The 57407-nt window shown below is 65.0% G+C and carries 49 protein-coding genes (2 of these 49 only partly in view); 27 read left to right on the top strand and 22 right to left on the bottom strand.

Annotated elements, in window-relative coordinates:
* The 9 genes from AC1DMA_RS19305 to AC1DMA_RS19345 all read left to right on the top strand — a co-directional run.
* Positions 1-814, top strand: partial view of an aldehyde dehydrogenase family protein gene (locus AC1DMA_RS19305; RefSeq protein ID WP_478125319.1) — the 3' portion only. The gene continues 638 nt to the left of window position 1, outside the view; only the last 814 of its 1452 coding nucleotides appear in the window; its start codon lies off the left edge, out of view; its stop codon occupies positions 812-814.
* Positions 815-865: 51 nt separating this feature from the next.
* A complete protein-coding gene (locus AC1DMA_RS19310; RefSeq protein ID WP_478125320.1) occupies positions 866-1831 on the top strand; it encodes an ABC transporter substrate-binding protein in 966 nt (321 codons plus the stop codon).
* A gap of 164 nt (positions 1832-1995) precedes the next feature.
* Positions 1996-3069, top strand: coding sequence for a multiple monosaccharide ABC transporter substrate-binding protein (gene chvE / locus AC1DMA_RS19315; RefSeq protein ID WP_478125321.1), 1074 nt, complete (start codon positions 1996-1998; stop codon positions 3067-3069).
* A gap of 73 nt (positions 3070-3142) precedes the next feature.
* Entirely contained in the window at positions 3143-4666 is a 1524-nt protein-coding gene (gene mmsA, locus AC1DMA_RS19320; RefSeq protein ID WP_478145395.1) for a multiple monosaccharide ABC transporter ATP-binding protein, read from the top strand.
* Complete coding sequence (mmsB, locus tag AC1DMA_RS19325; protein ID WP_478125322.1) at positions 4656-5879, top strand: multiple monosaccharide ABC transporter permease; 1224 nt, start codon at positions 4656-4658, stop codon at positions 5877-5879. Before mmsA ends, mmsB begins: the two co-directional genes overlap by 11 nt.
* Positions 5876-7402, top strand: coding sequence for a sugar ABC transporter ATP-binding protein (locus AC1DMA_RS19330; protein WP_478145241.1), 1527 nt, complete (start codon positions 5876-5878; stop codon positions 7400-7402). The genes mmsB and AC1DMA_RS19330 overlap by 4 nt, the downstream gene beginning before the upstream one ends.
* 130 nt (positions 7403-7532) lie before the next feature.
* Positions 7533-8594: an ABC transporter permease gene (locus tag AC1DMA_RS19335; protein ID WP_478145242.1), complete on the top strand. Its 1062-nt coding sequence runs from the start codon at positions 7533-7535 to the stop codon at positions 8592-8594.
* The gene (yjfF, locus tag AC1DMA_RS19340; protein WP_478145243.1) at positions 8591-9625 is read left to right on the top strand and encodes a galactofuranose ABC transporter, permease protein YjfF; all 1035 of its coding nucleotides are present in this window, start codon (positions 8591-8593) and stop codon (positions 9623-9625) included. The genes AC1DMA_RS19335 and yjfF overlap by 4 nt, the downstream gene beginning before the upstream one ends.
* Before the next feature lie 32 nt (positions 9626-9657).
* A complete protein-coding gene (locus AC1DMA_RS19345) occupies positions 9658-11394 on the top strand; it encodes an IlvD/Edd family dehydratase (protein ID WP_478125326.1) in 1737 nt (578 codons plus the stop codon).
* A 10-nt stretch (positions 11395-11404) separates the two neighbouring features.
* On the opposite strand, the gene AC1DMA_RS19350 is transcribed toward AC1DMA_RS19345, so the two are convergent.
* The 5 genes from AC1DMA_RS19350 to AC1DMA_RS19370 all read right to left on the bottom strand — a co-directional run bounded on the left by AC1DMA_RS19350 (position 11405) and on the right by AC1DMA_RS19370 (position 18773).
* Positions 11405-12928 (bottom strand): CYTH and CHAD domain-containing protein, encoded by a 1524-nt coding sequence (locus AC1DMA_RS19350; RefSeq protein WP_478145244.1) that lies wholly within the window; start codon positions 12926-12928, stop codon positions 11405-11407.
* A 30-nt stretch (positions 12929-12958) separates the two neighbouring features.
* The gene (locus tag AC1DMA_RS19355; protein ID WP_478125328.1) at positions 12959-13210 is read right to left on the bottom strand and encodes a hypothetical protein; all 252 of its coding nucleotides are present in this window, start codon (positions 13208-13210) and stop codon (positions 12959-12961) included.
* 112 nt (positions 13211-13322) lie between these two features.
* Entirely contained in the window at positions 13323-13700 is a 378-nt protein-coding gene (locus AC1DMA_RS19360) for a hypothetical protein (protein ID WP_478145245.1), read from the bottom strand.
* 128 nt (positions 13701-13828) lie between these two features.
* On the bottom strand, positions 13829-16396 hold the full coding sequence (cphA, locus tag AC1DMA_RS19365) for a cyanophycin synthetase (protein ID WP_478145246.1): 2568 nt from the start codon (positions 16394-16396) through the stop codon (positions 13829-13831).
* A gap of 136 nt (positions 16397-16532) precedes the next feature.
* Entirely contained in the window at positions 16533-18773 is a 2241-nt protein-coding gene (locus AC1DMA_RS19370; RefSeq protein WP_478145247.1) for a cyanophycin synthetase, read from the bottom strand.
* A gap of 127 nt (positions 18774-18900) precedes the next feature.
* Between AC1DMA_RS19370 and AC1DMA_RS19375 the strand changes: the two genes are divergently transcribed.
* Genes AC1DMA_RS19375 through queC form a run of 3 tightly spaced genes read left to right on the top strand, consistent with a single transcriptional unit; the run spans position 18901 to position 22353 of the window.
* On the top strand, positions 18901-21177 hold the full coding sequence (locus AC1DMA_RS19375) for a cyanophycin metabolism-associated ABC transporter (RefSeq protein ID WP_478145248.1): 2277 nt from the start codon (positions 18901-18903) through the stop codon (positions 21175-21177).
* Positions 21174-21641, top strand: coding sequence for a cyanophycin metabolism-associated DUF1854 family protein (locus AC1DMA_RS19380; protein WP_478145249.1), 468 nt, complete (start codon positions 21174-21176; stop codon positions 21639-21641). The genes AC1DMA_RS19375 and AC1DMA_RS19380 overlap by 4 nt, the downstream gene beginning before the upstream one ends.
* Before the next feature lie 10 nt (positions 21642-21651).
* Positions 21652-22353, top strand: coding sequence for a 7-cyano-7-deazaguanine synthase QueC (gene queC, locus AC1DMA_RS19385; protein WP_478125334.1), 702 nt, complete (start codon positions 21652-21654; stop codon positions 22351-22353).
* On the opposite strand, the gene AC1DMA_RS19390 is transcribed toward queC, so the two are convergent.
* Positions 22332-24104, bottom strand: coding sequence for an ABC transporter ATP-binding protein/permease (locus tag AC1DMA_RS19390; protein WP_478145396.1), 1773 nt, complete (start codon positions 24102-24104; stop codon positions 22332-22334). The genes queC and AC1DMA_RS19390 overlap by 22 nt on opposite strands.
* 239 nt (positions 24105-24343) lie before the next feature.
* Here AC1DMA_RS19390 and AC1DMA_RS19395 point away from each other — a divergent pair, with 239 nt between their 5' ends.
* The 4 genes from AC1DMA_RS19395 (at position 24344) to AC1DMA_RS19410 (ending at position 29263) form a co-directional block, all read left to right on the top strand.
* Positions 24344-25378, top strand: coding sequence for a putative 2-aminoethylphosphonate ABC transporter substrate-binding protein (locus AC1DMA_RS19395; RefSeq protein WP_478145250.1), 1035 nt, complete (start codon positions 24344-24346; stop codon positions 25376-25378).
* Positions 25375-26439 (top strand): ATP-binding cassette domain-containing protein, encoded by a 1065-nt coding sequence (locus AC1DMA_RS19400; protein ID WP_478145251.1) that lies wholly within the window; start codon positions 25375-25377, stop codon positions 26437-26439. The genes AC1DMA_RS19395 and AC1DMA_RS19400 overlap by 4 nt, the downstream gene beginning before the upstream one ends.
* Before the next feature lie 92 nt (positions 26440-26531).
* Complete coding sequence (locus AC1DMA_RS19405) at positions 26532-28139, top strand: putative 2-aminoethylphosphonate ABC transporter permease subunit (RefSeq protein ID WP_478145397.1); 1608 nt, start codon at positions 26532-26534, stop codon at positions 28137-28139.
* Entirely contained in the window at positions 28136-29263 is a 1128-nt protein-coding gene (locus tag AC1DMA_RS19410; RefSeq protein WP_478145252.1) for a TIGR03364 family FAD-dependent oxidoreductase, read from the top strand. Before AC1DMA_RS19405 ends, AC1DMA_RS19410 begins: the two co-directional genes overlap by 4 nt.
* Before the next feature lie 11 nt (positions 29264-29274).
* On the opposite strand, the gene AC1DMA_RS19415 is transcribed toward AC1DMA_RS19410, so the two are convergent.
* The 13 genes from AC1DMA_RS19415 to gspG form a co-directional block, all read right to left on the bottom strand.
* The gene (locus AC1DMA_RS19415; protein ID WP_478125339.1) at positions 29275-30693 is read right to left on the bottom strand and encodes an 8-oxoguanine deaminase; all 1419 of its coding nucleotides are present in this window, start codon (positions 30691-30693) and stop codon (positions 29275-29277) included.
* Positions 30694-30724: 31 nt separating this feature from the next.
* Entirely contained in the window at positions 30725-31624 is a 900-nt protein-coding gene (locus AC1DMA_RS19420; RefSeq protein WP_478125340.1) for a 5'-nucleotidase, read from the bottom strand.
* A 3-nt stretch (positions 31625-31627) separates the two neighbouring features.
* Positions 31628-32863: a type II secretion system inner membrane protein GspF gene (gspF, locus tag AC1DMA_RS19425; RefSeq protein WP_478125341.1), complete on the bottom strand. Its 1236-nt coding sequence runs from the start codon at positions 32861-32863 to the stop codon at positions 31628-31630.
* Between the two features lie 125 nt (positions 32864-32988).
* Positions 32989-34404: a type II secretion system ATPase GspE gene (gspE, locus tag AC1DMA_RS19430; protein ID WP_478125342.1), complete on the bottom strand. Its 1416-nt coding sequence runs from the start codon at positions 34402-34404 to the stop codon at positions 32989-32991.
* A gap of 10 nt (positions 34405-34414) precedes the next feature.
* The gene (gspD, locus tag AC1DMA_RS19435; protein WP_478125343.1) at positions 34415-36718 is read right to left on the bottom strand and encodes a type II secretion system secretin GspD; all 2304 of its coding nucleotides are present in this window, start codon (positions 36716-36718) and stop codon (positions 34415-34417) included.
* A 2-nt stretch (positions 36719-36720) separates the two neighbouring features.
* Positions 36721-37518 (bottom strand): type II secretion system protein N, encoded by a 798-nt coding sequence (gene gspN, locus AC1DMA_RS19440; protein ID WP_478145253.1) that lies wholly within the window; start codon positions 37516-37518, stop codon positions 36721-36723.
* Positions 37519-37525: 7 nt separating this feature from the next.
* Positions 37526-38101, bottom strand: a complete 576-nt coding sequence (gspM, locus tag AC1DMA_RS19445; protein ID WP_478125345.1) for a type II secretion system protein GspM — start codon at positions 38099-38101, stop codon at positions 37526-37528.
* A complete protein-coding gene (gene gspL, locus AC1DMA_RS19450; protein WP_478145254.1) occupies positions 38098-39300 on the bottom strand; it encodes a type II secretion system protein GspL in 1203 nt (400 codons plus the stop codon). Before gspL ends, gspM begins: the two co-directional genes overlap by 4 nt.
* A 136-nt stretch (positions 39301-39436) precedes the next feature.
* The gene (gene gspK / locus AC1DMA_RS19455; RefSeq protein WP_478145255.1) at positions 39437-40585 is read right to left on the bottom strand and encodes a type II secretion system minor pseudopilin GspK; all 1149 of its coding nucleotides are present in this window, start codon (positions 40583-40585) and stop codon (positions 39437-39439) included.
* Positions 40582-41232: a PulJ/GspJ family protein gene (locus tag AC1DMA_RS19460; protein WP_478145256.1), complete on the bottom strand. Its 651-nt coding sequence runs from the start codon at positions 41230-41232 to the stop codon at positions 40582-40584. The genes gspK and AC1DMA_RS19460 overlap by 4 nt, the downstream gene beginning before the upstream one ends.
* A complete protein-coding gene (gene gspI / locus AC1DMA_RS19465; RefSeq protein WP_478145257.1) occupies positions 41232-41621 on the bottom strand; it encodes a type II secretion system minor pseudopilin GspI in 390 nt (129 codons plus the stop codon). The genes AC1DMA_RS19460 and gspI overlap by 1 nt, the downstream gene beginning before the upstream one ends.
* Complete coding sequence (locus tag AC1DMA_RS19470) at positions 41618-42121, bottom strand: prepilin-type N-terminal cleavage/methylation domain-containing protein (protein ID WP_478125350.1); 504 nt, start codon at positions 42119-42121, stop codon at positions 41618-41620. Before AC1DMA_RS19470 ends, gspI begins: the two co-directional genes overlap by 4 nt.
* The gene (gspG, locus tag AC1DMA_RS19475) at positions 42096-42536 is read right to left on the bottom strand and encodes a type II secretion system major pseudopilin GspG (protein ID WP_478125351.1); all 441 of its coding nucleotides are present in this window, start codon (positions 42534-42536) and stop codon (positions 42096-42098) included. The genes AC1DMA_RS19470 and gspG overlap by 26 nt, the downstream gene beginning before the upstream one ends.
* 63 nt (positions 42537-42599) lie before the next feature.
* On the opposite strand from gspG, the gene AC1DMA_RS19480 reads away from it, so the two are divergent.
* Positions 42600-43169, top strand: coding sequence for a type II secretion system protein N (locus AC1DMA_RS19480; protein WP_478145258.1), 570 nt, complete (start codon positions 42600-42602; stop codon positions 43167-43169).
* Between the two features lie 10 nt (positions 43170-43179).
* Here the strand turns inward: AC1DMA_RS19480 and ilvA are convergent, their stop codons facing one another.
* Positions 43180-44742 (bottom strand): threonine ammonia-lyase, biosynthetic, encoded by a 1563-nt coding sequence (gene ilvA, locus AC1DMA_RS19485; protein WP_478125353.1) that lies wholly within the window; start codon positions 44740-44742, stop codon positions 43180-43182.
* Between the two features lie 245 nt (positions 44743-44987).
* Here ilvA and AC1DMA_RS19490 point away from each other — a divergent pair, with 245 nt between their 5' ends.
* Positions 44988-45437, top strand: coding sequence for an OsmC family protein (locus AC1DMA_RS19490; RefSeq protein ID WP_478145259.1), 450 nt, complete (start codon positions 44988-44990; stop codon positions 45435-45437).
* 16 nt (positions 45438-45453) lie between these two features.
* Here the strand turns inward: AC1DMA_RS19490 and coq7 are convergent, their stop codons facing one another.
* A complete protein-coding gene (coq7, locus tag AC1DMA_RS19495; RefSeq protein ID WP_478145260.1) occupies positions 45454-46083 on the bottom strand; it encodes a 2-polyprenyl-3-methyl-6-methoxy-1,4-benzoquinone monooxygenase in 630 nt (209 codons plus the stop codon).
* A 293-nt stretch (positions 46084-46376) separates the two neighbouring features.
* Here coq7 and AC1DMA_RS19500 point away from each other — a divergent pair, with 293 nt between their 5' ends.
* The 7 genes from AC1DMA_RS19500 to AC1DMA_RS19530 all read left to right on the top strand — a co-directional run bounded on the left by AC1DMA_RS19500 (position 46377) and on the right by AC1DMA_RS19530 (position 54645).
* The gene (locus AC1DMA_RS19500; protein WP_478125829.1) at positions 46377-47660 is read left to right on the top strand and encodes a porin; all 1284 of its coding nucleotides are present in this window, start codon (positions 46377-46379) and stop codon (positions 47658-47660) included.
* A gap of 150 nt (positions 47661-47810) precedes the next feature.
* Complete coding sequence (locus tag AC1DMA_RS19505; protein ID WP_478125356.1) at positions 47811-48791, top strand: ABC transporter permease; 981 nt, start codon at positions 47811-47813, stop codon at positions 48789-48791.
* Entirely contained in the window at positions 48791-50047 is a 1257-nt protein-coding gene (locus AC1DMA_RS19510; protein WP_478145261.1) for a M20 aminoacylase family protein, read from the top strand. Before AC1DMA_RS19505 ends, AC1DMA_RS19510 begins: the two co-directional genes overlap by 1 nt.
* A gap of 26 nt (positions 50048-50073) precedes the next feature.
* On the top strand, positions 50074-51669 hold the full coding sequence (locus AC1DMA_RS19515) for an ABC transporter substrate-binding protein (protein ID WP_478145262.1): 1596 nt from the start codon (positions 50074-50076) through the stop codon (positions 51667-51669).
* 69 nt (positions 51670-51738) lie between these two features.
* On the top strand, positions 51739-52650 hold the full coding sequence (locus AC1DMA_RS19520; protein ID WP_478125359.1) for an ABC transporter permease: 912 nt from the start codon (positions 51739-51741) through the stop codon (positions 52648-52650).
* A 13-nt stretch (positions 52651-52663) separates the two neighbouring features.
* A complete protein-coding gene (locus AC1DMA_RS19525) occupies positions 52664-53656 on the top strand; it encodes an ABC transporter ATP-binding protein (RefSeq protein ID WP_478145263.1) in 993 nt (330 codons plus the stop codon).
* A complete protein-coding gene (locus AC1DMA_RS19530) occupies positions 53653-54645 on the top strand; it encodes an ABC transporter ATP-binding protein (RefSeq protein WP_478145264.1) in 993 nt (330 codons plus the stop codon). Before AC1DMA_RS19525 ends, AC1DMA_RS19530 begins: the two co-directional genes overlap by 4 nt.
* 28 nt (positions 54646-54673) lie before the next feature.
* Here the strand turns inward: AC1DMA_RS19530 and zwf are convergent, their stop codons facing one another.
* Entirely contained in the window at positions 54674-56143 is a 1470-nt protein-coding gene (gene zwf, locus AC1DMA_RS19535) for a glucose-6-phosphate dehydrogenase (RefSeq protein WP_478145265.1), read from the bottom strand.
* A 141-nt stretch (positions 56144-56284) separates the two neighbouring features.
* Between zwf and AC1DMA_RS19540 the strand changes: the two genes are divergently transcribed.
* Together AC1DMA_RS19540 and AC1DMA_RS19545 are read left to right on the top strand one after the other, a co-directional pair.
* Positions 56285-57307: an ABC transporter substrate-binding protein gene (locus tag AC1DMA_RS19540; RefSeq protein ID WP_478145266.1), complete on the top strand. Its 1023-nt coding sequence runs from the start codon at positions 56285-56287 to the stop codon at positions 57305-57307.
* Between the two features lies 1 nt (position 57308).
* On the top strand, positions 57309-57407 hold the start of the coding sequence (locus tag AC1DMA_RS19545; protein WP_478145267.1) for an ABC transporter permease. It continues 2127 nt past the right edge of the window; 99 of the gene's 2226 nt are visible here — the first part of the coding sequence; it begins with the start codon at positions 57309-57311; its stop codon lies off the right edge, out of view.

Genomic DNA, 57407 nt, shown 5'->3' on the forward strand with positions numbered 1-57407 from the left:
AGTAGGGCAGACGATCGTCGACAGTCCCTTGGTGGATGCGATCAGCTTCACGGGCTCGGTCGCGACCGGCGAGCACATCCTGCGGGCCGCGACCCAGCGCCACGCCAGGATTCAGCTGGAGATGGGCGGCAAGAACCCGCTGGTGGTACTGGCGGACGCCGACCTCGACCGCGCGGTCGATTGCGCTGTGCAGGGCGCCTACTTCTCTACCGGGCAGCGATGCACGGCGTCGAGCCGGCTGATCGTCGAGGCCGCGGTCCACGATGCTTTCGTGGTGCGGCTTCGCCATCGGCTTGCCGCGCTCAAGGTCGGCCATGCACTGGAGCGCGGCACCGATATCGGGCCGGTGGTCGACGCCGAACAGCTCGAAAAGAACCTGGCAGCTGTCGCCAGCGCGACCGAAGAGGGCGCCGAGCATGTCTGGGGTGGGGAAAGGCTCAAGCGCGCGACAGCGGGCCACTACATGAGCCCGGCGTTGTTCCTCGCGCGGCCCGGTCACCGCGTGGCGCGCGACGAGATCTTCGGGCCTGTGGCCTGCGTGCTGCGCGCCGACGACTACGCGCATGCGCTCGCACTTGCGAACGACACGCCCTTTGGACTTTGCGCCGGCATCTGCACCACATCGCTTTCGCGCGCAATGCACTTCAAGCGACATGCCAAAGTGGGCATGACCATGGTCAACTTGCCGACCGCGGGGGTGGACTATCACGTACCCTTCGGTGGCCGAAAGGCTTCCAGCTACGGTCCGCGAGAGCAGGGCCGGTATGCCGCAGAGTTCTACACCACCGTCAAGACCGGCTACGTGCTGGCCTGAGTGGGTCGACAAAACCAGGGTTTCTTTCACCACGTTCAAACAGGAGACAACATGAAACTGAACCGTCGCACACTCAACATCGCCCTTGCTACCGCGTCGCTCTCGTCGCTGCTGCCGATCAAGGCACTGGCCCAGCAGAAGATCGTCCTGGGCTTTGCCCAAGTCGGCGCCGAAAGCGAATGGCGCACGGCCAACACAGAGTCGATCAAGTCGGCCGCCAAGGAGGCCGGCATCGATCTCAAGTTCTCCGACGCACAGCAGAAGCAGGAAAACCAGATCAAGGCGATTCGTTCCTATATCGCCCAGAAGGTCGACGTGATCGCCTTCTCGCCGGTGGTCGAATCGGGCTGGGATCCGGTGCTGCGCGAAGCCAAGGCCGCCGGCATTCCGGTGGTGCTGACCGACCGCTCTGTCGACAGCAAGGACACCTCGCTCTACGTGACCTTCATGGGCTCTGACTTCGTCGAGGAAGGCCGCAAGGCAGGCCGCTGGCTGGTCGAGAAGGAAAAGGGCAACGCGGGCCCCGTCAACATCGTCGAACTGCAGGGCACCGTCGGCTCGGCACCCGCGATCGACCGCAAGAAGGGCTTCGAGGAAATCATCAAGGCCGATCCGAAGTTCAAGATCATCCGTTCGCAGACGGGCGACTTCACCCGCGCCAAGGGCAAGGAAGTGATGGAAGCCTTCCTGAAGGCCGAGGGCAAGAAGATCAACGTGCTGTATGCGCACAACGACGACATGGCGATCGGCGCGATCCAGGCGATCGAGGAAGCGGGCATGAAGCCGGCGCAGGACATCATCATCATCTCGGTGGACGGCGTGAAGGGAGCCTTCGAGGCCATGATGGCCGGCAAACTGAATGTGTCGGTCGAATGCAGCCCGCTGCTTGGACCGCAGCTGATGAGTGCGGTCAAGGACATCAAGGCCGGCAAGCCGCTGCCCAAGCGCATCCTGACGCAGGAAGGGATCTTCCCGATGGAGGTTGCCAAGTCCGAATTCCCGAATAGAAAGTACTGACCCCCGTTGCTTGCCCACTTCGTGTGGCCGCCTCCCCCCTTCCAGGGGGCGCTGCCTGCGGCCCGGCAAAGCCGGTTCCGCGGCAGCCCACGAATTGCGGCGCGCTTCGCGGCCGCGGTTGCAGTCATTTTTGGGGATGAATTTTTTTGAAACTGGAGACGCTCATGAAACGTGTATTTCTTAAGTCGCTGCTTGCTGGGGCTGCGGCTGTGATGATGGGTGGCGTGGTGCCGCTTGTGCATGCGCAGGACAAGGGGCTCGTTGCRATTTCGATGCCTACGAAGTCGTCGGCGCGGTGGATTGCGGATGGGTCGAACATGGTCAAGTACTTCAATGAGAAGGGGTACAAGACGGACCTGCAGTACGCCGACGACGACATTCCGAACCAGCTTGCGCAGATCGAGAACATGGTCACCAAGGGGCCGAAGGTGCTGGTGATTGCGGCGATTGATGGCACGACGCTGTCGGACGTGCTGCAGAAGGCCGCCGACAAGGGCGTGAAGGTGATCGCGTATGACCGGCTCATCAAGAACTCGAAGAACGTCGACTACTACGCGACCTTCGACAACTACCAAGTCGGGGTGCTGCAAGCGCAGTACATCGAGAACGCGCTGAAGCTCAAAGAAGGCAAGGGGCCGTACAACATCGAGCTCTTCGGCGGTTCGCCGGACGACAACAACGCGTTCTTCTTCTACAACGGCGCAATGTCAGTGCTCAAGCCCTACATCGACAGCGGCAAGCTGGTGGTGCGCAGCAAGCAGATGGGCATGGACAAGGTCTCGACGCTGCGCTGGGACGGTGCCGTGGCGCAGGCGCGCATGGACAACCTGCTGTCGGCCTACTACACCAAGGACCGCGTGGATGCGGTGCTGTCGCCTTACGACGGGCTTTCGATCGGCATCATCTCCTCGCTCAAGGGCGTGGGCTATGGCTCTGCACAGCAGCCGATGCCGGTGGTGACGGGGCAGGACGCGGAAATCCCCTCCGTCAAGTCGATCCTCAAGAAAGAGCAGACTTCCACGGTCTTCAAGGACACGCGCGAGTTGGCGAAGGTCACCGTCAACATGGTCGACGCGATGATGGCCGGCAAGCAGCCGGAGGTGAACGACACCAAGACCTACAACAACGGGGTCAAGGTGGTGCCGTCTTATCTGCTCAAGCCTGTCAGCGTGGACGGGTCGAACTGGAAGCAGGCATTGGTTGACTCGGGCTACTACAAGGAAAGCCAGATCAAGTAGCCGGGACGTGCGACGCGGGGCCGGTGGCCCCGCAGGTTCGAAGGGAGACAGGGTGAAAGATGTGATTCTGGAGATGCGCGGCATCACCAAGAGCTTTCCGGGGGTGAACGCGCTGGACAACGTCAACCTCGCAGTACGCGCGGGAGAGATCCACGCGGTGGTCGGCGAGAACGGCGCGGGCAAGTCCACGCTGATGAAGGTGCTCAGCGGCGTGTATTCCTGCGACTCCTACGAAGGGGAGATCCACTTCGAAGGCGAAGTGCGCCGCTTCAGGAGCATCGCCGACAGTGAGAAGCTCGGCATCATCATCATTCACCAGGAACTCGCGCTGGTGCCGCTGCTGTCGATTGCGGAAAACATCTTTCTCGGCAACGAGACCGCGCGCGGCGGCGTGATCGACTGGTTCGAGGCTTACGCCCGCACGCGTGAGCTGCTGGCCAAGGTCGGGCTCAAGGAGCTGCCGACAGCGCTCATCACCAATCTCGGGGTGGGCAAGCAGCAGATGGTCGAGATCGCGAAGGCGCTCTCGAAAGAGGTCAAGCTGCTGATCCTGGACGAGCCGACCGCGAGCCTGAACGAAAGCGACAGCGATGCCTTGCTGCGCCTTCTGCTGGAGCTCAAGGCGCAGGGCATTGCGTCGATCCTCATCTCGCACAAGCTGAACGAGATCGCCAAGGTGGCCGATTCGATCACCGTGTTGCGCGATGGCGCGACGGTCGAAACCATGGACTGCCGCAGCACGCCGATCAGCGAAGACCGCATCATTCGCGGCATGGTCGGGCGCGACATGGCGCACCGCTACCCGCAGCGCACGCCGCACATCGGCGAAACCATCTTCGAGGTGCGCGACTGGCGCGTTCACCATGCATTGCATGCCGACCGCGAGCAGATCAAGGGCGTGAACCTGCATGTGCGGCGCGGCGAGATCGTCGGCATCGCGGGGCTGATGGGTGCCGGGCGCACTGAATTCGCCATGAGCGTGTTCGGGCGCTCTTACGGGCAGCGCATCAGCGGTTCGGTGCACATGCACGGCAAGGAAGTCGACGTGAGCACGATCCGAAAGGCGATCGACCATGGCATCGCGTATGTCACCGAGGACCGCAAGAGTGCGGGGCTGGTGCTGGAGGAAGACATCCGCAAGAACGTGAGCATGGCCAACCTGGCCGCCATCTCAGAGGGCGGCGTGATCGACGAAGGGCGCGAGTTCAAGGTGGCGAACGAGTACCGGCGCGCGCTGAACATCCGCTGCGCCGGCGTGGACCAGCGCGTGGTCAACCTGTCCGGAGGCAACCAGCAGAAGGTGGTGTTGAGCAAGTGGCTCTTTGCCAAGCCCGAGCTGCTGATTCTTGACGAGCCGACCCGCGGTATCGACGTGGGCGCCAAGTACGAGATTTACACCATCATCGACCAGCTCGCGAGCGAGGGCAAAGGCATTCTCATGATTTCTTCCGAACTGCCGGAATTGCTCGGCATGTGCGACCGCATCTATGTGATGAACGAAGGGCGCTTCGTCGCCGAGTTTCCTGCTGCCGAGGCCTCGCAGGAAAAAATCATGCGCGTCATCGTAGCCTCCGGGAGCAGCGTCAATGCAGCCTGAAGCAGAAGCCGTGAAACCGGCAACACCCATCACGCCGCCGGCATCCAGTACGGCGGCCGCCGAGCACGCGGGATTCATCAAGAACAACCTGCGCGAATACGGCATGCTGATCTCGCTGGTCGCGATCATGGCGCTGTTCCAGGTGCTGACGGACGGCACGCTGATGCGGCCGCTGAACCTCACCAATCTGCTGCTGCAGAACAGCTACATCGTGATCATGGCGCTGGGCATGCTGCTGGTGATCGTCGCGGGCCACATCGACCTCTCGGTAGGCTCGGTGTGCGGCTTCGTCGGCGCGCTGGCTGCGGTGCTGATGGTGGAATACGACTGGCATTTCGTGCCGACCTTCATCGTGTGCCTGATCGCCGGCGGGTTGATCGGCGCGGCGCAGGGCTGGTTCGTAGCCTTCTTCCGGATTCCTTCGTTCATCGTCACGCTGGCGGGCATGCTGGTGTTCAAGGGCCTCACGCTGGCATTGCTCGCTGGGCAGTCGGTGGGGCCGTTTCCCGAGGCTTTCCAGAAGCTGAGTTCGGGCTTCGTGCCTGACGTGATGGGCGGCGAAAGCTTGCGCACCACTTCGCTCGTGCTCGGCGCGCTCGCCGCCGCGGCGCTGGTGTTCTTCAGGCTGCGCGGCCGCGCGAAGCTCGCGGCACATGGCATGGCGCAGGAACCCTACGCTTTCTTCCTCGTCAAGAACCTGTTCTTCGCGGCGGCGATCCTGCTGCTGAGCTATCTGCTCGCGACCTACAAGGGGCTGCCCAACGTGCTGATCGTGATGGCGGTGCTGATCGTCGCCTACGACTTCGTCACCAACCGCACGACGATTGGCCGCCGCATCTATGCGCTGGGCGGCAACGAGAAGGCGGCGAGGTTGTCCGGCATCAAGACGCAGCGGCTGGCCTTTCTGACCTTCGTGAACATGGGCGTGCTGGCTGCGCTGGCGGGCCTCGTGTTCGCCGCGCGGCTCAATACGGCCACGCCCAAGGCAGGGCTGGGCTTCGAGCTGGACGTGATCGCGGCCTGCTTCATCGGCGGCGCGTCGGCTTCGGGCGGCGTCGGCAAGGTGATGGGCGCGGTGATCGGGGCCTTCATCATGGGCGTGATGAACAACGGCATGTCGATCCTGGGCATCGGGATCGACTACCAGCAGGTGATCAAGGGATTGGTGTTGCTGGCGGCGGTGTTCATCGACGTCTACAACAAGAACAAATGAGCACGCCCGCTTCCATCGACGCGCCGGTGCTGCAACTCACGGGCATCGACAAGCAGTTCAACGGCGTGCCGGCCTTGCGCGGCGTCGCGCTGCGGCTGCGGTCCGGTGAAATCCATTCGCTTCTGGGACAGAACGGCGCGGGAAAGTCGACGTTGATCAAGGTGTTGACCGGGGTCTATGCGGCGGATGCCGGCGAGATGACGCTCTCGGGTACGCCCATCAGGCCTTCTTCGCCGATCGATGCGCAGCGCATGGGCATCAGCACCGTGTATCAGGAAGTCAATCTCTGCCCAAATCTGTCGGTGGCGGAGAACATCTTCTCGGGGCGCTATCCACGACGCGGGTTGGCGCAGGGCTTTCGCATCGACTGGGCGGCCGTGAACCGCGAGGCGCGTGCGCTGCTGGCGCGGCTGGACGTGCATATCGACGTCAGCCGGCTGTTGTCGAGCTATTCGGTGGCCGTGCAGCAGATGGTGGCGATCGCGCGTGCGCTGGGCCTGTCGTCGAAGGTGTTGATTCTGGACGAGCCCACATCGAGCCTGGACGACGAGGAAGTGAAGAGCCTCTTCACTGTGCTGCGCCGGTTGCGGGGCGAGGGGCTGGCGATCTTGTTCGTCACGCATTTCCTGAACCAGGTCTATGCGGTGTCGGACCGGATCACCGTGCTGCGCAATGGCGGCTGGGTCGGAGAATGGAAGCCCAGCGAGCTCGGGCCCCAGGCGCTGATCTCGGCGATGGTCGGGCGCGAGTTCGCAGCACAGGCGACCGGTCATGCGGACCTGCCTCCCATTGACGTTGGTGCTGCCGCGGTGCTGGCAACGGAAGGCTTGGCCCAGCGCGGGCAGTTGCAGCCAGTGGACCTGCAGGTGCGTCCCGGTGAGATCGTGGGGCTGGCCGGGCTGCTCGGCTCGGGGCGCACCGAGTTGGCGCGATTGCTGTTCGGGCTCGCGAAGCCGGATCAAGGCAGTCTGAAGATCGACGGTGTCGCGGTCGATCTTGCGAGTCCGGCGGATGCGGTGAAGCACGGCCTTGCGTTGTGTCCCGAAGAACGAAAAACCGACGGCATCATCGCCGACTTGTCGCTGCGCGAGAACATCGCGCTCGCCTTGCAGGCTCGCCGCGGTGTGCGCAACACGCTGTCGCGCGCCGAGCAGGCGGCGCTGGCGGAGCGTTTCGTCAAGGCACTGGGCATCAAGACGGCCAGCATCGAGACGCCGATCGGCTTGCTCTCGGGCGGCAATCAGCAGAAGGCGGTGCTGGCGCGGTGGCTGGCAACGGAGCCGCGCCTGTTGATCCTCGACGAGCCGACGCGCGGAATCGACGTCGCGGCCAAGCAGGAAATCATGGACGAGATCCTGCGCCTGGCGCGGGGCGGGATGGCGGTGTTGTTCATTTCGTCGGAAATGAACGAAGTGGTGCGCGTCTCGCATCGCATTGTGGTGCTGCGCGAGCGGCACAAGGTGGGTGAACTGCCCGGTGGCGCCACCGAGGACGCCGTCTACGACCTGATCGCTGAGTCATGACTCGCCCCCAGGCTTCGCGCACTTCGTGTCGCTTCGCCAACCCCCTACCGGGGGCAACACCGGCGGCCCAGCGGAGCCGGTTCCGCGGTGTTTCTGAGAAGGGATCGATGGTGGATCTGATATGAGTGATATGGGGTCGGCTTCTATGGTTTCGCGGGCGTTTCGGCATCGGTTGGCTTGGCCGTTGGTCACGCTGCTGATATTGCTGGGGATCAATGCTGTCTTCAATCCGAGCTTCTTGCATCTGGAGGTGCGGGGCGGGCATCTTTATGGGAGCTTGATCGACATTCTCAATCGGGCGGCGCCGCTGGTGCTGGTTGCGCTGGGTATGACGCTGGTGATCGCGACACGGGGGATCGATATTTCGGTGGGCGCGGTGGTGGCTATCGCGGCGGCGCTGGCGGCGTGGATGATCGGCGGGTCGCTGGTGGTCAACAACGGGGCGGCGGCGGAGGTGAGCCGGTTTCCGATGTGGCTGGCGATCGTGGCGGCGCTTGGGGCGGCCCTGGTGTGCGGATTGTGGAACGGGCTGCTGGTCGCGCGGGTTGGCATGCAGCCGATCATTGCGACGCTGATCCTGATGGTGGCGGGGCGCGGCATCGCGCAGCTGATCACGGGTGGGCAGATCATCACGATCTACTACGCGCCGTTTTTCTTTATCGGCAGCGGCTATCTGTTCGGGTTGCCGTTTTCTGTCTATGTTGCGGCGGCGGTGTTCGCGCTGGTGTACTTCGCGATCACGCAGAGCGCGCTGGGGCTCTTCGTTCAGTCGGTGGGCATCAACCCGAACGCGGCGCGTGTGGCGGGCGTGCGGGCGCGCCGGATCATCGTGGGTGCCTACATGTTCTGCGCGTTTTGCGCGGGCGTGGCGGGCTTGCTGATTAGCTCGAACGTCAAGAGCGCGGATGGCAACAACGCGGGACAGTTGCTGGAGCTCGATGCGATCCTGGCTGTGACGCTTGGCGGCACGGCACTGACGGGCGGGCGCTTCAGCTTGGTGGGCAGCGTGATCGGCGCGTTGATCATCCAGACGCTGACCTACGGCATCTATTCGCTCGGCGTGCCGCCTGAGATCAACCTGGTGGTGAAGGCGGCGGTGGTTTTCGTGGTGATGCTGGTGCAGTCGGCCGAGTTCCGCGCGAGCATTCGCCAGCTGGTGCAGCGGCCACCACGTGTGAGGGGTCAAGCATGAGCGCGGTGGTGCCTGAATCGAGCGCGCACGCGCCTGGAGTGCCTGCGCCGGCTTCGCGTCCGCGCAGGGGACTCAACCCGAAGTACCTGCCGCTGGCCGCGACCATCTCGCTGTTCGTGCTGGTCGCGACGCTGGGTTCGATCTTCTACAACGGCTTCTTCTCGGCCCAGGTTTTCCTGAACCTGCTGATCGACAATGCGTTCTTGTGCATCGTCGCGGTGGGGATGACCTTCGTGATCTTGTCAGGGGGCATCGACCTTTCGGTAGGCTCGGTGATCGCATTGACGACGATGGTCTCCGCCTCGCTGGTCGAAAAGCACGGCTGGAGCCCCGCAGTGGTCATTCCGCTGGTGCTCGCCATGGGCACGCTGTTCGGCGCTTTCATGGGGGTGCTGATCGAACGCTTCCGGCTGCAGCCTTTTATCGTGACGCTGGCCGGAATGTTTCTCGCACGCGGGCTTTGCTATCTGATCAGCATCGATTCGATCAGCATCACCAACGAGGTCTACTCCGAAATCTCGCAATGGCGCCTTCCGGTGTGGGGCACGGCGTCGATCTCGCTCAGCGGGTTGATCGCACTCGCGATGGTCGCGATCGCGGTCTTCATCGCGCACTACACGCCCTTCGGCCGCACGGTGTATGCGATTGGCGGCAACGAACAATCGGCGGTGCTGATGGGCCTGCCCGTTCGCTCGACGGTGATCGGCGTCTACACGTTCTCCGGTTTCTGCTCTGCGTTGGGTGGCGTTGTGTTCACGTTCTACATGCTCTCAGGCTATGGGCTGCACGCGGTCGGGCTCGAACTGGATGCCATCGCGGCGGTGGTGATCGGCGGCACGCTTCTCACCGGCGGTGTCGGCTATGTGATTGGCACGCTCTTCGGCGTGCTGATGCTGGGCGTCATCCAGACGCTCATTTCCTTCGACGGCACGCTGAGTTCCTGGTGGACTCGCATCGTGGTCGGCGTATTGCTCTTTGTCTTCTGCCTGCTGCAGCGCCTGTTCTCGGCGCGTGCGGCAGAGCGCCCCTAGTCCTCACCGCCAGTCATCACCGAAATCCCCGCATGTCCGACACACCCAAGAAACTGCGATCGACCGAATGGTTCGGGTCGGCCGACAAGAATGGCTTCATGTACCGAAGCTGGATGAAGAACCAGGGCATCCCCGATCACGAATTCGATGGACGCCCGATCATCGGCATCTGCAATACGTGGTCTGAGCTCACGCCCTGCAACGCGCACTTCCGCAAGATCGCCGAACACGTGAAGCGTGGCATTTCGGAGGCGGGCGGATTTCCGGTGGAGTTCCCAGTGTTCTCCAATGGCGAGTCCAATCTGCGCCCGACCGCCATGCTGACGCGCAACCTCGCGAGCATGGACGTCGAGGAAGCCATCCGCGGCAATCCGATCGACGCCGTCGTGCTGCTCACGGGCTGCGACAAAACCACGCCGGCGCTGCTGATGGGTGCAGCGAGTTGCGACATTCCCGCGATCGTCGTCACCGGCGGGCCGATGCTCAACGGCAAGCTCGAAGGTCGCGACATCGGCTCTGGAACCGCCGTGTGGCAGTTGCACGAGGCGATGAAGGCTGGCGAAATCGACGTGCATCAGTTTCTCTCGGCCGAAGCGGGCATGTCGCGTTCGGCAGGCACCTGCAACACGATGGGCACGGCTTCGACGATGGCCTGCATGGCCGAGTCGCTGGGCGTCTCGTTGCCGCACAACGCTGCCATCCCGGCAGTGGATGCGCGCCGCTATGTGCTCGCGCAGATGTCGGGCATGCGGGCTGTCGAAATGGCGCGCGAAGGGCTGACGCTGTCGAAGATCCTCACGCGCGAAGCTTTCGAGAACGCGATTCGCACCAATGCCGCCATCGGCGGCTCGACCAATGCCGTGATTCACCTGAAGGCGATCGCCGGGCGCATCGGTGTTGCGCTCGAACTCGAAGACTGGACGCGCATCGGCCGCGGCACGCCCACGCTCGTGGATCTGATGCCCTCCGGGCGCTTCCTGATGGAAGAGTTCTATTACGCGGGCGGTCTTCCGGCTGTCTTGCGCAGGCTCGGCGAAAACGGCTTGCTGCCGCATCCCGATGCGCTCACGGTCAATGGCCGGTCGCTGTGGGACAACGTGCGCGACGCGCCGAGCTACAACGACGAGGTGATCCGCCCGCTGGACAAGCCGCTCATCGAAGACGGCGGCATCTGCATCCTGCGCGGCAACCTGTCACCGCGCGGTGCGGTGCTGAAGCCTTCCGCTGCTTCGCCCGAACTGCTCAAGCATCGCGGCAGAGCGGTGGTGTTCGAGGACTTCGACCACTACAAGACGCGCATCGCCGACGAATCGCTCGACGTGGATGCGAGCTCGGTGCTGGTCATGAAGAACTGCGGTCCCAAGGGCTATCCGGGCATGGCCGAGGTCGGCAACATGGGCTTGCCGCCGAAGCTGTTGCGCGCGGGCATCAAGGACATGGTGCGGATTTCGGATGCGCGCATGAGCGGCACCGCGTACGGCACGGTGGTGCTGCACGTCGCACCTGAAGCGGCCGACGGCGGCCCGCTGGCTGCCGTGCGCGATGGCGACTGGATCGAGCTCGACTGCGAACAGGGCCGCTTGCACCTGGACATCAGCGATGCCGAACTGGCCGATCGTCTCGCGACCATCGCGCGTACGCCAGTCGTCGCCAAGGGCGGCGGCTATCAGCGGCTTTATGTAGATCACGTGCTGCAAGCGGACGAGGGCTGCGATTTCGATTTCCTGGTGGGCTGTCGCGGTGCCGCGGTGCCCAGGCACTCGCATTGACGTTGAAGCGTCAGCGCTTCGACGCCTTCCAGAATGGCCGTGCATCGGCCAACTTGTCGAGCGCCTTGCGGCACTCGGAGGCACTGGCAGGCTGTTGCGCGCTGAGCCAACCGACCGCGAACCACGCCTGCCCGTCGTGACTGGCGTTGTCGCGGTAGGCGGCAATGGCGACGGTGTTGTCGTTGTGTTCGCCCAGCGCGTCTTGTGCGGGCTCGAGCTGCTCGAGATAGCGCTTCGCGCGGCGCGCGCCGAACAGCGGCGCCACGAACTCACCCAGGTAGCGCAGCCGCTTGAGCCGCTTGCGCACACGATGCTGGGCGGCAGGCTCCAGCTCTTCGAAGCGGCGGCCGTCGCGCGTCACCTGCCGGTGCAGTTTGGAGAGCCGCTTGCGCAGCACCTTGCGCGGTGGGCCGGTTTCTTCGCGCGCGGGGTGCTCGCTCTCGACCTCGTCCGTGGGTTCGACCGGCAGCGATGCCGCAATCAGTTCCATCAGCACGGACTGAAATGCCGCCGCCCGGACCACTTCGGAAGGATCGGGAAGATCGGCGGCGCTGACTGAGCCATCGACTGGCGGCGCACCGACGCCTTCGAGCTTCGGCTGCACGATGTGAACAAGGTGATCGCGATCACGGCGCCGTCCGAGCGCCTGAAAGGCATCTGTCAGCGCGGGGTCCCATTCGGGGCTGATGGCAGGCGCCAGTGCCGCCATTTCGCGCAGCGCAGTGCGCAATCGGCGAATGCCGACTCGCAACTGATGCACGTGCTCGGCGTCAGTGCTGCCGGCGGCGACTTCGCTCGCATTGGGGAGGATTTGCGCCAGGCAAGCCTTGAGCACCGTGCGGAAGACTTCGGGCCCGTCCTGATCCTTGTGCAGTTCAGGGGGGCGCGCCTTGACCGCATCGCCGAAGGGCCTGCCTTGCGCCAGCCGCTGGCCGCGCTCGGATTTGGACACGGTGTCGAGCCAGAGCGCGTAGCGGTTGCGCCAGCGCTGGGCGAGTTCGAGCATGGATCTTGGACTGCCGCCCATGAGCTCGAATTCGAGTTCGCACAGCGCGTGCGCATGCTCGCCTGAACGCACTTCGCCGCTGTCGAAGGCGAGTTCGACCAGCGCGTCTCCGGTCCGCATTTCGCGCAGCGTGCGGCGGACATCCGTGCCGTACAGGGGAACGAGTTCGACCGTCGCCGGGTCATGGCCGGCCTCGCGGCAGGCTTCGCGAATCAGATCGCCGACGGGCGTGCCGTCATGCCGATCGATGCGGGGAAGGGGGACGTCGCGTGCGCCGGCCGGAGGAAGATCCACGTTGTCTTCATGGCGCTCCAGCAAGCTGTCGGTAGGGGCCTTGGCGGTCTGGCGCCATGCCTGGCCCTCCTTGCGGAGGCGCAACACCAGCCGCTGCGCAGCCAGGGCGCCATCGGCGGTGTCGAAATAGCGGGCGCGCAGCCGCTCGACGTGCGAGCGGCCGCGGGCCACCGCCGCTTCGACCGCCGCCCGGTGCTGCGTGTCGACCTGGAACTTGAGTTCGAACTCGGTCACGGGTCGTTCGCTGCCGCCGGCACGCCGCTGTCAGCCCGGCAACTCGCTGACCTGGAGGGACAGATCGAACAGCTTGGACTTGCTCGCGTAATAGCGGTCCAGCCGCCATTCCTTGAGGATGTCCATCGCGATCTGAAAGCTCTTGTAGTCGAGTTCATACAGCGTGACGAGTTCGAAGCTGTGCTCCGATTCGAGTGCCAGTACCAGACGGGCCAGGATCTTTGCCGACTCATTGGTCGGGTCGGTCTCGATGAATCGACGGGCGACCTTGATGGCGTTCATGGGGAAGTTTTCCTCTTAAAAACTAGCCCATGACTATATCCAGCGCAGTCGCGCCCAATGTGACAGTCGAGTGACGGCGTAGGTCTTTGGTTTGAGTCCTACGACCGCCGCTTCATTGCGCCGGGACGAGTGTTTCGGTCGACCGGATCACGCCGCCACCCAGCACGCTGCCGGTGATGGTGGTGGAACCGCTGCCCGTGACCCGCGCCTCGCAGGCGGCGCGGTCCGAAGGGGGCTGCCGGCTGCAGCGGGCCAGGGCGTTCTGCCGCAGGGTTGCGTCATCGACCTTCGGGAAGCCGCCTCTGCGCGCTGTCTCGGCCGCTGCACCCCTTTCGCGCAGGCAAGCCTGCTTGTTCTGGTGCACGCCATCGCAAGGCAGCGACGAGGCGGACGAAGACATGGAAGACGACTGGGCGAGGACGGACGAGCCGGCAGCAAGGCCACCGGTTGCCACGAGGACTGCGAGACACGTTCGAAAGGCGTTCTTCATGGGTACTCCTTATGGGAACTTGGAGTATGCGGGGCGAACCGTTCCCGAACCACCCCCCCTCGCCGCGCGTTCGTGTCGGACCAATCCGGCAAGCACTCGGGCAACCTGCTCTCAAGGCGGGCGCCGGCTCAAGCTTCGGCGATACGCTTTGCGAGGTGGGCGAGGGCTTCTTCGACCTGGTCCACGAGGATCAGCGACAGATCGCCCGGCTGCAGGCGTTCCAGCGCCGAATCGATGGCCACGAATTCGCCGCGGATTTCGTCGATGAAGCGCGTGCGCCGCGCGCCTTCGAGCCCTTGCCGGAGCAGCGCCATGACTTCACCGTCGGCCCGTCCGCGCTGCGCCGCATCCTGATAGAGGATGACGTCGTCGAAGGCTTCGCCGAGGATGGCGGTCTGGTCGCGGATGTCGCAATCGCGGCGATCACCTGCACCGCTGATCACGACCGAGCGCTTCTTCGCCGGCATGGTGTCGACGGCAGAGACCAGCGCGCGCATGGCGTCGGTGTTGTGGCCGTAGTCGGCAATGACGGTCGCACCGCGATAGTCCATCACGTTGAAGCGGCCCGGCACACCGGCGGCGTCGTTCTTGAAGCTGGCAAGCCCGCTGCGGATCGCATCCCAGTCCAGGCCCACGGCCCAGGCCGCCGCGATGGCGGCCATCACGTTGTCGACCTGGAAGCCGATGGTGCCGTTGCGCGTGATCTGCACGTCGCGCAGCGGAATGCGTTCGCGCCACGAGCCCTCTGCCGCGATCACGGCGTCCTGGTCCACATAAACCGTGCGCTTGCCTTGCGCGCGGTGCGTGGCCATCACCGGATGCTGCCGGTCGGCGGTAAAGAAGATCACGCTGCCAGGGCAACTCGCGGCCATCGCAGCGACGTTCGGGTCGGCTGCGTTGAGCACGCCATAGCCGGTGGGCGCCACGTTGCGCACGATCACGCGCTTGAGCACGGCGAGGTCTTCCACTGTGGTGATGTAGTTGAGGCCGAGGTGGTCGCCGCTGCCGATGTTGGTGACGACTGCCACCTGGCAGCGATCGAATCCGAGGCCTTCGCGCAGGATGCCGCCACGCGCCACTTCGAAGACGGCCGCGTCGACGTCCGGATGGAGCAGCACGTTGCGCGCGCTCTTCGGGCCGCTGCAATCGCCGCTGTCGGTCTGGCGCCCGTCGACGTAGACGCCGTCGGTGTTGGTCATGCCGGTGCGCAGGCCGCTGGCGGCGAGCAGGTGGTTGATCAGCCTTGCGGTCGTCGTCTTGCCATTGGTGCCGGTCACGGCCACCACCGGGATGCGGCCGTCGTCGCCATGGGCGAAGAGCGTGTCCATCACCGCTTCGCCCACCGCGCGGCCGCGGCCGAACGAGGGCGAGATGTGCATGCGAAGCCCGGGCGCGGCATTGACTTCGACCACGCCGCCGTGCTGTTCTTCGAGCGGGCGCAGCACGTTCTCGCAAACCATGTCGACGCCGCAGATGTGCAGCCCGACCATCTGCGCCGCATCGACCGCACGCGCGGCGACTTCGGGGTGCACCGTGTCGGTCACGTCGGTCGCGGTGCCGCCGGTCGAAAGATTGGCGTTGTTGCGCAGGACGACCCGCTGGCCCAGCGTGGGCACGCTGTCGGGCTTCAAGCCCTGTGCTTCGAGGCGGCCGATCGCAATGTCGTCCAGCCGGATCTTCGTGAGCGATGTCGCGTGCCCTTCGCCGCGCCGCGGGTCCTGGTTGACCGCATCGACGAGTTCGCGAACAGTCTTTGCGCCGTCGCCGATCACCTGCGGCGGATCACGGCGGGCCGCGGCCACGAGCCGATCGCCGACCACGAGCAAACGGAAGTCGAAGCCGGGCAGGAATTTCTCGACCATCACCTCGCCATGAACTGCCGCCGATGCATAAGCCGCACCGAGCTGCTCGCGCGTGGTGATGTTGACCGTGACGCCTTTGCCCTGATTGCCGTCCTGCGGCTTGACGACCACCGGCAGCCCGATCTCCTGCGCCGCAGCCCAGCCGTCTTCGGCGTCGGTCACCGGACGGCCGAGCGGAACAGGGACGCCTGCTGCGTTGAGCAGTTGCTTGGTGAGTTCCTTGTCCTGCGCGATGGCTTCGGCGACACCGCTCGTGCTGTCGACTTCAGCGGCCTGGATGCGGCGCTGCTTGGAACCCCAGCCGAACTGCACGAGGCTGCCGCTGGTGAGGCGCCGGTACGGGATGCCCCGGGCCACCGCCGCGTCGACGATGGAGCCGGTGCTCGGTCCGAGGCGCTCGGATTCGTCGAGGTCGCGCAGTTCGGTAATGGCCGCCGTGGCGTCGAAGGCGGCATTGCCTTGCGCGGCATCGATGAGCTCTTTGGCCAACTCCAGTGCGCGGCGGCCGACGGCTTCTTCGCTGTACTGGAAGGTGACCTGGTAGACGCCTTCATCGATGGTGCGCGAGGTGTGGCCGAAATTCACCGCGCAGCCGGCCTGCGCCTGCAGAGCGACTGCGGCGTTTTCCAGCACGTGCGCCAGCGCGAGCGGCTGGCCGAGCACGATCGGATGCAGTTCGCCGATGGTCGGAAAGAGCGCGCGCAGGCGCGGCTCGAATCCGGTGAGGCGCTCGATGGCGTTTTCGTCACCCTTGCAGTTGACGATCGCTTCGATGCAGGTGTGGCGGCTCCAGAGATTGGGGCCGCGCAGTGCGCGGGTGCGTGTGATTTCCATAACTATCTCCCCCCCGTTGCTTGCTCGCTTCGCGTAGCCGCCTCCCCCCTCGAGGGGGCGCAGCGAGCGGCCCGGCGAAGCCGGTTCCGCCGCTGCCGCGCGGCGCTTGAGCGGGCGCGACGCCCGGGGTGTTCATTTAGGCAAATTGAAGTTCGGGTGAAACCAGCGTTTGCGACAGCTGCAACGATGCGAGCGCCGCCTGCAGGTCTGCTTCGAAGGCTTCCGCGCCGGCGCCGATCAGGTTGAGCGGAATGCCCATGGCCCACGCGGCGGCGACTGCGGCGAGCAGGCTTTCCAGGCTGACGCCCGCATGCGTGGCGCGCCAAATGGTGAGCCGGCCGAGCCCGGGCAGGAAAGATTCGCTGGTGCCGTTGGCGAGAACCACGCGGTCCTGCCGAATGACGACGGCCCTGCCGCCATCGGTACGGTGTTTCGTCAGCGCTTCGGCCTGCGGGTCCGCGGCATAAAGAATCACCGCGCCATCGCACAGCGGGGCCAGCCCGGCCACGCGTGGGTCGGCCGCGTTCAGCACGGCGGTGCCTTCGGGCAGCACGACGTCGACCTGCGTGCGCAGCACCTTGACCATCTGGTCACTCTCGGTGATGTCGAATTCGCCGAGCGCGTCCGAGCCGTCCAGGTCCGTCACGATGCCGACTTCGCAGCGGTCATAGGAAAGGCCATCGCGCAGGATGGTTTCGGCGCCGTTTTCGATCACCACGGCCTGCACGGCACGGTTGACCAGCAGACGATGGCCGGCTTGCCAGTTGGCGCTCGTGCGCGCGTCGACCCTGCGCCGATCGAGGAAGAGGCCGTCGCGGCAGGCCAGGCCCGTATGACGGCCGCCGAGGCTGATCAGCCAGGCGACCAGCCGGGACAACACCGCGGTATCGCGCGAGCCGGCCACGCCGACCACAGGGATGCGGCCCGGAGCGTCGTCCGGAAAGAGGTGATCGCAGATCGCGCGGCCCACGGGGCGGGGCGATCCGACGGCCGGCTTCAGGTGCATCAGCAATCCCGGGCCGGCGTTGACTTCGACGATCGCACCGCCCTGCGCCGCGAGCGGCCGGGAGATGTCCTGCGCCACGAGATCGATGCCGGCGATGTCGAGCCCCACCACGCGGGCAGCGAGCACTGCGGCGTGCGCGACTTCAGGATGTACCTGGTCGGTGCAGTCGATCGACATGTTCCCGTTGCGCTGGATCGTGACGACCCGCCCCGATGCAGGCACCGAATTGCCATCGAGCTCCTGGCGCTTGAGTTCGAGCTGCAGCTTGGCATCCGTGTCCAGCACGATCACATCCAGCGGGTATTCCTCTTCCGCGCCACGGCGAGGATCGCTGTTGAGCTGGCTTTCGATGAGCTGGGCCACGGTCGATTCGCCGTCGCCCGTGACTGTGATGATTTCGCCACGCGCGGCGGCGACCACCTGGCCGCCGACCACTAGCAGACGGTGCTCCGACCCGCGGATGAAGCGCTCCACCATCACGTCGCTGCCTTCGGGCTCGGCGACCGCGAAAGCGGCGATGACTTCTTCGCGCGTGTTGAGTTCGAGCGAAACGCCGCGGCCATGATTGGCGTCGGACGGCTTCACGGCCACTGGCAATCCGATGTCTTCGGCCGCTTCCCAGGCTTCCCCGGCGTTGGCGACGACCTGCCCTTCAGGCACCGGCACGCCGCAGCTTGCGAGCAGCGATTTGGTGAGTTCCTTGTCGCTGGCGATTGATTCGCCGATGGCGCTGGTGTAGTCGGTCTCGGCCGTCCAGATGCGCTGCTGGTTCGCGCCGTAGCCGAGCTGGACCAGATTGCCGCTGTTGAGCCGCATGTGCGGAATGCCGCGATCGGTCGCAGCGCCCACGATGCAGGCGGTGCTGGGGCCCAGATAGCAGTCCTCGACCTTGGCCTTGACCGCATCGACGGCGCGTTGCACGTCCGCCGCGTCGAAGGGATCGTGGTTGATCGCTGCCATCAGCAAGCGGTGGCCCTCGGCCAGGGCGACGCGGGCGACTTGCTCATCGCGTGCGCGAAACACCATCCGGTAGACGCCATGCTGCGAGGTGCTGCGCGTCTGGCCGAAGCCTGTCGGCATGCCGGCGAGGTTGAGCAGCTCGATCACCACGTGTTCCAGCACGTGGCCGGCCCAGGTGCCTTCGGTCAGGCGCTGGATGAACCCGCCGCGCTCGCCGACGCCGCAGTGGTGCTCGATCAGCGCCGGCAGCAGCTTGGTGAGACGCTCCGTGAAGCCGGCGATGGTGTTGGACGGATGCTCTTCGAGCGCGCCCAGGTCGAGCCAGACTTCCAGCACGGGGCGGTAGGTCCAGATATTCGGGCCGCGCAAATAGTTGATGCGCAGCAGGCGGATGTCGTCGAAACGGGTCATGAAAACGTTCGATGTGCTTTGGCCGAGCACTGCGGCGCCTTCAAGCGCGCCCATGGCGATCGGTCAGAATCGGCGCCCGGTGAGCGCCAAGAAGGGTCCCGCAGCGGGCCGGAAATACAGAAACACAATGCAACATCACGATCCAGTCGGCACCCCGGAGGGCGAATCAGAGGGGGCTACAGACGCGCTGAAAAACCGGCTCTCAGACGCGGAAAACGTTCTGGCAACTCTTCCGGTTGACCTCGACGGGGAACTTCGGTTTACATCCGGCCTTCTGGCGCTGACGGACCGCCGCCTGCTGATGCGCGACGCGGGCGGCGCCTGGTCCGAATGGCCGCTGCGGGCAGAGGGGCTGGATCTGCACCTGGCCGATCACGCCGGAATCGGGACCCTGGACCTGCAAGACGGCAATGGCCGGCTGGCTCGCTGGCGCTATACCTTGGCCCAGCAGCCGGCGGCGCTGCGGCTGCAGAAGCTTTTCGATCAGCAGGTTTCGGGAGTCGCGCAGGCGACAGGGCCTGCCGCCGAGGCGGACGAAGCGGCGCTGGTCGAACCCGAGTTGCAGACGCCGCCGTCGACCTGGGTGCTGTTGCGGCTCGGCCGATTTGCCAAGCCCTATCGCAAGCAATTGATCACCGGTTTCCTGCTGACGCTGGCCTCGACCGCCGCGACCCTGGTCCCGCCGTACCTGACGATCCCGCTCATGGACGACATCCTGATCCCGTTCCAGAACGGGCAGAAGATTGCCGTGGTCAAGGTGGTGATGTTCCTCGCCGCGCTGCTGGCCGCCGCATTGGTCGGATGGGCACTCGGGTGGGCACGCACTTACCTGTTGGCCCTCGTCTCCGAACGGATCGGCGCCGACCTGCGCACGACCACCTACGAGCACTTGCTGACCTTGCCGCTCGATTACTTCGGCGGCAAGCGTACCGGCGACCTGATGGCCCGGATCGGCTCCGAGACCGATCGCATCAACGTTTTCCTGTCGCTGCATGCGCTGGATTTCCTCACCGACGTGCTGATGATCGCGATGACCGCGGTCATCCTGTTCTCGATCAATCCGCTGCTCGCGGTGGTCACGCTGGTCCCGCTGCCTTTCATCGCCTGGATGATCCACGTCGTGCGCGACCGGCTCCGCACCGGCTTCGAAAAGATCGACCGCGTCTGGAGCGAGGTCACCAACGTGCTGGCCGACACCATTCCGGGAATCCGCGTGGTGAAGGCTTTTGCGCAGGAAAAGCGCGAAGCCGACCGCTTTCGGTCGGCCAACATCTACAACCTGCAGGTCAACGACAAGCTCAACAAGACCTGGTCGCTCTTCACGCCGAGCGTGTCGCTCCTGACCGAGATCGGGCTGCTGGTGGTCTGGGGCTTCGGCATCTGGCAGGTGGCGCGGGGCAGCATCACGGTCGGTGTGCTCACGGCTTTCATCGCCTACATCGGCCGGTTCTATACGCGCCTGGATTCGATGAGCCGCATTGTGTCGGTCACGCAAAAAGCCGCCGCCGGCGCCAAGCGCATCTTCGACATCCTCGACCACGTGAGCAACGTTCCGGAGCCGGCCAACCCTGTGAAGATCGAACGCATTCAGGGCCGCATCGAGATGGCGGACCTGGGCTTTCGCTACGGCAGTCGCGCGGTGATCCGCGACCTGAACCTGGTGATCGAACCGGGCGAGATGATCGGCCTCGTCGGCCACAGCGGATCGGGCAAGAGCACGCTGGTCAACCTGATCTGCCGCTTCTACGACGTGACGGACGGAGCCATCAAGGTCGACGGCACGGACATCCGCCGCTTTGCCGTGGCCGACTATCGGCGCCATGTCGGGCTGGTGCTGCAGGAGCCTTTTCTGTTCTTCGGCACCATCGCGCAGAACATCGCCTATGGCAAACCCGATGCGACGCGCGAGGAGATCGTGGCCGCCGCGCGCGCGGCACATGCGCACGATTTCATCCTTCGTCTTGCGCACGGCTACGACTCGCTCGTCGGCGAGCGCGGCCAGGGTTTGTCGGGCGGCGAGCGGCAGCGCATCAGCATTGCGCGTGCGCTGCTGATCGACCCCCGCATCCTCATCCTCGACGAAGCCACGTCGGCGGTCGACACCGAGACCGAGAAGGAAATCCAGAAGGCACTGGACAACCTCGTGAAGGGCCGCACCACCATTGCGATCGCGCACCGGCTTTCCACGCTGCGCAAGGCCGATCGGCTGGTGGTAATGGACCGCGGCGAGATCGTCGAGGTCGGACCGCACGACGCACTCATGGAAAAGCAGGGCGCCTATTGGCGGCTCTATCAGGCGCAACTGCGTCAGGCCGACGATGAGAGCGCCGGCGCGGTTGCCGAGCGCACGGCCGTGGCGATGGCCCTGGGCGGTCATGCAGCCCATCCGGCGGGGGACGCATGAACAACGGTTTTGAACTCGAACGCGATCGCTTCGGGCGCCTCGTGCTGATCGACGCCGATGGCGTCCGGCATGTCGGCGTGGTGCCGGTGCGTGCCTTTCCGCTCACCGCGTCGGACGACGGTATTTCGCTGGTCGGGAGCGATGGACGCGAAATCGTCTGGGTCGATCGCATTGCCGATCTGCCTGCGCATTTGCGCACGATGCTGCATGAGGAACTTGCTGCTCGCGACTTCGCGCCGACGCTGCTGAAGCTGCATCGCGTGTCGAGCTTCGGCGTGCCGAGCACGTGGCACGTGAACACGGACCGCGGCGAAACCAGCTTCGTGCTGAAGGCCGAAGAGGACATTCGACGTCTGGAAGGTGGCGCACTGTTGATCGCCAGCGCGCATGGCGTGCAGTTCCGGATTGCAGACGTGAAGTCGCTGGACCGCCACTCGCGCAAGCTGCTCGAACGCTTTCTCTGATTGGATCGTCATGCACACGACCGCACTCGTGCTCTTCTCCGGTGGCCAGGATTCGACGACCTGCCTGGCCGATGCGCTCGACAAATATGAGCGCGTGGAAACCATCGGCTTCGACTACGGGCAGCGTCACCGCATCGAACTGGACGTACGCACCAAGGTGCTTGAACGGCTCTGCGAGACCTTTCCCAACTGGAAGCCGCGCCTCGGCGACGACCACATGCTCTCGGTCGACGTGCTGGGGCAGGTGAGTGCTTCGTCGCTCACGCAGGACATCGCTTTCGAGATGCAGGCCAATGGCCTGCCGAACACCTTCGTTCCCGGGCGCAACCTGCTGTTTCTCACGCTCGCCGGTGCGCTGGCTTACCGGCGAGGCTTGCAGGTGATCGTCACCGGTGTGTGCGAGACCGACTTCTCAGGCTACCCGGACTGCCGCGACGACACGATGAAGGCGATGCAGCTTGCGCTGTCGCTCGGCATGGACCGCCGCTTCGTGATCGAGACGCCGCTCATGTGGATCGACAAGGCCGAGACCTGGTCCATGGCCCATCGGCTGGGCGGTGAGGCGCTCGTGGAGTTGATCGTCGAGGAGACGCACACCTGCTATCTCGGCGACCGCACACACCGCCACGCATGGGGCTATGGCTGCGGCACCTGCCCCGCGTGCGAACTTCGCGCGAGGGGCTGGGAGCGCTACGTCGCTTCGACCCTGTAGCGAGAGGCGGCGCCGTCGGCTTCCGGCACCAGCGTCCAGCGCTTGTCATGGAAGCTGCCGACTGACGCGCGATGCGCGATCGACACCATCGCGCCGCCGGCAGCCCGCACCCCTGCTGCGAGCCGCTTGTAGAGCGTTTCCTCGGCTTCGGCGTCGAGCGCGCTGGTGGCCTCGTCCGCGAAGAGCCATGCCGGCTTGCGCAGCAGCACGCGCGCAATCGCAAGGCGCTGCTGCTCGCCGCCCGATAGCTTCTGGCTCCAAGCATCGCTGTCGTCGAGACGGCCGGCGAGGTCGGGCAGCAAGGCGTCGTTCAACGCTTGCACGAGTTGCGCGTCGGTGTATTCGCTGGCTGCGTGCGGATAGGCGAGCGCATCGCGCAGCCTGCCATTCGGAACGTAGGGGCGTTGCGGGATGAACATTGCATTTGGCGGCATCGAGACCTGTCCGTTCGCGAAAGGCCAGATCCCGGCAAAGGCCCGGAACAGCGTCGACTTGCCGCTGCCCGAAGGGCCCTGCAGCAGAACGCTTTCGCCGGGCTGCACCGAAAGAGCGGCATTGCGGATCAGCGGTGCGCCGTCGGGCAATGCGACGTTGATGCCGGCGGTGCGCAGGCCTTGGCCGGTCTTCGAAGGCGTGCGTTCGAGCGCGCTCTTGCTGTCGGCATGGGCGCGCATGGCGGCTTCGAACGATGTCAGGCGGTCCGCCGTGGCGCGCCAGACGGCGACGCGGTCGTAGTTGTCGACAAACCAGCTGAGCGAATCCTGCACGCGCCCGAATGCCGAATTGACCTGCATCAACTGGCCCAACTGAATTGCGCCGCTGAAGAAGCGCGGCGCCTGCACGATGAAGGCGAAGATCACAGACGCCTGGCTGAATGAAGCCGTGAATGCCACGAGGTTCTTCTGCTTGTTGATCAACTGCAGGTAGTTCTTCAGCACGGCGCCGAAGCGCAGCTTCAGTTGCCCATGCTCGACCTGTTCTCCGCGGTCCAGCGCGATGGCTTCGCTGTATTCGCGCACGCGCACCAGGTGATGCCGGAAGTCGGCCTCGAAGCGCTGCTGCTGGAAGTTGAGGCCGATCAACGGACGGCCGATGTAGTGGGTGATGACAGTGCCGGCGGCGCAGTAGAGCAGCGCAATCCAGACCATCGAGCCCGGAATGGTGACGCTGGTCCCGAACAGGGACAAGCTGGTGACACCGCTCAGACCCCACAGGATGCCGATGAAGCTCACCAGCGTGACCACGGCGTTGAGCAGGCCCATCGACAGCGTCATCGTGTAGTCGGTGAAGATCTGCATGTCTTCCTGGATGCGCTGGTCGGGGTTGTCCGGGGACTGGCCGTCCTGCTGGCCATAGCGCGCGAGTTCGAGGTGGTAGAACGTGTGGTCGGCCATCCAGCGCGCCAGATAGCTGCGCGTCATCCAGGCGCGCCAGCGAAGTTGCAGCAACTGCGTCAGGTAGAACTTGAGGATCGCGATGACGATGTACGCCGCTGCGATCCAGCAAAAGAAGACGATCTCTCGCCAGAAAACCGCCTGGTCCTTGTTCTGCAATGCGTCGTAGAAGCGGGCATACCACTGGTTGTTGAGCACCAGCATGTAGACCACGCCGAGATTGAGCGCAACGATGGCGGCAAGCAGGCCGCGCGCGACCCATTTCTCTTCGGATCGGAAGTAGGGCGCCGCCAGTGCGCCGATGCGCCGCAAGGTGGAGATGATGTTCTTGGAGCCGTCTTGGGAGGTCATTGGCATGAGCTTGAAAGCACGCCCGAACGGCGCGTTGCCTTTCATCGTAGCGCCGGCACGACCTGCAGTCTTAATTGGCGCTGAAACATGTCGGCGGCGTGACGGCCGGTTGGCGGACCGTCACCTTCATGAAGGATTTGACAAACCTCTGTCATATCCGCCTCCGATGATCGGCCGGCCTTTGCGCCGAATGCGCGCCGATGGGCAGCTTGCCTCCATCCATTCACCACCCGAAGAGGAACCTCATGCTTCGTCGCACATTTCAATGGGCCCTGCCGGCCATCTTGCTGACCATCGCCGTCGGCGCGGCCGCGCAAGGCCGTACCGAGCTGCTGGTCTACACGGCGCTCGAAGCGGACCAGGTGCAGGCTTACAAGGCGGCCTTCGAGAAGGACAACCCGAGCATCGAACTGAAATTCGTCCGCGACTCGACGGGCATCGTCACTGCCAAGCTGCTGGCGGAAAAGGCCAATCCGCAGGCCGACGTCGTCTGGGGACTCGCCGCGACATCGCTGATGCTGCTGGACAAGGAAGGCATGCTCCAGCCCTATGCCCCGAAGGGCCTGAGCGCCGTCAAACCGACCATGCGTGACAGCGCCAATCCGCCCAAGTGGGTCGGCATGGACGTGTGGTCGTCCGCGATCTGCTTCAACACGGTCGAAGCGCAGAAGAAGAACTTGCCGAAGCCCACGAGCTGGGCCGACCTCACGAACCCTGTCTACAAGGGCCAGATCACGATGCCGAACCCGGCCGCGTCAGGAACCGGCTACCTGATGGTCTCGGGCTGGATCCAGATGATGGGCGAGCAGAAGGCCTGGCAGTTCATGGACGCCCTGCACCAGAACATCGGCATCTACAGCCAGTCCGGCAGCAAGCCTTGCCGCCAAGCGGGTGCGGGCGAGTTCGCGTTGGGCATGTCCTTCGAATACCGCGCCAACAAGACCAAGCGCGACGGCGCTCCTATCGATATCGTGTTGCCGAAGGAGGGCCTCGGCTGGGACATGGAGGCTACCGGCGTCATGAAGACCACCAAAAAGCCCGAAGCCGCAAAGGCGCTGGCGGACTGGGCCGTGACGAAACAGGCCAACGAGCTCTACGCGAAGAACTTTGCAGTGCTCGCGCTGCCAGGCATTCAGGAAAAGCTGGAATTCGTGCCGGGCGACGTCGAGAAGCTGCTGGCCAAAAACGACTTCGACTGGGCGGCGGCGAATCGCGAGCGCATCCTCGCCGAATGGTCCAGCCGCTATGAATCCAAATCGGAGAAGAAGGCGCCGCAATGACCTTTCTTTCCCTGCGCGGCATTGGCAAGTCGTTCGGCGCCACGCGCGTGCTGGACGGCATCGACCTGGACGTCCAGCCCGGTGAGTTCGTGTGCCTGCTCGGGCCCTCGGGCTGCGGCAAGACGACGCTGCTGCGCATCGTTTGCGGCATCGAGCGCTCGGACGCAGGCAAGCTGCATTTGAATGGGCAGGACATTGGCAACCTGCCGCCGGCGGCGCGCGGCTTCGGCGTGGTGTTCCAGTCGTATGCCTTGTTCCCCAACCTCACGGCGGCGCAGAACATCGCCTATGGCCTGCAGCCCACCGGTGCGCTCGCGCGCGAGATTGCCAAGCGCTCGCGCGAGATGCTCGATCTCGTCGGCCTTGCGGGACACGCCGACAAATACCCCGTGCAGCTTTCGGGCGGCCAGCAGCAGCGTGTGGCTCTGGCGCGTGCGCTCGCGCCGAATCCGCGATTGCTACTCTTGGATGAGCCGCTTTCCGCGCTCGATGCGCAAGTGCGCGCGAGCCTTCGCGGCGAGATCCGCGCACTGCAGAAGCGGCTTGGCGTGGTGACGATCATGGTCACGCACGACCAGGAGGAAGCGCTCTCGATGGCCGACCGTGTCGTGTTGATGCACGACGGCCGCATCGAGCAGGCGGGCACACCCGGCGAGCTCTATCGCCGGCCGCGCACGCGCTTCGTCGCGAGCTTCGTCGGGCGCATGAACATGCTGGCTGCGACTGTGCTGCCCGAAGGCAAGGTGCGCGTGCGCGACAGCGAGCTGCTTTGCGCTTCGGGCGAGGTCGACGTGGGCGCGCAAGCGACGGTCGGCATCCGTCCCGAGGATGTGGTGGTCCGCCGCTTTGGCGACGATGCTGGCCCCAACAGCTTTGCGGCCCGGCTGCTCGGCACCGAATTCTTCGGCCATCGCACTGCGGCGCGTCTGGCCTGCGAACCCCTGGGTATCGAGATCGAGGCGGATATGCCTATGGACCATCGCGCCGCTGATCCGCTGGTGCCCAGCAGCATGGTGCACATCCAGTTGCCGCAGCACGCGTTGTCGGTGCTGGCGCGTTGAGCACGCTCCTCTATCGCCTGGAGCCGTCGCGGCGGCGTGGCGTCTTCGATCGGGACCGCTGGCTGGTCGGCGTTGCCGCTTCGATAGCCTTGATGGTGCTGGTCATCATCGTGGCCCTCCCGGTCGGCGCCCTCGTTGGGCAGAGCTTTTTCGACAGAGCCGGGGCCTTCGTCGGCCTGGCGAACTTCGCGCGGTATCTCGACAACCCTGCGCTGGTGCGCTCGGCCTTCAACAGTGTCTGGCTTGCGGCGGTGAGTGCGCTGCTGTGTACGGGCATCGCCTACGTCTATGCGTACGGGCTCACGCTGTCGTGCATGCGCGGCAAGGCGCTGCTGCGTGCGGTTGCGCTCTTGCCGCTGCTGGCGCCGTCGCTGCTGCCGGCCATCAGCCTCGTCTATCTCTTCGGCAACCAGGGCATATTCAAGGCGTGGCTCGGAGACGTGTCGATCTATGGGCCTCTGGGCATCGTCCTCGGCTCAGTGTTCTGGACCTTGCCGCATGCGCTGCTCATCCTCACCACGGCCATGTCGACGTCCGACGGCCGGCTCTACGAGGCCGCGGAGACGCTCGGCGCGTCACGCTGGCGCATCTTCCGCACGGTGACCTTGCCGGCGTCGCGCTATGGGCTGATCGTCGCAAGCATGGTGGTGTTCGTGCTCGTCATCACCGACTTCGGCGTCCCCAAGGTGGTGGGCGGCCAGACCGGTGTGCTCGCCACCGACATCTACAAGCAGGTGGTCGGGCAGCAGAATTTCCAGATGGGCGCGGTCGTGGGGTTCGTGCTGCTTGTGCCGGCCGTGCTGTCTTTCATCGTGGAGCGCCGCGTTCGCCGGCGGCAAGCCGCGGCCTTGTCGGTACGTGCCACGCCGCACGTGCCCGAGCCGGTGCCCGCTCGCGACCGTGCGCTGTTGCTGGCCTGCGTCCTGATCGCCGCCTGCATCCTCGTGATGATCGGCATGGCGGTCTTCGCGTCGCTGGCGACCTATTGGCCCTACCAGCTTGCGCCATCGCTCAAGAACTACGACTTCGGCAACATGGATGGCGGCGGCTGGGGCAGCTATGTCAATTCGCTGCGCCTTGCGGTCGGCGCGGCAGTGGCAGGGGCTGTCGCGACCTTTCTTTCGGCTTATCTCGTCGAAAAGCCGCGCCACTTCGGGTTGCTGCGCGAGTTGCTCAACCTCCTGGCAAACCTGCCTCTCGCAGTGCCTGGACTGGTGCTTGGCGTGGGCTACATCTTCTTTTTCAATTTGCCATCGAATCCGCTGCACGGGCTCTATGGCGGCATGACCCTCCTGGTGGTGTGCACGGTGGCCCATTTCTTCTCGGTCGCGCACCTCACGTCGCTGACCGCGCTGCGCCAGCTCGACCGCGAATACGAACTCGTCTCCGAATCGATGGGCATTCCCTTCTGGCGGACGCTATGGCGCGTGCACTTGCCGGTCACACTGCCCGCCGTGCTCGACGTCGCGGGCTACTTCTTCGTCAACGCGATGACCACGGTGTCGGCGGTAGTCTTTCTCTACTCGCCCCAAACGACACTGGCGGCGATCGCCGTGCTGAACATGGACGATGCCGGCGACGTCGCGCCGGCCGCCGCCATGGCGTCACTGATCATGCTCACGGCCGCGATCGGCCGCGGCCTTTTTGCATGGGCCGCACGTTCGGCGCTCGCCAAGACCCAAGCCTGGAGAAATCGATGAGTGCAGCAGGCCCCTCTTTTGATGTGATCGTGGTGGGCGCCGGCATCGTCGGCCTTGCGCATGCATATACCGCTGCCACGAGCGGCCTGAAGGTCTGCGTAGTGGAGCGCGACGCCGCATGCGTCGGCGCATCGATCCGCAACTTCGGCTTCGTGACTGTCACGGGACAGGCTCCTGGCGACACCTGGCGCCGCGCGATGCACTCGCGCAACGTGTGGGCGGCCGTCGCGCCGCAAGCCGGCATCGACATTGTTCATCGGCACCTGTGGCTGGCCGCCTATCGACCGGAGGCTCATGCGGTGCTCGAAGCGTTCTTGCGCACGCCGATGGGCGAGGCGTGCCAACTGCTGGAGGTTGCCGAGGCCCAGGCCAAGGCGCCGGCGCTGCGCCTGGAAGAAGCGCGCGCCGTGCTGTTCAGTCCGCATGAACTGCGGGTGGAGTCACGCACGGCCATCGGCCTGCTGACGCGCTGGCTGGCCGAAGTACACGGCGTGGAGTTCCGCTTTTCCGAAGCCGTGCTCGAAGTCGAAACACCGCGCGTGCGCACGTCACTAGGCAGTTTGCACGCGGAGCGCGTCGTCGTCTGCACCAACGCGGAATTGCACGGTCTCTTTGCGGACCGCATCGCCCCCCATGCACTGAGCCTCTGTCGGTTGCAGATGCTGCGCGTCCGGCCGGAAGCCGGTTTCCGCCTGCCGGGCTCGGTGATGATGGATCTGAGCCTCGTCCGCTACGAGGGCTACAGCACCCTTCCTGAGGCGGCAGCGTTGCGCACGCGCCTGGAGCAAGAGGAAGCGGATTCGCTGGCGCACGGCATTCACCTGATCGTCGTGCAGAGCGCAGATGGCTCGCTGGTGGTCGGTGACTCGCATCACTACAGCGCCGCGCCAGAACCTTTCGCGATGGAAGAGGTGGACCGGTTGATCCTGCGACATCTGCGCTCCACGCTCGATCTGGAGCAGGCGCAAATCACGGAGCGCTGGACCGGCGTCTATCCCTCGTCGCCCGAATTGCCCTGCGTGATCGACACACCGGACGATGCCACGCGCGTGGTGCTGGTCACCAGCGGCACGGGTGCGAGCACCGGCTTCGGCATCGCGCGCGATGTCTTCGATGCATGGTGAAAAGACACTGTTCAGGCAGTGTGCGGGTGCCTTGCGCGCTCATACAGCGTGCGGGCAAGTTCGCGGTGCCTCGCCAGCAGCGGGGCAAGCTCGACGTCGACCATTCGACCTTCGCGAATCCGCACGCGCCCGTTGACGACGCTCAACGCCGCGTGGGCCGGCTGACAGAAGACGAGTGCGGCCACCGGGTCGTGCCCGGCGCCTGCATGCCCGACACCACGCAAATCGAAGGCCACGATGTCCGCGGACATGCCTGGCGCCAGCGCGCCGATGTCGTCGCGGCCCAGCACGCGCGCGCCGCCGAGCGTGGCGATCTCCAGCGCTTGGCGTGCGGTCATTGCCGCCGGTCCGTAGCCGACGCGCTGAAGCAGCAGCGCCTGCCGCGCTTCGCCCAGCATGTGAGCGCCATCGTTTGACGCGCTGCCGTCCACGCCCAGGCCCACCGGAACGCCTGCACGGCGCATTGCACCGATGGGAGCGATGCCCGAGGCCAGGCGCATGTTGGAGCAAGGGCAATGCGCCACGCCGGTTCCGGTGCGGCCGAAGAGCGCGATGCCGGCTTCGTCCAGCTTCACGCAGTGCGCGTGCCAGACGTCGCGGCCGACCCAGCCGAGGTCTTCGGCATATTCGGCGGGCGTCATGCCGAACTTCTCGCGCGAATAGGCGATGTCGTTGTCGTTCTCCGCGAGGTGCGTATGCAGCGACACGCCCCGTTCACGCGCCAGTTCGGCGGAAAGCCGCATCAGATCGCGCGAAACAGAAAAGGGCGAGCAAGGTGCTAGCACGATGCGACGCATCGCGTGGCGCGAAGCGTCGTGCCAGCGGTCGATGAGCCGTTCGCTGTCGCGCAGGATGGCGTCTTCGGCCTCGACGACTTCGTCCGGCGGCAGGCCGCCGAGGCTCTGGCCCACGCTCATGCTCCCGCGCGACGCATGAAAGCGCATGCCCATCGCATCGGCCGCCTCGATGGAATCGTCCAGCCGCGAGCCGTTCGGAAAGAGGTACAGATGGTCGCTGGTCGTCGTGCAGCCCGACAGCATGAGTTCGGCCATTGCAGTCTGTGTCGACACGCGGATCATCTCGGGTGTGATGCGCGCCCACAGCAGGTACAGATTGCTGAGCCATCCAAAGAGCTCCGCGTCCTGCGCTTCGGGCACCGCGCGCGTGAGGCTCTGGTACATGTGATGGTGCGTATTGACCAATCCCGGCATCACCACGTGGCCTTGCATGTCGATTGCATCGGCCTCGCCACTGCGCAACGCCTCGGCGTAGGTCGCCGGCAGTTCGGAAGTCGGTCCGGCCCATGCGACCGCCGGCCCTTCGGCGACGACCGCCCCGTCGGCGATCTCGCGGCGAGCAGCGTCCATGGTGACCAGCACGTCGGCGTGGCGGATGATCAGCGGGCGATGAGTTGTCGGCGGAGAGGACATGTCGATCGGTTCCCTCTGATGAGTCGCGTTCTCAGCGCTCGTTGCTGATGCCGCTGGAGACATGGCCGGCGGGCACGTGCCGCGCCGCCGCATCGACGTGGCCTGTCTGATCGTCGAAGAAAAAATCGGGTTCGAACTCGCGCAGGAATTCGCCCTTGGCGAGCCCGCCCAGGAACATGGCCTCGTCGACTTTGATGTTCCAGTTCATCAGCGTGCGAATGGCGCGCTCATGTGCCGGCGCACTGCGCGCTGTGACGAGCGCGGTGCGAATCCGCATGGCCGGATTGCTCGCACGCTGCAGCCGGTGCAGCGCTGCGAGCAAAGGCTTGAAAGGCCCTTCTGGCAGCGGAAGTTCGGCTTTGCTGGATTCGTGCTGCTGAAAGGCGTCCAGCCCTTGGGCCTGGAAAACGCGTTCGGCTTCGTCGCTGAAGAGCACCGCGTCGCCGTCGAATGCAATGCGGACTTCGTTCGGATAGGCATCGCTCGCGTGGACCGATTCGACCAGCACCCGTGCGGCCGGAAAGCCCGCGCCGAGCGCCTCGCGCACGTCTTCGGCGTTGACCGAGAGAAACAGGTGCGCCCGCAAGGGCCGCAGATAGCCGAAAGGCGGACGGCCTTGCGTGAAAACACCCCGCTGCAGCGTGATGCCGTTGGCCACGCCTGATCGGAACACGCGCATGCCGGAGACCGGGTCGTTGCGCGACAGGATCACGACTTCGACGCGCTGTTTGCCGTCGTCGTTGAAGCGCAGCAGTTTGCGCACGAGCGAATAGGCGATGCCGGGTTTCGCCGGCACGTCCAGTCTTTCGAGCTGAAGCTTCATGTAGCCGGCGTCGTCGCCCGATTCGAAGATGCGGTTCTCTTCTTCGAGATTGAAGAGCGCGCGCGACGAGATCGCAACGACCAGCTTGTCTTCGAGGGAGACAGCCATACGCTACTTCACGAATTGATTGAGCTGGATGATCGGCATCAGCACCGCCAGCACGATCAGCATGACGACGCCGCCCATTGCCACGATCAGCAGCGGTTCGAGAATGGTGGCGAGATGCATCGCGCGCCGCTGGACCTCGGCACCGAGTTGATTCGCGGCGCGTTGAAGCATCAGCGGCAGCGTGCCGGTCTGCTCGCCCAGCCGCGCGAACATCGAGACGATGCCTGGAAATCGCTTCTTCTGCGCCAGTGCGGAGGCCAGCGGTGCGCCTTCACGCACCAGCACCAGCGCATCGAGCGCATCGGCTCGCATGGCGCGGTTGCCCAGTGTTTCGGACGCGGCCTGGAGCGCACGCAGGATGGGAACGCCGGCCGTGGCGAGCATCGCCAAGGTGCTGGCAAAGCGTGCAGCGTTGTAGCCGCGCGAAAGCTTGCCCACCAGCGGCAGGTTGAGCCAGGCGGCATCGAATCTTTCGCGGAACGCCGACCGCGCCAGCGCCATCCGGCTGACGATGACCCCGACGACAACGATCCCCAGCATCACCCAGCCGTAATTGCGTACGAAGTCACTCAGCGCCAGCATGGCGACGGTGAGGATCGGCAACGCGCGCTTGGTGCCGGCGAACACGTTGGCGACCTGCGGCACCACATAGCTCACGAGGAAGATCACGATCACGATCGCGACCAGGGTCACGATAGCCGGGTAGAGCGCGGCACCGACCAGCTTCTGTTGCAGCGCCTGTCGCTGTTCGAGGTCGTCGGCCAGCCGCTCCAGCACCAGGCCGAGATTGCCGCTTTGCTCGCCAGCGCCGATCACCGCGGTGTAGATGGGCGAGAACTCGCGTGGATGTTGCGCCAGCGCGCGGCCGAAGGGGGAGCCCGCGTTGACTTCCGCGCGCAGCGACGCCACGAGATTGCGCTGCGCTTCGGATTCGGCTTCGTCGGTCAGCGCCGTGAGCGCTCTTTCGAGCGGCAGCCCGGAGGACACCAGGCCGGCGATCTGGCGCGTCCAGACGGCGAGCGTCGTGGAATTGAAGATGCGGCCGCCGCCGAACATCCGGCGCCAACCGCCCGAAGCGGGCGCTCCACCGCTTTCGACACTGCCGACCGACGTCACCGTCAGCGGAATCAGCGCCTGGGCTCGCAACATGCCGCGCGCACTGCGAGCGGTATCGGCTTCGAGCACGCCCTTGCGGGGTTGCCCCTGTTGGTCTATGGCTTCAAACGAATAGGCAGGCATGGAGTGCAGGCATGGAGTGCAGCATGGACCGCATTGTCAACGCTCGGCAATCCGATTCGCCGTGCGGCTTTCAGAACATCAGAACGGCAGATCGCCAGAACGCACGCCCCAGACGGCTTGCCGGGCTATTCGCGAGTGACGCGGAGCAATTCTGCGCGCGACGTGACGCCGGTCTTCACCAGGCGTTCGCCGTCTTCGCGCATGGAGCGCAGGCCGCCGCGTTCGGCTGCGACGAAGATCTGGCTTTCGGGGGCGCGGTTGTGGATCAGCGATTGCACGGTGTCGTCGGCCACGAGCAGTTCGAAGATGCCTGTACGGCCCTGGTAGCCCGTCTGGCCGCAGGCATCGCACCCTACCGGTGTCGCTTCGCCGTTGTGGCCGGGCACCGAGCACACCGGGCACAACTTGCGCACCAGCCGCTGTGCCAGCACGCCAAGCAGCGACGAACTGAGCAGGAAGGGCTCGACGCCCATGTCGGTCAGGCGTGTGACGGCGCTGACGGAATCGTTGGTGTGCAGCGTCGCGAGCACCAGGTGCCCCGTGAGCGAAGCCTGGATGGCGATCTGGGCGGTTTCGAAGTCCCGGATTTCGCCGATCATGATGACGTCCGGGTCCTGGCGCAGGATCGCGCGCAGCGCCTTCGCGAAGGTGAGCTCGATCTTGGCGTTGACCTGCGTCTGCCCGACTCCCGACAGTTCGTATTCGATCGGGTCTTCGACCGTCATGATGTTGCTGCTGCCGGCGTCGAGCCGGCTGAGCGCCGCATAGAGCGTCGTCGTCTTGCCCGAGCCGGTCGGCCCCGTCACGAGAATGATGCCGTGTGGCTGCTCGATCAAATGTTCAAAGCGCGCGAGCGTGTCGCCCAGCATGCCGACCGATTCGAGTGTGAGCTTGCTTTCGGACTTGTCCAGCAAGCGCAGCACCGCCCGCTCTCCGTGCGCCGAAGGCAGCGTCGACACGCGAACGTCGACCGCCCGCGTACCGATGCGCAAGCTGATCCGGCCGTCCTGCGGCAGGCGCTTTTCGGAGATATCGAGGTCGGCCATGATCTTCAGCCGTGAGATCAGCGCGGCGTGCAAGGCTCGATTGGGCTGGACCACTTCGCGCAGCGTGCCGTCGATACGGAAACGCACCGACGATGTCCGCTCATAGGGCTCGATATGGATGTCGCTCGCGCCGTCGCGCGCCGCCTGCGTGAGCAGCGCGTTGAGCATGCGGATGATCGGCGCGTCGCCGGCCGATTCGAGCAAGTCCTCGACCGCCGGGAGCTCCTGCATCATGCGCGAGAGATCGGCGTCGCTCTGCACTTCGCTGACGACCGCCGCCGCATTCGATTCGCCCTGCGCGTAGGCCGCGCTGATGCGCTGCGCAAGCTGCTCGGGTGGGAGCGGCTCGAAGGTCTTGACCTGGTATTTGCGAAGGACTTCGCCCAGCGCGCTGCGCGGCGGCACCTTCGGCATCCACAGCGTGAAGCCATCGTCTGATTCTTCAAGCAGCAACTGCTGGCCGCGGGCGAAAGCGTAGGGGAGGGGATAGCGCACGGCGAGAACTCTAGGGCAATTCGCGCTGCGTTGCAGGGTCTGCCGTCGGTGGCAACGCACCCTTCAGGGTTGCGCGATTCGCCGGCAGCGGATCGGTCGGCGTCAGGGGTGGCGGCACGAGGTGCGTGCCTTCGATCCGGCGGTCCGAATTGGGCAGCGCCGGCAGCGGCGGCAGGATGGCGGACTCGTCCACGTTGCGCAGCATGATGTTCTTTTCGGGCTGCGAGGACTGTTGCAGGCCGCGGATCGAGTCGTAGCGATCGAGCGTGAGCTGTTCGCTCGTGCTGTTGTCGCGGATCACCACGGGCCGCAGAAACACCATCAGGTTGGTCTTCGTGCGGGTCCGGGTTTCGTTCTTGAAAAGATTGCCGAGGATGGGGATGTCGCCCGCCAGCGGTATCTTCTCGTTGCTCTTGGAGTATTCGTCCTGCAGCAGCCCGCCGAGCACGACGATGCTGCCGTCTTCGACGAGCACGCTCGACTCGATGCTGCGCTTGTTGGTGGTTGGCCCGTTCACGTTGTTGACGGTCGCCTGGTCGACCGTCGAGACCTCCTGGAAGATCTGCAGCTTGACCGTGTTGGCCTCGTTGATCGTCGGCCGCACGCGCAGCGTCAGGCCGACGTCCTTGCGCTCGATCGTCTGGAAGGGGTTGACGGAGCCGTTGGCGGCGCCGGTGTTGGTGAACTGCCCCGTGAGGAAGGGCACGTTCTGGCCGATGATGATCTTCGCTTCCTCGTTGTCGAGCGTCAGGAGATTGGGGGTGGAGAGCACGTTGCCTTCGCCGTTGCTCTCGAAGAGGCGCGCAAGGAAGCTCAGGATGTACTGGCCTCCGTATTGCCTGCCGACGCCGATGTTGATGCCCGTCGAGGGACGCGTCGCCGGATTCTTGGTGGCGATGCCCACGGCCAGGTCGACGATGTTCTGTCCGGCGATGCTCGAATTGGTGCCGATGAAGCCGACGTTGCGGTCGCCATTGCTGCCGATGCCCGTCTGCCACTGGACGCCGAAGTCGGCCGCTTTCTGGGCATTGACTTCGACGATCAGGCTTTCGACCAGGACCTGCGCGCGCCTGCCATCGAGGCGGTCGATCACGGCTCGCATCTGCCGGTATTGCGGCTCGGGCGCGGTGATGATCAGCGAGTTGGTGGAGGGGTCGGCCTGGATCTGGCCTCCCGTCGACGGCTGGTTGGCATTGTTCAGCGGCGCCGTCGCCGCGGGGTTCTGGCCCATGCCGCCGCTCTGGTTAGCGCCCGTCTGTGCCGCTGCGGAAAGCGCCGTTGCGCCGGTTTGCTGCAGATTGGTCCCCGCGCCGCCCGCGCCCGTGGCGCCGGAACCGCCGCGCGCCTCGGCGGACATCGCGGCGCGCAATGTGGTCGCCAGCTTGACCGCATCGGCGTTCTTCAGATAGACCACGTACACGTTGCCCGCGGCCCCGTTTCCGGTGTCGAGGGGTGCGCGATCGAGCTTGTCGATCAGCGTGCGGACCAGCTGGGCGCGCGCCGGATTGGCGGCGCGCACGATGATCGAGTTGCCGCGCGGGTCCGCGAGCAGCGTCGTGCGGAACGATGCGTCCGCCGTACCGGGCGCGGCCCCTTGCACTGGGCCGCCCGTGCTGCTGCCGCCTTCGAGAAGTCGCGTGACCAGGGGCACCATGTCGGTCGCCACGGAGTGCTTGAGCTGGATGACGTCGATGTCGGAGGCGTTCGGCACGTCGAGCGCCGCGACGATGCGTGCGAGGCGGCGCATGTTTTCCGCATAGTCGGTGATGACCAGCGAGTTGTTGCCAGGGTTGACGTTGATCGTGTTGTTGGGCGCGATCAACGGGCGCAGCACGGGCAGCAGGTTGTTGGCCGACTCGTAGTTGAGCTTGAACACCTGCGTGATGATCTGGTTGCCGCTCACGCTCGATGGCGTGGGCGTCGATGTGGTCACCGCGCTGCTCTGCAGCTTGGCGTCGGCTTCCGGCACCACCTTGGAGAGGCCTTCGGACTGCACGATCGCAAAGCCCTGGAGGCGCAGTGCCGCGGCAAACTGGTTGAAGGCCGCCTCGGGGGAGATGGCCCGGTCCGTCTGCAGCGTGATCGTGCCTTTGACGCGCGGATCGACCACCACGTCACGTCCGGTCACGACCGCCATGGTTCGTGCGACCGATTCGATCTCGGCATTGGTGAAGTTCAGCGTGATCGGCTCGCCGCGGCGGGGTGCGGCGACTTCCTGCGCAAACGCGAAGGGGGGCATGCAGGCCGCGACCAGCATCTGCGCTGCGAGCGCGAGAGTGCCGATGCGGGTGCCGTAGGAAGTTCTTGGCTTCATGGTCAACCCAATGTGATGAGCGAGCGTGCACCTTCGCGCCGCCCAATGATGTTCAACAAGTTCGAAAGTGCGTCTTCCCGCCCCGGAGCGGCGCTGGCTTCGCCGTCGAAATGCAGTGCGGTCCCACTCCATCGGCCGCTGCCGTTGAGTTGCAGGCTCCCGTCAAGGGTGGTCAGCAGGATGGTCGGCGACGACCCTCCTTCGAGAGCAATGCGATAGCTGCCCATCGGCCGCAAGGTCGACAGGCTCGATGAGATATCGACCGCATCGAGCGTCGCGCGGCCCGCGATTGCCAGCCGGGGGCCGCTCCAGCGCAGGTTGAATGCCTGCATTGAAACGTCCAGCATGCCTTCGAGCTTGAGCGTATTCCACGGCGCACCGAAGCCGGTGAGCAGCGCCGCCGGCCAGCGGGATTGGCCGTCGCGCCAGTCGAGTTCGAGTCCGTCCGCGCGCGGGCGGGCCCGGAACTCCAGCGGCTTGACGGCGCAGCACGGAATGTCGAGCGCAGCCGTCACGCCATCCCATCGCGGCCGAACCGTCCAGCCGAGCGTGCCCGGCAGGGAGACGGGCTCGGCACCGCCGACACCGCTCGCGAACACGAGGCCAGCCGTGCCGGTCCAGACCGTGCCGCGCGCATTGACGAGCTGCAGATGGCCGTTGGTCCACTGCGAGAGTCCGGCGGCGAGCCAGCGTGCCGGCGCGAAGAACGACACCGCCAGTGCGATGCCGGTCAGCGAACCCAGCAGGGCCCAGCGCCAGCCGGCAGCGGCTGAAGTGGGGGTTGAGCGAGAAGTGGCCATTGCGGACTCAGCGTGCCGGCAGGCTCATGACCAGGGTGCCGTCCCAGCGCGCGCCGGAGGGCCCCGTTCCCGACGGGGGCGCTTTGTCGGACTGGGTGGATTGGGTTGATGGGGTGGACTGCGGTGACTGCGTATTGCGCGTCAGGTGCACTTCACGAGGTACGGCTCGCGCATTGCTGCGGGCCTGTGTGAACCACTGCGCGAGAGCATCGGCGGTCGCGCCGCGCAGCGCGATGGTCGCGCCTTCTCCGGCACCGGCGGATTGAAGCTGGGCGGCGCCGCCGAGGTCCTGGCGGACCGATGTTTCCAGGCTGCGCATGGCGTCGTCGCGGGTCGCCCGGGGCTGCGACTGCAAGGCCTTTGCCTGCGCCTGGAGGTTGACCATCTGCTGCAGCTGAGCATCGAGCTGGGCGTGTTCGGCGGGCGCTGAAGTGAGGGTGCGCAAGGCAGGCGCCAGCGCTACCCACCAGAAGAGGGCGACCAGCACCAGCGTCACCGCCCCGAGGATCATGCGTTGTTCGCGAACGTCCAATTCAGACCACCAGGCTTGGCGGCGCGCCTCGAGGGCTTTGAACCCCTTCATCGGGCGGCCTCCGCCTGGACCAGGAGCAGGTCTCCCTCGGTGCGTGCGCTGTATCCGCGCGATGAAAGTGCGGATGTCACGGTGCCCGTCTCCGAGGGTTGCAGGCCGAGGCCGCGCAGGCGCAGTTGCCCGGCGGTGAAGTCGATGGCGGTCGGCGTTCGGCCTTTGGGAAGGCTGGCTGCCAAGGCACTGAGCATGGGTTCGAGGTCGCTGGCGGTGACGCCGCCGGTGGACTGCTGCAGTGCCGCGACTTCGCGCGTCATCTGGACGGGTGCATCGACCACCAGTTGCACTGACGGAAAAGTTTGCGTGAGCACATTGCGGACGGCACTGCGCTTAGCGGCCAGGGCGTTGCGCTCTTTCCAGGCCCACGCATTGAGGCCGATCAGTTGCGTCAGCAGCAGGATCAACACGCCCCAGCGGGCGGCGCGCCACCGAGGTGCGCGCCAGAGCTCGCGCGCGACAGCGACGGCTTTCTTGCTCGCGCGGGCTCGCCCGGTGGATGCGAGTTCGAATTGCGCCAGGTCCCACGGCGATTGCGTGGCCTGGAGCCAACGCTCCGCCGGCAGGACGATGGGAACGCGCTGCCCGAGCACGCTTTCGGCCAATTCGGCGACCGCCGGTTCGGCCAGCGCGGTCGAGCCCGGGGGAAGCGGGCCGGCCAGCGACAGCGCGGCGCTGTCCAGCGGCAATATGGCCACGCCCTCGGTGCCGCAGACGACGCAAAGCGGCGCGTCCGGTTCGCCGATGGCCGTGAGCGTCGACGGAACGCCTGCGGGCCGTGGCGTGAATTCAGGGACGATGCGCGTCACGCGCCGGCCGGCCGCTTCGAGCGTCTGCACGGCGCTCTGCAGCCACAGCCGGTTGCATGCCGCCACCCATGCCGGGACATCGGCGCGAGCACCGGGCTCTATGGCGAAATGCATGGATTCGGGGTCGTCGAGGAGGCGATCCTCGAGCAGGCCATTGAGTACAGAGCGGAGGCGCGCACTGCTGCTCAGGCTGCCCTGCGGCAGTGTCACCTGGTGCCAGGAAATGGCGGCGGCGGGTACGCCGACGATCGTTTCGTCGCTCGTCGGCAACAGGGCTGCGGGGGCGGTCCCCTGCGACCGCAGCTTGCGGCCATCGCCGGACCAGTCCGCCCAGCCGTATTCGGTGGTGGCCGATCCGGACGTGACAGGAATGGTTACAAGCAGCACAGGCGTCCGAGGAGGTAAAGGGCCGTCATTGTAGGAGCGTGACCACAGTGGTTGCTACTGATTTGATAGCGACTTGCCCTGATGCTATGGGCGTCGCRCTCATTTGTGATCCAAAACGAAAGCAAAGGCAAAACCTTCAGGACTTGGGCGGCGGCAACGTGGCGCCTGCGCCACGTTCGCGCCAGACGATCCGGACGTCGAGGTTGTCGCGCCTGAGCAGCGTTTGCTCTTCGATCCACGCGTTGTCCAAGCGCAACCGCGCATGCACTTCGAAGTAGTTGGTCGATACGCCTTGCTGTCCTTCGACGAATTGGGTCGAGCTTTCCTGGACGAGCGCGCTGGCGTCGGCGGTGGACTTGAAGTACTTCCGCGCCCGGGCTTCGACCAGCCTCTTGGCGCCCGCCAGGTCGAGCTTGGGCATGCTGGCGTAGATCACCTCGGCGCTGGCGGTGTTCAGATTGATGGGCGTGCTGGTGGGCAAGACGGTGACGTAGGGCTCGAGCGCCGCAGCGGTGGAGGGCGACAGGCCGAGCCAGACCAGTTGTGAGGTGTGCTGTGGCATCAAGGGGCCGGTGGTGGCGACGCCCGTGGGTGCGACTGTCGCCGCCGGCGTATTGGGTGTCGTCGTGTTGGTATTGGTATTGGTGTTGGTATTGGTATTGGCGGCTGCGACCGCCGCCGCCGTGGCCGCGGCGGTGTCGCTCGAGCCCGTGCTCGACGTGGTGTCCGTCACCGTGCCCGTGTTGTTGGTCGGCACCGTGGCCGCAGCGGGAAGGGCGCGCTGCAGGTTGCTCCTCAGCGTCGCGACCTCGCTGACGGGCAGCCCCAGGAGCGTGAACAGTTTATTGAACGCCTGCACATAGGCTTCGACCGGCTTCCCGTTCTGGATGAGGTTTCTCACGTTGAGCTTGGATTGCGCGTCGATGATGCGTCCGGAGAGAAACGCATCCGGCAGACCTTCGAGTTGGTCGCTGGAGATGTTCTTGTCAGCGGCCAGGAAGCTCGCCAGCTTGGCTTCTGCCAGTGGAATCGCCCAAGGCTCGGCCAGGTAGTCGGCGCCGGTGTTGGCGCGTGAGTCTTCGCGCAGGATCAGGCGCGACCAGTCGAGCGCTCCGATCAGCACCCACCCGGCTTGCATGCGCGCGCGCTCGGCGCTTTCGACTTCGGTGGCACGCCATTGCTGCCAGAGCGCCGCCACTGCAAAGGTCGCCACCAGCGTGACGGTGAGCATGGCGGTGAGCAATGCCGCACCACGCTGAGCCGGTTTGTGTCCGCGCATGTTCATGATTTCGGTACCGTCACGGAAGGGCGTACCCAGTCCCGGACGATTTGTCCTGCCAGGGCTGCGCCCGGCGGAAGGCCGATCACCAATCGAACGCCGTCTGGCAGAGGTGGTGTGCTCGTCCCGAGCGTTTCAGAGGTGACGGCCGGTCCCCAGGCGTCGTTGCGGAAGTAGGCGATTTGCCAATCCGTCAGCGGCATCAGGTCGACCTGCGCGTCGCCCGCCTGGTTGCCGCCGCCTTGCGCCCAGGCAGAAGCGCGGTCCCATGCCTGCTGCCATTCATCGTGCGTGGCGAAGCCAGGCGACTGCCACCGGCTCCAATGGGTGCCGTTGGCGGAGTCGGTGCGCAGGGTCCAGGCTACGACGAAGACGGAGGGCACGGCGTTGTCGGTGCTGCGCCGGGTGAGCCGCAACACACGCCCGTCCCAGTCCATGGCGGGGGTTTGCTGCAGGGCCACGGTGGCGTCGAGGTCGGCGCCCCATTGCGACAGCGTGGTTTGCAACGTGAGCACGCCGTCGCCGCGTTCGCGATTCACGGCCTGCGAGCGCGCCATACCGTCGAGGCCGCGCCAGCTCATCAGCGCAAGCAGCGCCATGACCGCGATCGCCACCAGCAGCTCGATGAGGGTGAAGCCGCGCGACTTCCGCATCAGTAGCGCCCCACGACCGTGGAGATCCCGAACACGGGCGCACCGTCGGCATCGCGCACCTGCACGTCCACGCGGCGAAAGTTCGGATTCAACGTTGGGGTTGTCGAGACGATCACTCCAAACGCCGTATTGGCCTGCGTACAGGTCAGCCCCGCATCGCCGATGGCCGGCATCTGCTTTGCCAGGCGCGCCTTGATCAGCTCGTTTTCGGCACAGATCTGGGCCAGCATCACGTCTGATTGGCGCTGCGCGTTTCGGGTGAGCGCCATCGTCGCCTGGGTGCCGGCCATCAGCGCGATGGCGACGATGCCCAGGGCGACGAGCACCTCGATCAGCGTGAAGCCGGCGTGGCGGGACCGCGGCTTGGCGTGAAGGCGCGTCTGCTTCATTGTGGAATCACCGCGAAAGGCCGCAGCCCGTCGGTGCCGATGATGAGGCTGCGGCTGGGCGGTCCCTGCGCCGTCATCAGCACCTGTTGCGCCGCGATGATGGGGTCCGGGCCCAACTGCAGCGCGCCGACGGCGACGCCGCCCGGGGCCATCGGTTGTGCCGAGATGCCTTCGGAGAGCCATCTCGTAGGCAGCGAGCCCGAGGGCAGCCCATCGAAGCTGAAGTTGCCTGGGCCCTGCGGCGTGGGGCGCCATCGCACGACGACTCCGCTGGCTCGCGACTGCGCACGGGCGGATTCGAGCAAGGCGGCGAGCCTTTCGGCCTCACGGTCGAGAGAAGCCTGGCTGGTGTCGCGTATGGCAAACCCGACGCCTGCCGTAGCCAGCGCGATGATCGCGATCACCACCAGCAACTCGAGCAGCGTGAAGCCGCCCGTCCCGCCGCGAATCTCGTGGGTCCGACGGCGGCGGAGCCTACTGCCAGCTGCCGATGTCGGCATTCTTGCCCTCGCCGCCGGGCTGGCCATCAGCGCCGAGCGAAAGCACGTCGATTTCGCCCTTGATGCCCGGATTCAGATACTGGTAGGGATGCCCCCAGGGATCGTTGGGCAGCTTGTCGATGTAGGGCTTCCAGTTGGGTACGGCCGGGCCGGTGGTGGGGCGGGCGACCAGTGCCTGCAGGCCTTGATCGCCCGAGGGATAGCGCTGGTTGTCGAGCCGGTAGAGCTTGAGCGCCTGCATCAGGTTGTTGATGTCGGTCTTGGCGGCGGTGACGCGGGCGTCGTCGGCACGTTCGATGACGTTCGGGACGATCAACGCGGCAAGCACCCCGATGATGACCAGCACGACCATCAGCTCGATGAGCGTGAAGCCGCGCTGGAGCGAGCGCGAAAGAGAGCGGTGAGAAAGGGGCATGGAAGGAATTGACGCGTGGGAGTGGCGGCGACTGCCGCATCCGCTGAATGATAATCCGCCTCCATGGCAGTTCCTTACGCACCCGCCCGATGGCCCGTCGCCGTCACGACGACGGCTTTCTGGGCGCTCGCGGCGGCGAGCATCGTGTTCTGGGGATTGCGGCTGGCCGCGCCCTCGGACGCTATCGCACCGCCCGCCGTGGCCAAGGCGCAGGCGGTGCCGGATCCCGCGGCTGTGGCGCAGATGCTCGGAGCCGTGTCGGCGCAGTCCGCGGCCGCGACACCCGAGGCGGCGAGCCGCTTTGCGCTGCTGGGCGTGGTGGCCGATGCCGACCAGCAAGGGGCCGCGCTCATTGCCGTCGACGGCAAGCCGCCGCGCCCCTTCAAAGTCGGCGCGACCGTTGCGGAAGGTTACGTACTGCAATCAGTCAGCACCCGTGCCGCATCGCTTGGCGCCAGCGTCGACACGTCGCCGGCATTGACGCTGCAATTGCCGACGCGTCCGCTGGCCGTCATGTCGCCGCCGACGCCTCTCGAGGGCGGAGCAGTTGCAGCGCCAAGGGCCCCGGGAGCGCTCGGAGTGCCAGGTGCATCCGCGCCGCCCCTGACAAGGCCGCCAGCACCGCGCCGCTGAACGCGCTCCCTCAAGACTGCAAGAACAGCCGATACGCCGGGTTGTCCGTTTCTTCGACGAAGGGATAGCCCAGCGCCTGCAGAAATTCGTCGAAGGCCGCAGTATCGGCCGCAGGCACCTGGAGCCCGACGAGGATGCGCCCGTAGTCCGCGCCCTGGTTCCGATAGTGGAAGAGGCTGATGTTCCAGTTCGGTCGCAAGAGGCTCAGGAACTTCAAAAGTGCCCCCGGACGTTCCGGAAATACAAACCGCAGAAGGCGTTCGTCGTGCGCGAGCCCCGAGCGGCCTCCCACCATGTGCCGGATGTGTTCCTTCGCCAGTTCGTCGTGCGTGAGGTCAATCGCGCCGAAGCCATGTTCCACGAAGGTATCCGCAATCGTCCTGGATTCGCCCCGGGTCGTGGTCGTCAATCCCACAAAGACGTGAGCTTCCTTGGCTTCGCTGATGCGGTAGTTGAACTCCGTCACGTTGCGCGATGCGCCCGGCAATTGCCCGACCAATTCGCAAAAGCGCCGGAAGCTGCCTCGCTCTTCGGGGATCGTCACCGCCAACAGCGCCTCGCGCTCTTCGCCGACCTCGGCGCGTTCGGCCACGAAGCGCAGCCGGTCGAAGTTCATGTTGGCGCCGCAAAGGATGGCGGCATAGGTTTCGCCGCGCGTGCCGCGTTCCTCGACGTACTGCTTGATCGCAGCCACCGCGAGCGCGCCCGCGGGCTCGACGATGCTGCGCGTGTCGATGAAGACGTCCTTGATTCCCGCGCAGACCGCGTCAGTGTCGACGGAAATGAACTCGTCCACCAGATTCGACGCCAGACGGAACGTTTCCTCGCCCACCAGCTTGACCGCCGTGCCGTCGGAGAACAGGCCGACGTCGGGCAGTGTCACGCGCTCATGCGCCGCGACCGACTGGATCATCGCGTCCGAATCGTTCATCTGCACGCCGATCACCTTGATCTCGGGCCGCACGGCCTTGATGTAGCTCGCGACGCCTGCCACGAGCCCGCCGCCGCCAATGGCGACGAACACCGCATGCAGCGGCCCCTGGTGCTGGCGAAGAATCTCCATCGCGATCGTGCCTTGGCCGGCGATCACGTCGGGATCGTCGAAAGGATGTACGAAGGTCAGGCCGTGCGCCTTTTGCTGCTCGAGCGCATAGACGTAGGCATCCGAATAGCTGTCGCCGTGCAGATGCACCTCGCCGCCAAGCGCTCGCACCGCGTCGATCTTGAGTTGGGGCGTTGTCACCGGCATCACGACCACCGCTCGCGCTCCGAGCTTGCGCGCGCCCAGCGCCACACCTTGCGCATGATTGCCGGCCGACGCGCAGATCACGCCGCTGGCGAGCTGTTCGGGACTCAGATGCGCCATCTTGTTGTAGGCGCCTCGCAGCTTGAAGCTGAAGACGGGCTGCTGATCTTCGCGCTTGAGCAGAATGGTGTTGCCCAGCCGGGCGCTGAGCGCGCGTGCCGGTTCGAGGGCCGATTCGACCGCGACGTCATAGACGCGCGCAGTCAGGATTCGCTTGAGGTAGTCGGCCGGGGTGAGGTTGACGCCGGGGGGCTTGGTCGTGGACATAGGGCCGCGATCATAGGCTCAAGAAAAAAGCCCCGGGCCTTGCGGCTCGGGGCTAAATCCACCAATTGGGAGGGTGGAGGAGACAACCGGTGCACACGGTGTCGTGTGCGATGAAATAAAGTATATCGACTGTTTGTTGCATTGCAACAAGGGCGTGGCGCTTTTCGAACACAAATTCACGCTGGCGAGAGCTTTTGTCTCCCGATCGTGGAACCTCTTGAACCTGCAGAACCTGGAGTCAGCAAATGGAATGCACAGTGAGTTGGACCGGCAATACCGGCGCGAGATCTGCGATGGGCTTCGTCGCCGAAACCGGAACCGGCCACGTCCTCATGATGGACGGCGCCCCCGACGCGGCAAAGCCTGAAAACGGCGGGCAGAACCTTGCCGCGCGACCGATGGAGACTCTGCTCGCCGGCACCGGCGGCTGCACGGCCTACGATGTGGTGTTGATCCTGAAGCGAGGCCGGCACCAGGTCGAGCGCTGCAGCGTCAAGCTGACGAGCGAGCGCGCCGAAAAAGATCCAAAAGTATTCACGAAAATTCACATGCACTTTACGGTGGCCGGCAAAGGGGTCCCCGCCGCAGCCGTCGAAAGGGCAATCGCGCTGAGCCATGAGACCTATTGCTCAGCGAGCGTCATGCTCGGCAAGACGGCCGAAATCACGACCAGTTTCGAGCTGATCGAACTCTAGGGGCAAGCGGGCCCGCTCAGATGCGGTGCGCGACGGTCGTCATCACGCGCGCCGTCGCTCGCATCAATGCCTTGGCCGACGGCGGCAATTCCTTGGCGCCTGCACTCCAGGCTTGCGATGCATGTCGCGCTTCATCCAGCTTCATCTGGTTGATGACCGCCCTCGATTCGGTGTCGCCTGCCGGCAGCCGGTCCAGGTGGCCATCGAGGTGTGCTTCGACCTGGCGCTCGGTTTCCGCCACGAACCCCAAGCTCAGCGCGTCGCCAAGACGTCCTGCAACAAGGCCCAGTCCGAAAGCGCCGGCGTACCACAGCGGATTCAAGATCGAAGGCCGTGCGCCAAGGTCGTCGAGCCGCTGCTGCGTCCAGGCGAGGTGGTCGGTCTCTTCGCGCGCCGCGTTGCTGAAGTGCACGCGCAATTCGGCATTGCGGGTCACGGCCGCCTGCGCTGTGTAAAGGGCCTGTGCACAGACTTCCCCCACGTGATTGACCCGCATCAGGGCGCCCGCTTCGCGGCGTTCCGCATCGTTCAGGGCACCCGAAGGGGAGCCGGGCGGCGGGGTCGGCCGGGTGGCGTGCGGTTTGGCAAAGAGGGTACGCAGCGCCGCGTCTGCTACCCCGAGCAAGGAGTCGAGCGATCGGTTCATGAGGCGATTGGAACCCAACTGCGACCCCACTGCGGCCCGTAACAAATCGTGCGACTTAAGTTTCACATCGTGAAGGCATGGTTGGCGCGCTGGCTTTGTTGCAACAGTGCAACGAAACGCCAGACACGGCTGGTTTTTCGGGCGAATTGTTTTGCCCTGACCGATCGGCTCTGGTGCAATAGCGACAACTTCCCAAAAGGAGGTTGGCCCGGGGTCCGGTGGGAGCACAAAAGTGCCAGTCACGGTGAGCCCTTCGCACCGGAGCCCTATGTTTAACCTTGGAGAAACTTGCAATGAAAAAATCCCTAGTTGCCTTGGCTGCTCTGGCTGTCGCCGGTGTTGCCTCGGCCCAGTCGTCCGTGACGCTGTTCGGCGTGGTTGACGCTGCTGTCAGCAGCTACTCGAATACGTCGGAAACGGCTTTCGGTACCAGCATCAAGACGAGCCAAACCGCCCTGAGCAATTCGGGCTACAACTCCAGCCGTCTGGGCTTCCGCGGTACGGAAGATCTGGGTGGCGGTCTTGCAGCCAGCTTCTGGCTCGAAGCTGCTCTGGGCAACGACAACGGCACCGCTGGTGTTGGCAACATCACGACCGCTAGCAGCCAGTTCTTCAACCGTCGTTCGACGGTGAGCCTGTCGGGTGCTTTCGGTGAAGTCCGCCTCGGTCGCGACTACGTGCCGACCTTCTGGAACGACACCGTGTTCGATCCGTTCGGCACCAACGGCGTTGGCACCAACCTGATCTCGACGGCTAGCGGCTACGGTCCTGGCGCACCCAGCGGCTTCATCGCCAACACGAACTACGTGCGTGCAAACAACTCGGTCGGCTACTTCCTGCCGCCGAACCTGGGTGGTTTCTACGGTCAGGTGATGTACGCCATGAACGAGAACGTTAGCTACGATCCGGGCAGCCTGACGCCTCCTGGCGCCACCGCCTTCATCGCTAACCCGACCGCTCCTGGTACCAATGGCCGCGCTGGCCGTTACATCGGTGGTCGCGTCGGCTACGCCAACGGCCCGTTGGATGTCGCTCTGGCTTACGGTCAAAGCACCATTGCTTCGAACTACTTCGCCGGTACGACGAACAACCTCGACATCTGGAACCTCGGCGCTTCGTGGGACTTCGGTGTTGTGAAGCTGTTCGGTGAATACTCGAACAACAAGCTCAAGACCGACAGCACGTCTGGCGTTGTCTCCGGCCTGACCAACCCGTTCGCATTCCGCGAGCCGGGCGCCAATGGCGGCCTGATCGGTGTGACCGTGCCGGTCGGCCCTGGCCTGATCCGCGCTTCGTACTCGACCGTCAAGTACAACAACACCAGCAACATCAACCAGCTGACCGGCCTGTTCGCAGATCCGAAGGCTGACAAGTGGGCTCTGGGCTACGTGCACAACCTGTCGAAGCGTACGGCCCTGTACGCAACGGTGGGCTACGTGAACAACAAGGACGGCGCTGCTCTGATCGTTGGCGGCCCGGCCTTCTACACGACCCCGGTTGCTGTTGGCGGTGTGGCGTTCACGCCCGTTGCACAACACTCGGTCGGCTACGACTTCGGTATCCGTCACGCTTTCTGATCTGACGCTGGCGTAAGCCAGCATCAATGGGAAGTCTTGAAAGCCACCCGACGAAAGTCGGGTGGCTTTTTTCATGGTGCGGACCTCGGGGAACTCCTGCTTGGGCATGCACTTTGCTCTGCTAGCATGAATGAACATTTCGTCTGTTGAATGATCGCTTTCATATTGCGCCGGTTGATCCAGGCCGTGATCGTCATGGTCGCGGTTGCCTTCATCGCCTTCCTTCTTTTCCAGTACGTGGGCGACCCGGTCGTGTTCTTGCTCGGGCAGGACGCAAAGCCCCAGCAGATTCGCGAACTGCGCGCCGCCCTGGGGCTCGACCAGCCGTTTTTCGTGCAGTTCTGGCACTTCCTTGTCAACGCCGCACAGGGTGAATTCGGACTGAGTCTCCGCCAAGGCGCGAAGGTCTCGCGGCTCATCGCAGAGCGCTTTCCGGCCACGCTCGAGCTGTCCATGGTCGCTGCGGTCCTCGCTCTCGTCATCGGCATTCCGATGGGTGTCTACGCCGCGCTGCGGCGCGGCAGCTTCATGAGCCAGATGTTCATGACGCTCTCTCTTTTGGGCGTCTCGCTGCCGACCTTTCTCATCGGCATCCTGCTGATCCTCGTCTTTGCGGTGCTGCTCGGATGGTTCCCCAGCTTCGGGCGCGGCGAGACCGTGCGGCTCGGCTGGTGGAGCACCGGCCTTCTCAGCAGGGACGGCTGGATTCACATCGTGTTGCCCGCTGCAACACTCGCCATCTTCCAGCTCACGCTGATCATGCGTCTCGTGCGCGCCGAGATGCTCGAGGTACTGCGCACCGACTACATCAAGTTCGCACGCGCACGGGGCCTTTCCGATCGGTCGATCCACTTCGGGCACGCGCTCAAGAACACGCTGGTGCCCGTGATGACGATCACTGGACTTCAGCTGGGCGGGCTCATCGCCTTTTCGATCATCACCGAGTCGGTGTTCCAGTGGCCCGGCATGGGCCTGCTCTTCATTCAGGCGGTCACCTTTGCCGACATCCCGGTGATGGCCGCGTATCTTTGCCTGATCGCGCTTATCTTTGTCGTCATCAATCTTGTGGTCGATCTGCTCTACTTTGTGGTCGATCCGCGATTGCGTGTCGGTAATGCTGGAGCACATTGATGACTGAGCCACGTCTGCAAGCGGCCGGAAGAGCGTTCGCGCACATTGCCCGCTTCTATCCCGAGATCACCGCATTCCGCCGCGATCTGCACGCGCATCCCGAACTCGGTTTCGAGGAGATCTACACCTCGGGCCGCGTCGCCGAAGCCCTGCGCGCCTGTGGCGTCGACGAGATCCATACCGGCATCGGCAAGACGGGCGTGGTGGGTGTGGTCCGCGGCAACTCGACGGCCAGCGGCCGCATGATCGGACTGCGCGCCGACATGGACGCATTGCCGATGTGCGAAGACAACGATTTCGCATGGCGCTCGGCCAAGAAGGGGCTCATGCATGGCTGCGGCCATGACGGGCACACGACGATGCTCGTAGGTGCGGCACGCTATCTCGCGGAAACACGCAATTTCGACGGCACCGCCGTGCTGATCTTCCAACCGGGCGAAGAAGGCTTTGCCGGTGCGCGCGTGATGATCGAGGACGGCCTCTTCGATCGCTTTCCGGTGCAGTCGGTGTATGCAATGCACAACTGGCCCGGCATGCCCGCAGGCACTGTCGGCATCAATCGCGGCGCCATGATGGCCGCGGCGGACCGCATCACGATCGAGGTCACAGGCAAGGGCGGGCATGGTGCGCACGCCTATCTCACCGTCGATCCGGTGGTGGTGTCCGCGCACATCATCACGGCGGTGCAGAGCATCGTGTCGCGCAACGTGCGGCCCATCGATGCCGCCGTGATCAGCATCTGCGCGGTGAGCGCCGGCGATCTCGGTGCCATGAGCGTGGTGCCCGGAAAGGCAACGCTCGTGGGGACGGTGCGGACCTTCAGTTCGCGCGTGCAGGAGCAGGTGGAGCAGCGGCTTGCCGAACTGTGCAGCGCCGTCGCGGCCGGCTTCGGCGCGACCGCGCAAGTGAAGTTCGAGCGCATCTACCCCGCAACCATCAACACCGCGCCGGAAGCTCAGTTTGCCGGCGACGTCGCGCAATCGCTGGTCGGCGCGCACAACGTTGAGCGCAACATGGAGCCGAGCATGGGCGCCGAGGATTTCTCCTTCATGCTGCAGAAAAAGGCGGGTGCCTATCTGCGCATCGGGCAGGACGCCAGGGGCGGCGCGTTTCTGCACAACAGCCGGTATGACTTCAATGACGAGATCCTGCCGCTCGGCGCCGCATTGCATGCGGGACTGATCGAGCAGGGCATGCCGCTGGCCGCGACGACGGCCGGCAAATCCAGAAACAAGTTGGCCCAGACGGCCTCTTGATCCTTTCCAACCCCGAGGAGCTTCTCATGAGTCTGAAGAAAAGCGTGATCGCGGCAGCGATCCTGTCCGTGCTGACGGCGACGAGCCTTGTGGCCGGTGCTCAAACCATCCGTGTCGCAAACCAGGGGGATGCACTTTCTCTCGACCCGCATTCACTCAATGAATCGCTGCAACTGAGCGTCACCGCCAATGCCTACGAGCCGCTCGTCGGCCGGAACAAGGACTTGAGCCTGGCACCGTTGCTCGCGACGAGCTGGAAGCAGACCGCGCCGAACGTGTGGCGCTTCGAACTGCGAAAGGGCGTGCAGTTTCATGACGGCACGCCGTTCACCGCCGATGACGTCGTGTTCACCTTTGCACGCGCGAAGGGCGAGGGCTCGGACATGAAGGCCACGCTGAGCGACATCAAGGAAGTGCGCAAGGTGGGCGACTACGCCGTGGAGATGGAGACGAACGGGCCATTGCCGATCCTGCCGGACGTGATCACGCTCACCATGATCATGAGCAAGAAGTGGTGCGAGGAGAACGGCGCCGCGAAGCCGGTCGACAAGCGAAAGGGCATCGAGAACACCGCTTCCTTCAAGGCCAACGGCACGGGCCCGTACCGCGTGCGCGAGCGCCAGCCGGACGTGCGAACCGTGTTTGTCCGCAATCCCACCTACTGGGGCAAGATCGAAGGCAACGCGCAGGAGATCGTCTTCACGCCCATCGCCAATCCGGCCACGCGCGTCGCTGCGCTCATTTCCGGCGAAGTCGACGTGATGGAGCCCGTGCCTGTGCAGGATATCGCCCGCATCAACGCAAGCCCCAGTGCGCGTGTCATCACCGGCCCGGAGATGCGAACCATCTTCCTCGGCATGGACCAGAAGCGCGACGAACTCCTCTATTCGAACGTCAAGGGCAAGAACCCGTTCAAGGACAAGCGCGTGCGCCAGGCCTTCTACCAGGCCATCGACATCGCAGGCATTCAGCGCACCGTGATGCGCGGCGCATCGCGGCCGACGGCGCTGCTGGTCGGCCCGGGCGTCAACGGCTGGACCGCCGAGCAGGACAAGCGCCTGCCTTACGACGTCGATGCCGCCAAGAAGCTGCTGGCGGACGCGGGCTATCCCAATGGCTTCGAAGTGTCGATGAACTGCCCGAACGACCGCTACGTGAACGACGCGCAGATCTGCCAGAGCGTCGCCGCGGGACTCGCCCGCATCGGCGTCAAGATCAACCTCATCGCCGAAACCAAGGGCAGCTATTTCCCGAAGGTGCTGCGCCGCGACACCAGCTTCTACATGCTCGGCTGGACGCCGACCACCTATGACTCGCACAACGCACTCAGTTCGCTGATGGCCTGTCCGGACGACAAGGGCGCCGGCCAGTTCAACCTCGGGGCCTATTGCAATCCGAAGCTGGACGAGATCACCAAGCAGATCCAGTCCGAGACCGACAAGACCAAGCGCAACGAACTGATCAAGGCAGCGTTCAAGATTCATGCGGACGACGTCGGGCACCTGCCGCTGCACCAGCAATCGCTCGCATGGGGTGTGAGCAAGAAGGTGGAGCTCACGCAGCTTGCCGACAACTTCATGTTCTTCAAGTGGATGAGCATCAAGGCGCAGCAGCAACCCTGACGCCTGGCTCGATTCGAGCGCCTGGGGTCCGCCGCGGCGGACCCCGCTTTCACGCTTTCACTCTCCACGATGAACAAGAGAATCGCCAGTTGGCTCGACAGCGACGTCGGCCATAGCTTTCGCAACTCACCCGTTGCGATGTTCGCGGCCCTGATCGCCTTTGCCTGCCTCTTCTGCGCGGTCTTCGCCAACTGGGTGTCCCCGCACGATCCCTTCAACCTCGCGGTGCTCGAACTCGGCGACGCGCGCCTGCCGCCGGCATGGACTGCGGAGGGCACGCGAAAGTATTTGCTCGGCACCGACGATCAAGGGCGCGACATCCTCTCCGCGGTGATGTACGGCGCGCGCATTTCGCTCGTGGTCGGCCTGGTCTCCGTGATGCTGTCGATGGTTGTCGGTGTCTTGCTGGGGCTGATTGCCGGCTTCTTCGGCGGCTGGCTCGATGCCATCCTGATGCGGCTTTGCGACGTGATGCTGTCGTTTCCGGCGATCCTGGTTGCGCTTCTGATCGCCGGCGTTGGTCGCGCGCTTTTTCCTGAAGCGCATGGTCCCGTCGCGTTTGGCGTGCTCATCCTCGCGATATCGCTGACCGGCTGGGTGCAATATGCGCGGACGGTGCGGGGCTCCACGCTGGTCGAGCGCCACAAGGAATACGTGCAGGCCGCGCGCGTCACGGGTGTCTCGCGGCTGCGCATCATGCTGCGGCACGTGCTGCCCAATGTGACAGGGCCGGTGATGGTGCTCGCGACGATCCAGGTTGCGACGGCGATCATCACCGAGGCAACGCTGTCGTTTCTGGGCGTGGGCGTGCCGCCGACCTCGCCGTCGCTGGGCACGCTGATTCGCACCGGCAACGACTATCTCTTCTCCGGCGAATGGTGGATCACGGTCTTTCCGGGGCTGATGCTGGTGCTGATCGCGCTGAGCGTGAACCTGCTCGGGGACTGGCTTCGAGACGCACTCAATCCCAAACTCCGTTGACGCGGTACTTCCGATGACTCTCCTGCAAGTCAGCAATCTGGTCGTCGAGTTTCCGCATCGCCGCGGCACGCTGCGTGCGATCGACGACATTTCATTCGACATTGCGCCCGGCGAGATTCTCGGCGTGGTCGGCGAGTCCGGCGCGGGCAAGTCGCTCACGGGCGCGGCGATCATCGGCTTGCTCGAACCGCCGGGTCGCATTGCCGGCGGCGAGATCCGGCTCGAAGGACAGCGCATCGACAACCTCGGGCACGACGCGATGCGGCACATTCGCGGCCGCAAGATCGGCGCGATCTTCCAGGATCCGCTGACGTCGCTGAATCCGCTCTACACCATCGGACGGCAGCTGACGGAGACCATCCGCACCCATCTGCCGGTGACCGAGCACGAAGCGCGACGCCGCGCGATCGGCCTGTTGGAAGACACCGGCATCCCGGGCGCCGCGCAGCGCATCGATCACTATCCCCATCAGTTCTCCGGCGGCATGCGCCAGCGCGTGGTGATTGCGCTCGCGCTGGCGGCCGAGCCGAAGCTGATCGTCGCAGACGAACCGACCACGGCACTGGATGTGTCGATCCAGGCGCAGATCATCCAGTTGCTCAAGGGCATCTGCAAGGAGCGCGGCGCGGCCGTGATGCTGATCACGCACGACATGGGCGTGATCGCCGAGACCTGCGATCGGGTGGCCGTGATGTACGCAGGCCGGATCGCCGAAGTCGGCCCGGTGCAGGAAGTCATTCATCAGCCGGCGCATCCCTATACGAGCGGCCTCATGGCCTCCATCCCCGACATGACGATGGACCGCGAGCGCCTGAACCAGATCGACGGCGCCATGCCTCGGCTCAATGCGATTCCCAAGGGCTGCGCCTATAACCCGCGCTGTCCGCGCGTTTTCGACCGCTGCCTGGCCGAAAGGCCGGATCTGATGAACGCGGGCGCCACGCGCGCCGCCTGCTGGCTGCATGCGACGAACACCGCACAGCCAGCCTACGGAGAGACCGCATGAGTGCGTTGGTACAGGCGAACGACCTCGCCAAGAGCTTCGATGTCTCTCCGCCATGGCTCAACCGTGTGATGGAGCGCAAGCCGCGCGTGCTGCTGCGGGCGGTCGATGGGGTGAGTTTCTCGATCGAGCGCGGCAAGACGCTGGCGCTCGTCGGTGAATCCGGATGCGGCAAGAGCACTGTGGCGCGGCTCCTGGTGGGCCTCTACGAGCCTTCGCAGGGCGGCATGCGTTTCGACGGGCAGGACGTACACGCGGTCTACCGCAGCAGCGGAAGCCAGGCGCTTCGGCGGCGCATCCAGATGATCTTTCAGGATCCGTACGCGAGCCTCAACCCGCGCTGGATCGTGGAGGACATCGTCGGCGAACCGCTGCGCGAGCACGGCATCCTGAAGGAAGGGCCGGAATTGAAGGCGCGCGTGGGTGAACTGCTCAAGTCGGTCGGCCTGAGCCCGCTGGACATGGTGAAGTACCCGCACCAGTTTTCCGGAGGGCAGCGCCAGCGCATCTCGATCGCGCGTGCGCTGGCGACGCAACCCGAGTTTCTGGTGTGCGATGAGCCGACCTCCGCGCTCGATGTGAGCGTGCAGGCGCAGGTGCTCAACATCATGAAGGACCTGCAGCGCGAGCGGGGCCTGACCTACCTCTTCATCTCTCACAACCTCGCGGTCGTGCGCCATGTGGCCGATCAGGTGGGGGTGATGTACCTTGGGCGGCTGGTCGAAATCGCGGACAAGCACAAGCTCTTTGCCTCACCGCAGCACCCTTACACGCGCATGCTGCTCGATGCCATCCCGCAGATGAAGCACGTGGGCCGTTCACGCACGCCGGTGCAGGGCGAGGTGCCGAACCCGCTCAATCCGCCCTCGGGTTGCACCTTCAATCCGCGTTGCCCGCTGGCCAACGAGCGCTGCAGGATCGAACGGCCGAAGCTTCAGACGCTTCGAGGCGTGCAGGTGGCCTGCCACGCCGTAGAAGAAGGCAGGGGATAGGCTCGCGGCCTGGCTATTCCGGACCGGCTTATTGCTCCTCGCCCCACGAATAGCCGTCGCGGGCAATCATTGCGCTCGACGCGCTGGGGCCCCAGGTGCCCGCCGCATAGGGGCGGGGCGCTCCGTCGGACGACCAGCTGTCGATCAGAGGCTCGACCCAGCGCCAGGCTTCTTCCTGCTCGTCGCTGCGCACGAAGAGGTTCAGCCGGCCGGCGATCACATCGAGCAGCAGCCGCTCGTAGGCACCCACGCGCTCGGCGCCGAATCGTTTGTCGAAATCGAGATCGAGCTGTACCGGGGCGAGCTGGGGCGCGGCGTGGCGGCTTCCGTTGCGCTGGCGGCTGTCCTGTGCCTGCGCGAGCATGTGCAGCTCGAGGCCGTCCTTGGGCTGCAGGTTGATCACGAGCTTGTTCACCGAATTGGCGGGTGCACGGAAGATCGCATGCGGCGTCTGGCGGAAGTTGACTTCGATGCGCGCGTCGCGTGAGGCCAGCCGCTTGCCGGTGCGGATATAGAGCGGCACGCCTGCCCAGCGCCAGTTCTCGATTTCGGTGCGCAGCGCCACGAAGGTCTCGGTGCGGCTTTCGGGGTCGACGCCTGGCTCGTCGCGGTAGCCCTTCACGCGCTCTCCATACGCGGTGCCCGCGACGTACTGGCCGCGAATCGCATGCAGGCCGATGTCTTCGGAAGTCCACGGCTTGAGCGAGCGCAGCACCTTGAGCTTTTCGTCACGGATCGCGTCGGCGTGTGCGTTGATGGGCGGCTCCATGCCGATCGCGCAGACCAGTTGCAGCGCGTGGTTCTGAACCATGTCTCGCAGTGCGCCGGTCTGGTCGTAGAAGGCGCCGCGCTTTTCGACGCCCAGGTCCTCCGCGATCGTGATCTGGATGTTGGCGATGTGCTCGCGCCGCCAGATGGGCTCGAACAGCGCATTGCCGAAACGCATCGCGAAGAGGTTCTGCACCGCCGGCTTGCCAAGGTAGTGGTCGATGCGAAACACCTGCTGTTCCTGCAGGACGTTGCGCACCGCCTGGTTGATTGCGCGATTGGATGCGAGGTCATGCCCGAGCGGTTTTTCGAGCACGAGGCGCGTGTGCGGCCCGTTCAGCCCGGCCGCGGCGATCTGCTCGACCACCTGCGTGAAGAGCGCCGGCGCCGTCGCGAGATACATCACCACCGTGTCCGCATTGCGAGTCTTCAGAAGCGTGGCGAGCATGTCGTAGTCGGCAGGCTTCGAAAGGTCCATGCGCTGGAAATACAGCAGCGAGGCGAACTTCTTGAACTCCTCCGGCGTCGGCCGCTTGGCGCCTTCGACCGCCTGGAAGCGCGACTGGATCAGTTCGCGGTAGCCGTCGTCGCTCAGGTCGTCGCGCGCAACGCCGATGATGCGTCCGCCCTCGGGCAGGCTGCCGTGCCGAAAAGCCTGGAACAAGGCAGGCATCAGCTTTCGCCATGCGAGGTCGCCGGTGCCGCCAAAAAGAACGAGATCGAAACTCATGGATACATCCCTATGGGTAGTAAAGCGCGAGCATGCAGCTTGCCGAGCGAATGGTACTTGTACCGATCCGCTCGCAGCTGACGCCGCGCTAAGCTGCAGGCGGCCCCTTGGGGCCTTTTTCTATTTTTAAACGAGGTCCGGATGAAGAAGAAACTCGTGAGCGCGGCCATTGCGACCGTCTTGATCGCTGCGTCGGGCGCTGCGTCTGCCCAGACGGTCAATGTGATTTGTTCTGTACAGGCCGAGTGGTGCAACATGATCGCCACGGTGTATGCGCGCACCACGGGCGTCAAGCTCAACATGTCGCTGAAGGGCTCCGGCGAAGCGCTTGCCCAGCTGATCGCCGAGAAGGAGAACCCCAAGACCGACGTCTGGTTCGGTGGCACCGGCGACCCGCACCTGCAGGCGGCCGAACTGGGCCTCACGCTCGAATACAAGTCGCCCACGCTCCCGCAACTTTATCCATGGGCACAGCAGCAGGCCCAGCAGTCGGGCTACCGAACGGTGGGCATCTATTCGGGCCCGCTGGGCTTTGGCTACAACACCGAGCTCGTCCAGAAAAAGAAGCTGGGCGTGCCACGCAGTTGGGCCGATCTGCTGAAGCCCGAATACAAGGGCGACATCCAGGTGGCCAATCCGGCATCGAGCGGCACCGCCTACACGATGATCGCCACGCTCGTGCAGTTGATGGGCGAGGACAAGGCTTTCGAATATCTCAAGGGACTGCATCGCAACGTCGGCCAATACACGCGTTCGGGAACGGGCCCGATCAAGGCGGTCGCTCGTGGCGAGACGGCGGTGTCGATCAGCTTCGTGCATGACGCGCCGCAGGAAAAGATGCAGGGCTTCCCCGTCGAGACGACAACGCCTTCGGAGGGCACGGGCGCCGAGATTGGCTCGATGAGCATCGTGAAAGGCGCGCGCAACCTTGACCAGGCCAAGAAGTTCTACGAATGGGCGCTCACGCCGCAAGCCCAGACTTTCGGGGCGGCGGCCAAGCAGTATCAACTGCCCTCGAACAAGGCGACGCCGGTGGACCCGAACGTGCCGGACTTCAAGAAGATCAAGATGATCAACTACGACTATGCGAAGTACGGCGCCAGCGCCGAGCGCCGGCGCTTGATCGCGCGTTGGGAAAAGGACGTCAACTCGCTGCCGCGCTAGCGTGTACGCGACCTCCAACGTGCGCCGCAGCCCCAACCGATCCATCTGGGCATGCATTGCGGCCGGTTTGATCGGCTATGTTGCGCTGCCCTGGTATGCG

Source organism: Variovorax sp. 05N34 (assembly GCF_056397405.1).

What these genes read in the sequence shown, in the direction of transcription:
- gspG (WP_478125351.1), bottom strand. Translation starts at nt 42,536, where the DNA reads ATGCCCCTTTCTCACCGCTCTCTTTCGCGCTCGCTCCAGCGCGGCTTC.
- AC1DMA_RS19310 (WP_478125320.1), top strand. Translation starts at nt 866, where the DNA reads ATGAAACTGAACCGTCGCACACTCAACATCGCCCTTGCTACCGCGTCG.
- AC1DMA_RS19470 (WP_478125350.1), bottom strand. Translation starts at nt 42,121, where the DNA reads ATGCCGACATCGGCAGCTGGCAGTAGGCTCCGCCGCCGTCGGACCCAC.
- AC1DMA_RS19405 (WP_478145397.1), top strand. Translation starts at nt 26,532, where the DNA reads ATGGTGCTGGTCATCATCGTGGCCCTCCCGGTCGGCGCCCTCGTTGGG.
- AC1DMA_RS19480 (WP_478145258.1), top strand. Translation starts at nt 42,600, where the DNA reads ATGGCAGTTCCTTACGCACCCGCCCGATGGCCCGTCGCCGTCACGACG.
- AC1DMA_RS19410 (WP_478145252.1), top strand. Translation starts at nt 28,136, where the DNA reads ATGAGTGCAGCAGGCCCCTCTTTTGATGTGATCGTGGTGGGCGCCGGC.
- AC1DMA_RS19330 (WP_478145241.1), top strand. Translation starts at nt 5,876, where the DNA reads ATGAGCACGCCCGCTTCCATCGACGCGCCGGTGCTGCAACTCACGGGC.
- AC1DMA_RS19355 (WP_478125328.1), bottom strand. Translation starts at nt 13,210, where the DNA reads ATGAACGCCATCAAGGTCGCCCGTCGATTCATCGAGACCGACCCGACC.
- gspM (WP_478125345.1), bottom strand. Translation starts at nt 38,101, where the DNA reads ATGAAGGGGTTCAAAGCCCTCGAGGCGCGCCGCCAAGCCTGGTGGTCT.
- AC1DMA_RS19530 (WP_478145264.1), top strand. Translation starts at nt 53,653, where the DNA reads ATGAGTGCGTTGGTACAGGCGAACGACCTCGCCAAGAGCTTCGATGTC.
- AC1DMA_RS19525 (WP_478145263.1), top strand. Translation starts at nt 52,664, where the DNA reads ATGACTCTCCTGCAAGTCAGCAATCTGGTCGTCGAGTTTCCGCATCGC.
- AC1DMA_RS19395 (WP_478145250.1), top strand. Translation starts at nt 24,344, where the DNA reads ATGCTTCGTCGCACATTTCAATGGGCCCTGCCGGCCATCTTGCTGACC.
- AC1DMA_RS19380 (WP_478145249.1), top strand. Translation starts at nt 21,174, where the DNA reads ATGAACAACGGTTTTGAACTCGAACGCGATCGCTTCGGGCGCCTCGTG.
- AC1DMA_RS19510 (WP_478145261.1), top strand. Translation starts at nt 48,791, where the DNA reads ATGACTGAGCCACGTCTGCAAGCGGCCGGAAGAGCGTTCGCGCACATT.
- gspN (WP_478145253.1), bottom strand. Translation starts at nt 37,518, where the DNA reads ATGGCCACTTCTCGCTCAACCCCCACTTCAGCCGCTGCCGGCTGGCGC.
- AC1DMA_RS19540 (WP_478145266.1), top strand. Translation starts at nt 56,285, where the DNA reads ATGAAGAAGAAACTCGTGAGCGCGGCCATTGCGACCGTCTTGATCGCT.
- AC1DMA_RS19370 (WP_478145247.1), bottom strand. Translation starts at nt 18,773, where the DNA reads ATGACCCGTTTCGACGACATCCGCCTGCTGCGCATCAACTATTTGCGC.
- yjfF (WP_478145243.1), top strand. Translation starts at nt 8,591, where the DNA reads ATGAGCGCGGTGGTGCCTGAATCGAGCGCGCACGCGCCTGGAGTGCCT.
- queC (WP_478125334.1), top strand. Translation starts at nt 21,652, where the DNA reads ATGCACACGACCGCACTCGTGCTCTTCTCCGGTGGCCAGGATTCGACG.
- AC1DMA_RS19460 (WP_478145256.1), bottom strand. Translation starts at nt 41,232, where the DNA reads ATGCGGAAGTCGCGCGGCTTCACCCTCATCGAGCTGCTGGTGGCGATC.
- AC1DMA_RS19375 (WP_478145248.1), top strand. Translation starts at nt 18,901, where the DNA reads ATGCAACATCACGATCCAGTCGGCACCCCGGAGGGCGAATCAGAGGGG.
- AC1DMA_RS19335 (WP_478145242.1), top strand. Translation starts at nt 7,533, where the DNA reads ATGGGGTCGGCTTCTATGGTTTCGCGGGCGTTTCGGCATCGGTTGGCT.
- AC1DMA_RS19415 (WP_478125339.1), bottom strand. Translation starts at nt 30,693, where the DNA reads ATGTCCTCTCCGCCGACAACTCATCGCCCGCTGATCATCCGCCACGCC.
- gspD (WP_478125343.1), bottom strand. Translation starts at nt 36,718, where the DNA reads ATGAAGCCAAGAACTTCCTACGGCACCCGCATCGGCACTCTCGCGCTC.
- AC1DMA_RS19515 (WP_478145262.1), top strand. Translation starts at nt 50,074, where the DNA reads ATGAGTCTGAAGAAAAGCGTGATCGCGGCAGCGATCCTGTCCGTGCTG.
- AC1DMA_RS19520 (WP_478125359.1), top strand. Translation starts at nt 51,739, where the DNA reads ATGAACAAGAGAATCGCCAGTTGGCTCGACAGCGACGTCGGCCATAGC.
- AC1DMA_RS19400 (WP_478145251.1), top strand. Translation starts at nt 25,375, where the DNA reads ATGACCTTTCTTTCCCTGCGCGGCATTGGCAAGTCGTTCGGCGCCACG.
- mmsB (WP_478125322.1), top strand. Translation starts at nt 4,656, where the DNA reads ATGCAGCCTGAAGCAGAAGCCGTGAAACCGGCAACACCCATCACGCCG.
- AC1DMA_RS19360 (WP_478145245.1), bottom strand. Translation starts at nt 13,700, where the DNA reads ATGAAGAACGCCTTTCGAACGTGTCTCGCAGTCCTCGTGGCAACCGGT.
- gspI (WP_478145257.1), bottom strand. Translation starts at nt 41,621, where the DNA reads ATGAAGCAGACGCGCCTTCACGCCAAGCCGCGGTCCCGCCACGCCGGC.
- cphA (WP_478145246.1), bottom strand. Translation starts at nt 16,396, where the DNA reads ATGGAAATCACACGCACCCGCGCACTGCGCGGCCCCAATCTCTGGAGC.
- AC1DMA_RS19390 (WP_478145396.1), bottom strand. Translation starts at nt 24,104, where the DNA reads ATGCCAATGACCTCCCAAGACGGCTCCAAGAACATCATCTCCACCTTG.
- AC1DMA_RS19505 (WP_478125356.1), top strand. Translation starts at nt 47,811, where the DNA reads ATGATCGCTTTCATATTGCGCCGGTTGATCCAGGCCGTGATCGTCATG.
- zwf (WP_478145265.1), bottom strand. Translation starts at nt 56,143, where the DNA reads ATGAGTTTCGATCTCGTTCTTTTTGGCGGCACCGGCGACCTCGCATGG.
- ilvA (WP_478125353.1), bottom strand. Translation starts at nt 44,742, where the DNA reads ATGTCCACGACCAAGCCCCCCGGCGTCAACCTCACCCCGGCCGACTAC.
- gspK (WP_478145255.1), bottom strand. Translation starts at nt 40,585, where the DNA reads ATGAACATGCGCGGACACAAACCGGCTCAGCGTGGTGCGGCATTGCTC.
- AC1DMA_RS19500 (WP_478125829.1), top strand. Translation starts at nt 46,377, where the DNA reads ATGAAAAAATCCCTAGTTGCCTTGGCTGCTCTGGCTGTCGCCGGTGTT.
- AC1DMA_RS19420 (WP_478125340.1), bottom strand. Translation starts at nt 31,624, where the DNA reads ATGGCTGTCTCCCTCGAAGACAAGCTGGTCGTTGCGATCTCGTCGCGC.
- mmsA (WP_478145395.1), top strand. Translation starts at nt 3,143, where the DNA reads ATGCGCGGCATCACCAAGAGCTTTCCGGGGGTGAACGCGCTGGACAAC.
- AC1DMA_RS19490 (WP_478145259.1), top strand. Translation starts at nt 44,988, where the DNA reads ATGGAATGCACAGTGAGTTGGACCGGCAATACCGGCGCGAGATCTGCG.
- gspF (WP_478125341.1), bottom strand. Translation starts at nt 32,863, where the DNA reads ATGCCTGCCTATTCGTTTGAAGCCATAGACCAACAGGGGCAACCCCGC.
- AC1DMA_RS19345 (WP_478125326.1), top strand. Translation starts at nt 9,658, where the DNA reads ATGTCCGACACACCCAAGAAACTGCGATCGACCGAATGGTTCGGGTCG.
- coq7 (WP_478145260.1), bottom strand. Translation starts at nt 46,083, where the DNA reads ATGAACCGATCGCTCGACTCCTTGCTCGGGGTAGCAGACGCGGCGCTG.